The organism is Rhizobium sp. CB2179, assembly GCF_057653455.1.
Genome location: NZ_JBYGKR010000002.1, coordinates 856,146 through 902,313, shown reverse-complemented (window position 1 = coordinate 902,313; position 46,168 = coordinate 856,146). Strand labels below are relative to the sequence as shown.

At 60.5% G+C, this 46,168-nt stretch carries 39 protein-coding genes (1 of these 39 running past the window's edge); 18 read left to right on the top strand and 21 right to left on the bottom strand.

Annotated features, from left to right (window positions below; translation table 11 throughout):
- Positions 1–272 precede the first annotated feature (272 nt).
- Positions 273–1,586 carry a hypothetical protein gene (locus tag AC244Q_RS28325; RefSeq protein ID WP_017996284.1) on the bottom strand — a complete coding sequence of 438 codons (1,314 nt, stop codon included), beginning with the start codon at positions 1,584–1,586 and terminating at the stop codon, positions 273–275.
- 738 nt (positions 1,587–2,324) lie between these two features.
- Positions 2,325–3,077 carry an SDR family oxidoreductase gene (locus AC244Q_RS28320; RefSeq protein WP_128406921.1) on the bottom strand — a complete coding sequence of 251 codons (753 nt, stop codon included), beginning with the start codon at positions 3,075–3,077 and terminating at the stop codon, positions 2,325–2,327.
- 351 nt (positions 3,078–3,428) lie between these two features.
- On the opposite strand from AC244Q_RS28320, the gene AC244Q_RS28315 reads away from it, so the two are divergent.
- The 7 genes from AC244Q_RS28315 to AC244Q_RS28285 all read left to right on the top strand — a co-directional run bounded on the left by AC244Q_RS28315 (position 3,429) and on the right by AC244Q_RS28285 (position 11,042).
- Entirely contained in the window at positions 3,429–7,064 is a 3,636-nt protein-coding gene (locus AC244Q_RS28315) for a PAS domain-containing protein (RefSeq protein WP_128406937.1), read from the top strand.
- The gene (locus tag AC244Q_RS28310) at positions 7,061–7,702 is read left to right on the top strand and encodes a response regulator transcription factor (RefSeq protein WP_113547494.1); all 642 of its coding nucleotides are present in this window, start codon (positions 7,061–7,063) and stop codon (positions 7,700–7,702) included. The genes AC244Q_RS28315 and AC244Q_RS28310 overlap by 4 nt, the downstream gene beginning before the upstream one ends.
- 2 nt (positions 7,703–7,704) lie before the next feature.
- The gene (locus AC244Q_RS28305; RefSeq protein ID WP_003550117.1) at positions 7,705–8,082 is read left to right on the top strand and encodes a response regulator; all 378 of its coding nucleotides are present in this window, start codon (positions 7,705–7,707) and stop codon (positions 8,080–8,082) included.
- A gap of 1 nt (position 8,083) precedes the next feature.
- Entirely contained in the window at positions 8,084–8,776 is a 693-nt protein-coding gene (locus AC244Q_RS28300) for a response regulator transcription factor (protein ID WP_017996289.1), read from the top strand.
- A gap of 199 nt (positions 8,777–8,975) precedes the next feature.
- Positions 8,976–9,329: an ArsR/SmtB family transcription factor gene (locus tag AC244Q_RS28295; protein WP_017996291.1), complete on the top strand. Its 354-nt coding sequence runs from the start codon at positions 8,976–8,978 to the stop codon at positions 9,327–9,329.
- Positions 9,330–9,719: 390 nt separating this feature from the next.
- Positions 9,720–10,385 (top strand): nitroreductase, encoded by a 666-nt coding sequence (locus AC244Q_RS28290; protein WP_026157589.1) that lies wholly within the window; start codon positions 9,720–9,722, stop codon positions 10,383–10,385.
- Positions 10,386–10,469: 84 nt separating this feature from the next.
- Positions 10,470–11,042, top strand: coding sequence for an NADPH-dependent FMN reductase (locus AC244Q_RS28285; RefSeq protein ID WP_003562623.1), 573 nt, complete (start codon positions 10,470–10,472; stop codon positions 11,040–11,042).
- 177 nt (positions 11,043–11,219) lie between these two features.
- On the opposite strand, the gene AC244Q_RS28280 is transcribed toward AC244Q_RS28285, so the two are convergent.
- From AC244Q_RS28280 to AC244Q_RS28255, 6 genes are all read right to left on the bottom strand, one after another.
- The gene (locus AC244Q_RS28280) at positions 11,220–12,407 is read right to left on the bottom strand and encodes a galactarate dehydratase (protein WP_003562625.1); all 1,188 of its coding nucleotides are present in this window, start codon (positions 12,405–12,407) and stop codon (positions 11,220–11,222) included.
- Positions 12,408–12,419: 12 nt separating this feature from the next.
- A complete protein-coding gene (locus AC244Q_RS28275; protein WP_003562627.1) occupies positions 12,420–13,631 on the bottom strand; it encodes a mandelate racemase/muconate lactonizing enzyme family protein in 1,212 nt (403 codons plus the stop codon).
- Positions 13,628–15,349, bottom strand: a complete 1,722-nt coding sequence (locus AC244Q_RS28270) for an ABC transporter ATP-binding protein (RefSeq protein WP_128406920.1) — start codon at positions 15,347–15,349, stop codon at positions 13,628–13,630. Before AC244Q_RS28270 ends, AC244Q_RS28275 begins: the two co-directional genes overlap by 4 nt.
- 7 nt (positions 15,350–15,356) lie before the next feature.
- The gene (locus tag AC244Q_RS28265) at positions 15,357–16,478 is read right to left on the bottom strand and encodes an ABC transporter permease (RefSeq protein ID WP_113547489.1); all 1,122 of its coding nucleotides are present in this window, start codon (positions 16,476–16,478) and stop codon (positions 15,357–15,359) included.
- A 9-nt stretch (positions 16,479–16,487) separates the two neighbouring features.
- Positions 16,488–17,474 (bottom strand): ABC transporter permease, encoded by a 987-nt coding sequence (locus AC244Q_RS28260; RefSeq protein ID WP_003562632.1) that lies wholly within the window; start codon positions 17,472–17,474, stop codon positions 16,488–16,490.
- A gap of 123 nt (positions 17,475–17,597) precedes the next feature.
- The gene (locus tag AC244Q_RS28255; protein ID WP_012755519.1) at positions 17,598–19,535 is read right to left on the bottom strand and encodes an ABC transporter substrate-binding protein; all 1,938 of its coding nucleotides are present in this window, start codon (positions 19,533–19,535) and stop codon (positions 17,598–17,600) included.
- A 301-nt stretch (positions 19,536–19,836) separates the two neighbouring features.
- Here AC244Q_RS28255 and AC244Q_RS28250 point away from each other — a divergent pair, with 301 nt between their 5' ends.
- From AC244Q_RS28250 to AC244Q_RS28210, 9 genes are all read left to right on the top strand, one after another.
- Entirely contained in the window at positions 19,837–20,550 is a 714-nt protein-coding gene (locus AC244Q_RS28250; RefSeq protein WP_041935769.1) for a FadR/GntR family transcriptional regulator, read from the top strand.
- 21 nt (positions 20,551–20,571) lie between these two features.
- On the top strand, positions 20,572–21,402 hold the full coding sequence (locus AC244Q_RS28245; RefSeq protein ID WP_128406919.1) for an NAD-dependent epimerase/dehydratase family protein: 831 nt from the start codon (positions 20,572–20,574) through the stop codon (positions 21,400–21,402).
- Complete coding sequence (locus tag AC244Q_RS28240) at positions 21,399–22,340, top strand: SMP-30/gluconolactonase/LRE family protein (RefSeq protein ID WP_128406918.1); 942 nt, start codon at positions 21,399–21,401, stop codon at positions 22,338–22,340. Before AC244Q_RS28245 ends, AC244Q_RS28240 begins: the two co-directional genes overlap by 4 nt.
- 12 nt (positions 22,341–22,352) lie before the next feature.
- Positions 22,353–23,306 (top strand): dihydrodipicolinate synthase family protein, encoded by a 954-nt coding sequence (locus tag AC244Q_RS28235; RefSeq protein ID WP_003562642.1) that lies wholly within the window; start codon positions 22,353–22,355, stop codon positions 23,304–23,306.
- 146 nt (positions 23,307–23,452) lie between these two features.
- Entirely contained in the window at positions 23,453–25,039 is a 1,587-nt protein-coding gene (locus AC244Q_RS28230) for an ABC transporter substrate-binding protein (protein ID WP_003562644.1), read from the top strand.
- Between the two features lie 6 nt (positions 25,040–25,045).
- Positions 25,046–26,143: an ABC transporter permease gene (locus AC244Q_RS28225; RefSeq protein WP_012755516.1), complete on the top strand. Its 1,098-nt coding sequence runs from the start codon at positions 25,046–25,048 to the stop codon at positions 26,141–26,143.
- Positions 26,144–26,147: 4 nt separating this feature from the next.
- Positions 26,148–27,083: an ABC transporter permease gene (locus AC244Q_RS28220; RefSeq protein ID WP_128406917.1), complete on the top strand. Its 936-nt coding sequence runs from the start codon at positions 26,148–26,150 to the stop codon at positions 27,081–27,083.
- The gene (locus tag AC244Q_RS28215) at positions 27,080–27,937 is read left to right on the top strand and encodes an ABC transporter ATP-binding protein (RefSeq protein ID WP_128406916.1); all 858 of its coding nucleotides are present in this window, start codon (positions 27,080–27,082) and stop codon (positions 27,935–27,937) included. Before AC244Q_RS28220 ends, AC244Q_RS28215 begins: the two co-directional genes overlap by 4 nt.
- The gene (locus AC244Q_RS28210; protein ID WP_113547482.1) at positions 27,934–28,677 is read left to right on the top strand and encodes an ABC transporter ATP-binding protein; all 744 of its coding nucleotides are present in this window, start codon (positions 27,934–27,936) and stop codon (positions 28,675–28,677) included. The genes AC244Q_RS28215 and AC244Q_RS28210 overlap by 4 nt, the downstream gene beginning before the upstream one ends.
- Before the next feature lie 42 nt (positions 28,678–28,719).
- On the opposite strand, the gene AC244Q_RS28205 is transcribed toward AC244Q_RS28210, so the two are convergent.
- From AC244Q_RS28205 to AC244Q_RS28190, 4 genes are all read right to left on the bottom strand, one after another.
- A complete protein-coding gene (locus AC244Q_RS28205) occupies positions 28,720–29,565 on the bottom strand; it encodes an alpha/beta fold hydrolase (RefSeq protein WP_128406915.1) in 846 nt (281 codons plus the stop codon).
- A gap of 443 nt (positions 29,566–30,008) precedes the next feature.
- The gene (locus AC244Q_RS28200) at positions 30,009–30,398 is read right to left on the bottom strand and encodes a GFA family protein (RefSeq protein ID WP_012755513.1); all 390 of its coding nucleotides are present in this window, start codon (positions 30,396–30,398) and stop codon (positions 30,009–30,011) included.
- A gap of 184 nt (positions 30,399–30,582) precedes the next feature.
- The gene (locus AC244Q_RS28195) at positions 30,583–32,592 is read right to left on the bottom strand and encodes a methyl-accepting chemotaxis protein (RefSeq protein ID WP_128406914.1); all 2,010 of its coding nucleotides are present in this window, start codon (positions 32,590–32,592) and stop codon (positions 30,583–30,585) included.
- 410 nt (positions 32,593–33,002) lie between these two features.
- The gene (locus tag AC244Q_RS28190) at positions 33,003–34,115 is read right to left on the bottom strand and encodes a hypothetical protein (RefSeq protein ID WP_197725697.1); all 1,113 of its coding nucleotides are present in this window, start codon (positions 34,113–34,115) and stop codon (positions 33,003–33,005) included.
- A gap of 264 nt (positions 34,116–34,379) precedes the next feature.
- Here AC244Q_RS28190 and AC244Q_RS28185 point away from each other — a divergent pair, with 264 nt between their 5' ends.
- Both AC244Q_RS28185 and AC244Q_RS28180 read left to right on the top strand, forming a co-directional pair.
- The gene (locus AC244Q_RS28185) at positions 34,380–35,000 is read left to right on the top strand and encodes a hypothetical protein (protein WP_012755510.1); all 621 of its coding nucleotides are present in this window, start codon (positions 34,380–34,382) and stop codon (positions 34,998–35,000) included.
- A gap of 112 nt (positions 35,001–35,112) precedes the next feature.
- Positions 35,113–35,316, top strand: coding sequence for a cold-shock protein (locus AC244Q_RS28180; protein WP_003550088.1), 204 nt, complete (start codon positions 35,113–35,115; stop codon positions 35,314–35,316).
- 358 nt (positions 35,317–35,674) lie between these two features.
- Here AC244Q_RS28180 and AC244Q_RS28175 read toward each other — a convergent pair whose 3' ends face one another.
- From AC244Q_RS28175 to AC244Q_RS28135, 9 genes are all read right to left on the bottom strand, one after another.
- Positions 35,675–37,300: a GMC family oxidoreductase gene (locus AC244Q_RS28175; protein ID WP_128406912.1), complete on the bottom strand. Its 1,626-nt coding sequence runs from the start codon at positions 37,298–37,300 to the stop codon at positions 35,675–35,677.
- Positions 37,297–38,826 (bottom strand): FGGY-family carbohydrate kinase, encoded by a 1,530-nt coding sequence (locus tag AC244Q_RS28170; protein ID WP_128406911.1) that lies wholly within the window; start codon positions 38,824–38,826, stop codon positions 37,297–37,299. Before AC244Q_RS28170 ends, AC244Q_RS28175 begins: the two co-directional genes overlap by 4 nt.
- Before the next feature lie 31 nt (positions 38,827–38,857).
- Entirely contained in the window at positions 38,858–39,700 is an 843-nt protein-coding gene (locus AC244Q_RS28165; RefSeq protein ID WP_128406910.1) for a class I fructose-bisphosphate aldolase, read from the bottom strand.
- Positions 39,673–41,421, bottom strand: coding sequence for a glycerol-3-phosphate dehydrogenase/oxidase (locus AC244Q_RS28160; RefSeq protein ID WP_128406909.1), 1,749 nt, complete (start codon positions 41,419–41,421; stop codon positions 39,673–39,675). The genes AC244Q_RS28165 and AC244Q_RS28160 overlap by 28 nt, the downstream gene beginning before the upstream one ends.
- Positions 41,422–41,433: 12 nt before the next feature.
- Positions 41,434–42,429, bottom strand: a complete 996-nt coding sequence (locus AC244Q_RS28155; protein ID WP_128406908.1) for an aldo/keto reductase — start codon at positions 42,427–42,429, stop codon at positions 41,434–41,436.
- A complete protein-coding gene (locus tag AC244Q_RS28150; protein WP_003562674.1) occupies positions 42,426–43,430 on the bottom strand; it encodes a sugar-binding transcriptional regulator in 1,005 nt (334 codons plus the stop codon). The genes AC244Q_RS28155 and AC244Q_RS28150 overlap by 4 nt, the downstream gene beginning before the upstream one ends.
- Before the next feature lies 1 nt (position 43,431).
- Positions 43,432–44,424, bottom strand: coding sequence for an ABC transporter permease (locus tag AC244Q_RS28145; RefSeq protein WP_003562677.1), 993 nt, complete (start codon positions 44,422–44,424; stop codon positions 43,432–43,434).
- Positions 44,425–44,452: 28 nt separating this feature from the next.
- Positions 44,453–45,991 carry a sugar ABC transporter ATP-binding protein gene (locus tag AC244Q_RS28140; protein ID WP_128406936.1) on the bottom strand — a complete coding sequence of 513 codons (1,539 nt, stop codon included), beginning with the start codon at positions 45,989–45,991 and terminating at the stop codon, positions 44,453–44,455.
- Positions 45,992–46,060: 69 nt separating this feature from the next.
- A protein-coding gene (locus AC244Q_RS28135; RefSeq protein ID WP_128406907.1) for a substrate-binding domain-containing protein crosses the window boundary here: on the bottom strand, positions 46,061–46,168 show its final stretch. Its footprint extends 921 nt past the window's final position; 108 of the gene's 1,029 nt are visible here — the last part of the coding sequence; its start codon lies beyond the right edge, outside the window — the gene reads right to left on this strand; the stop codon is at positions 46,061–46,063.

The following is a 46,168-nucleotide window of genomic DNA, read 5'->3' as shown; positions in this document are numbered from 1 at the left end:
GATCTTTTTCCCAAGTAACTGCGCAATTTTGAACGAAAGCGCTTCAGTTGCGCAGTTACTATATGCCTCGATTCGTTACCAATTTACAAATGCTTAACCAAACCGCCCGTTTCCGCCCGCCGAGACGACCGGCGACGTCGGGCAGATTTGAGGCGGTGCGAGCCATGCCAATGGTTCGCAATGGTTGACAACACGGGTGACTTTCAAGCCAGCCGGAAATTCAAGAAATCCCCGGATAAATCCAATTTATCAATAGCCTGGACGCTGCCTCTCTATTTTCCGTCGTCCTTCAGGTAGTTGTTGCCGTTGATCACCAGAAGCCCGTCGGAACCTTTGTCCGGTTCGAATATGCTCATGGTCTCGGTCTTGCCGCTGGCGTCGGTCAGATCGAGGCGATAGCCGGAAAGTTTGTAGCGTCCGCTGGCGCCCGGCCGGTTGCTTGACGTGGTGACGCCCGATTTCGATCCGCCGACTTCGTTCGTCGTCGAGGCGCCCGACCAGCCTGTGCGTTCGAAAGTACCGTTTCGATGAAGCCTCAGCGTATGGCTGGACGCCACCGATCCCGATGAGGTCGCGGTCATGCCGCTCGAGGCGAAGGTGGATACCCATTCGCCGTCAAGTGTCGTGCTCTCATCAAATGGCGGCACGGCGCGATAGTCTGCCTCGGCAATCACCAGGTCTTCGCCCTTTTTCGAGAATGTCTTCGTCTCTGTCTCGATCGTGCCGTAGGCAGAGGTGACGCTGCGCGTTTCGATCGACCCGGCGGAGGAGAAGAAACCGCCGCCGACAAGCTTGTAGAGGCCGCAATCGGTCGGGGTCTCCTTACAATGTTCGGTGATGCTCCGGCCGCCCTTCGGGAGCTCTGTGCTGAACAGACCCTTCGGGTCGAAGATGGTGATCGTGCTGTCCGAATAAAAATCCATGCCGCCGAAGACATTCGGCCGGATTCCGGTATCGAGATGGGTGAAGACGCCGTCCAGCCCGCCATCGCCGCTCGTCGGCACGAGGTCGAAATCCTTGTCGGAAGGATCAAGCTTCACCGAGCGGACCAGGGCAGCGAAATCGGCCTCGGCGCCACTGCTTCTGTCACCGCTGACATTCAGCAGCACGAGCTGCAGAAAGGCCTGCCGCTTGTCTCCGGCGATGCCGACGACGATCTGGCTGATGCTGACGTTCTTCTGTTGGACGCAGCAGCGTTCTTCCGCGCGGATGTCATAGCCGTTTACCGAGACCCCGTAATGCTTGATCAGGATATCTTCCTTTGCCATGTCGGGCAGCGTCGCAACGAAGGTCTTCATGCCGGCCTGCAGGGAATTGCGCGCTGCCGCGAGCGGCTTGGTGATCTGAATCAGAGCATTGCCGCGCTTGTCGTCCTCCGTTTCCAGAAATTCCTTCTGGAGCATGAAGAGATTGCCCTTTCCGGCTTTCCTCCAGCCGGAAGCAGCATCGGGCAGGGTCACCGTCAGGCCGCCGATATCGGCGGGTGCGGCGAAGGATTGAGGGCTGGACAGTAGGGAAACGAGGACGAGAATGAAACCCAAGCCTGGTCTCACTCGACCGACCCGATCGATCTGTGCGTTGCCCATGTGCGCCTGCCCTCCTTTTCGACTGCTGCCGACGGGATTTGGAGCGGGGTGCGACGAGTTCAACCCTGAGCTTCATACAGGTTTCTTGAATGCTTCGAGGTGATGAACCCCGGCGACTTGGGTGAAAACACCCGAACCTCCAGAGTCGCGCCCCTCGACCTTCCGACGGACGCCGTCCTCAGCATCGGGCGGCAGGGTGCGCCTCAGATCACGGGTCTAAACCGGCCAACGTTGACGTAGCCGGCAAATGAATGTTTGCCATCCCTCGTTTTGCAGTGCACAATATTTGCTGTTAACAGGGATGTGAGCCGTTGAGAATTTGCATCTACAAATCAGATGAAGCTCCTGAAGTGACGCTGTTCTTACGAGAAGGCGTACCGGTGCCCGCACATCCGAAGAGCCAAAAGTGGCGGCACATAAAAGCGGTTGTTGGCGAAGAGGTAAGGGCCGACCTTCTGACCCAAATAGAGATCGGCAATGGATGTCTTTTTGTCAACCTTGGGGCATCCCCGAAGCACTGATCTAGGCGGCTGGGTTAAACGCTGCTCAACCGACACGGAATATGCTCGCTCATTATTGTACCCGCCGCCAATCTTTCAGGAGGCAAGCCTTGAAACCCTCGTTCATCTCGATTTAAAGATTGCGGTGAGCCTTTGAGGGTTCTAATCGCAGCCAGATGAACGTTCTGTGGCGGGTCGATTTTAAGTCTCCTACCGGCCGGAAGAAAAGCCGCGCGGCCTACTCCCCCATCGATTGGTAGAGCCAGTCGGAAAGCGTCTGGCGCGCCATGCGCGCACCGGCGCTAGGAATCAGGGCGTCGTCGGTCAGTTCGACACCGAAATACGACGTGGATCGATCGGTTATCACCTGCCGTTCGTCTTCATTCGCGGCGAGATAGATCCGGGCGATTTCATCGATGCCGAACTGCTCCGGGCCGCCGATTTCGACGACATCGCCCAAGGGAGCACCAGCTGCCACTTCCGCCAGGAATGCAGCGACATCCCCGGCTGCGACCGGCCTCATCAAGGCCGACGGCAATCGAAAGATATTGCCTTCCGCACCGATGTCGATCAATCCGTTTATGAACTCGTAAAATTGCGTCGAGCGGAGGATCGTATAGGGTCGACCTGCAGCCCGGATGAGATTTTCCTGCACCATTTTCGCGCGAAAATAATCGCTCTCCACGAGGCGCGGCGTGCCAACGACGGAGAGTGCGAGATAGTGCCGGATGCCGGCTTGCGCCGCAGCTGCGAGCAAGTTCTTCGTCGACGCCTTGAAGAAATCGAGCGCCGAACTGTCACCGAACGATGCGGCATTGGTCACGTCCACAACGACCTCGGTTCCCGCCATAACCACGTCCAGACCCTTGCCGGTAACCGTGTCGACGCCAAGCGACAAAGATGCGGCCGCGACGTCGTGGCCCGACCAGCGCAGCTTCTCGCTGAGCCGCGTTCCGATCAGACCGCTTGCTCCCACCACGGTGAATTTCATATCGGAATCCTCTGTTGCATCTCGTCTGCAATGCCTCACGCGGATCAACAATGACCGGAAAGCCGGACGCCTTCCATCGTGCCTGAGGTCTGGCGCCCTAGCCGTAGGGCATAGCGGAACCAGCCCGAAGCCTAGGATGCGCCATCGGGAAAACAGAGCATTCTTCCGATCCGTCGTTTGCCCGAAAATTCCGGCTACATTCCCGCGCAATGCATGGGTTTCCATGAGTTGCGGTTGTGGTGCAGCGGGATTACGGTTCGTAACATGAGCTCGCCAGCCCCGAAATCGAGAATGACTGCTGCAGGAAATGCTGACGATCCCCCGGTTCTCTCTGTCCGGCAGGAGCAGTTGATGCTGAGCGTCTGGTCGCACCGTCCCCGGCTCCTGCACCTGGGGCTTTTCTTCCTCGCCTATGTACTCGCCTGCGGCTTCGCACAGTCGCTGGCAATCGTGCCGGGAACGGGTATTTCCATCTGGCCTCCGGGCGGGCTCTTCGTCGCGACCCTCATCCTCGCTTCCAGGCGCAGCTGGTCATGGTGGATCCTGGCGGGCTGCCTGGCAGAGATGTTCAGCAATTTCCTGTGGTTCTACAGCCCGGTGCCTGCGGCCTTCCTGATCTATGTCGGCAACGCTCTTGGAGCAATGGTCGCGGCATGGCTGGTGAATCGAACCTTGAAGCATCCCGTTCAGCTGGAAACTCTGCGGGAAGTTCTCACATTCGTCATCCTGGCTGCCGGAATTGCACCGATCGTGAGCGCGACCGTGGGAAGTGCCACGCTTGCCGGGTTCGCGATCCAATCGCAATCCTTCGCGACGGCCTGGCCGCTATGGTGGATCGGAGACGCAACCGGTATTCTCATCGTCGCACCGCTGGCGTTGGTCCTCTTTCACAGCTGGCGCAGCAAGACGCAGTTCTCTGCCGCGCAATGGGTGGAAGCCTGCGTCCTGGCGCTGATCTTTCTTGGTGTGGCGGCTCTTTCACTGAGCGGCTACCTTCCCTTCGCCTATATCATCATGCCGCCTCTTCTTTGGGCCGCGGTCCGCTTCGAGTTCAAGGGCGCCGCCGTATCGCTCGCTCTGCTTGCTCTGATCACGGCGGTGTTCACGATAACAGGCGCCAGCCAATTTGCCGGCGATCCCGAATCCCAGAAACACAATCAGATCATGCTGCAGCTGTTTCTGGCCATCTCGGCATTTTCGGCGCTGATTGTCGCCGCCATATCCCGACAGCATCAGCAGGCGGTGCTCACTTTGCGCCAAAGCGTGGAGACATTACGCGAACGGGAACGGGAACTCTCACACCTCGTGGATATGGTTCCGAGCCACGTCTGGCGCCTGACGCCTGAAGGCGAGCCGAGCTTTTTCAACAAACGGATGGTCGATTTCCTTGGTCTCGATGTGGTGGATTTCGACAAGCCCGGCATGAGCCGGCTGGAGGCGGTTCTAGAGGCCACCATCCACCCCGAGGATGCGGCGGGGTTCGGAGACACCCTTCGTCATTGTCTCGTCAGCGGCGGCAGCTTTGCCATGCGCTATCGCCTGCGCCGTGCCGACGGCCTCTATCGCTGGATGTCGAGCCGTGCCGAACCAATGCGGGATCAGTCGGGGCGCATCGTCCAGTGGTACGGCCTTTGTCACGACATCGACGATCAGGTCCATGCCGAGGACGTTGTGCGGCGGAGCCAACAACAGCTCCAGCAGATCATAGACGCCGTGCCGGTCCGCATCTGGAGTGTGGAGCCCACCGGCGGCTCGTTCTATTTCAATAAGCGATATCAGGATCATTTCCGCTCCGTAATCGCCAATTTTGACGCTCTCGGTGAACCGCGTATCGACGATCTTCTGCAGCAGCTGGTTCATCCCGAAGACGCTCCCGATGTCCAGCGTACGCTCAGGAACTGCTTCGAGACCGGCGACGGCTCTGCGATGCGATTTCGCTGGCGCGAAAAGGATGACGTCTACCGTTGGGCGGAATGCCGGGTGGAGCCCCGGCGCGCCGATGACGGAACGGTCGCGGAATGGTATGGCGTTTCTCTCGACATCGATGAAGAGGTACGCGCGCTGGAGGCGTTGCGCAATCGGGAGCGCGAACTCTCGCAGCTCGTCGACATGGTCCCGGTTCAGATCAGGCGTCTGACGCCGGAGGGCGAGCCGGTCTTTTTCAACAAGCGACTGATCGACTTCTTCGGTCTCGACGTAGGGGATATGGACAGGCCGGGCATGAGCCGGTTGGCGGCGGTCATTGGTACCCTCATCCATCCCGACGACGCCCCAATGGTGCTGGAGACGATCCACCATTCCCTCGCCAGCGGCGAACCTTTCTCGATAAAATATCGCATGCGTCGCGTCGACGGTGCCTATCGCTGGGTCGACGGTCGCGCGGAACCGCTGCGGGATCAAAGCGGCGCAATCATGCAATGGTATGTGATCTCAGTCGACATTGACGATGAGATGCGCGCGCAGGAAGCGCTACGCGACCGGGAGCGGGAGCTTTCGCAACTCGTCGATATGGTTCCCAGCCTGCTCTGGCGGCTCAATCCGGAAGGCGCTCCGACCTTCTTCAACAAGCGCCTGATCGATTTTCTCGGTCTTGAGATGGCGGATATGGACAGGCCGGGCATGAGCCGGCTGGCGGCACTCATCGAGGCCGCAGTCCATCCCGACGATGCGGCGATCCTTGAAGAAGCGCTTAACCATTCCTTCGCCACCGGCGAGCGCTTCTCCAGCCAATATCGCCTGCGGCGTGCCGATGGCGTCTATCGCTGGGTGAAAGGCAGTGCCGAGCCGCTGCGGGACGAGAGCGACCGGATCGTCCAATGGTATGGTCTGTCGCATGACATCGACGATCAACTGCGCGTCGAAGAGGCACTGCGGGAGAGAGAACGATCGCTCTGGCAGCTCGTTGAAACGCTGCCGGCAATGATCGATTGCGCAGCACCTGATGGAGAACCGATCTATCGCAGCCAGCAACTGCGCGACTTCCTCGGTTATAATCTCGATGAGTTGGATGGAACGGGCAAAACCCGGCTGGACGGCACACTCGATGCCGGTGTTCATCCCGACGATGTGGCAGGGGTCAAAGAAAACTATGCCCATTCATTGTCCACTGGCGAGCCCTATGCGCGTAGGCACCGTCTGCGGCGCCATGATGGTGAATATCGCTGGGTCGAGACGCGTGCGGCACCGATGCGCAATGCCGAAGGCGTCATCGTCCAGTGGAATGTCATCTGCCTTGATATCGACGGTGAGGTTCACGCGGAGGAAGATCTGCGTCGAGTGCGAGAGGGTCTTGCACGGGCGAGCCAAGTGGCGAGCCTCGCCGAGCTTTCAGCCTCCATCGCCCACGAGGTGAACCAGCCGCTTGCGGCCGTCGTGGCGAACTCACATGCCTGCCAGCGCTGGCTCATGGCCGAGCCGCCGAATATGGAGCGGGCACAGAGGACGGTCGAGCGCATCATCCGGGATGCCAACTCGGCGGCGGATGTCGTCAGCCGGATCCGCGCCCTGTTCAAACAATCCGTAGACAGGAGGATCTCATCGACGCTCTCCGGTATCGTCAACGAAGCGCGCAACCTCATGGCCGACGAGGCCTGGCGTCGTCACGTTCGGATGGAGGTGGAGGTCGACCCCACCCTTCCGCCGATCGCAATCGACCGCGTCCAGATCCAGCAGGTTCTGATCAATCTCATCCGCAACGGCATCGAGGCAATGGACGCCACGACAGGCGACAGGGTCGTCGAAATCCGCGTGCGCCAGATTGGGAATATCCTCCAGACTGAGATCAGCGATCGCGGACAGGGCATCGACTTTCCCGAAAAGATGTTTGAGCCGTTCTTTACGACGAAGGAAAACGGCATGGGCATGGGGCTGGCGATCTGCCGCTCGATCGTCGAGCTGCATGGCGGACGATTGTGGGCCGAGAAGAACAATCCGCATGGAGCGACGTTGCTATTCACCTTGCCCATAGAAACGAAGGCGGCGTCATGACGGGTGATGACCATATCGTCTTCGTCGTCGATGACGATGAACGTGTTCGGGAAGCGCTCAGCGAGCTGCTGGACTCGCACGGCATGCGCGCCATCACCTTCGAATCGGCCGGCGACTACGTGAAAGCGGACAAGCCGGATGTGCCCTCCTGCCTCATCCTCGATATCGAGCTGCCTGACATCAACGGCCTCGATCTGCAGAGACAGATCGCCGACAGGGATCATCCGCCGATCGTCTTCATCACAGGTCACGGCGACATTCCCTCCTCGGTGCGTGCGATCAAGCACGGCGCGGTGGATTTCCTGACCAAACCCTTCAGCGATGCGGACCTGATGGCAGCAATCCACGCGGCGCTCGCTGAGGATCGGGAAAAGAGATCGCAACGCGCCGAACTCGATACGCTCAAACGACACTATCTCGACCTGACGCCACGAGAGCGCGAGGTGCTGCCGCTTGTCGTCAGCGGTCTTCTCAACAAGCAGGCAGCAGCCGAATTGGGGATCAGCGAAGTGACGCTGCAAATCCACAGAAGAAATGTGATGCAGAAAATGGCCGCGGCATCACTCGCCGATCTGGTGCGGATCGCGGAGAGATTGGAAATACCGATAACCCACTCGCGCCGAGTGGGAGGGAATTGAACATGAACAAGACAAGACACGTCGTGGCAATTGTCGATGACGACCCAAGGTTGCTTGAATCGATGGGCGACCTTCTTGAATCCGCGGGCTATGTGGCCCGCAGCTTCTCGTCGGCGGGCTCACTGCTCGTCAACGGGCTGTCGGACCTCGACCTGCTTATCACCGATATAGGAATGCCTGGCATCGACGGCTTCGAACTTCGTGACCTCGTGAGGAAGTCACGTCCGGAGCTGCCGGTATTCATGATCACGGGCCGCCACGAGATAGCGGATCAGGGACGCGCGCAAGGCGCGAGCGGATTTTTCCGCAAGCCCTTCGATGCCCAGGCCTTGCTGGCGGCCATTGCCAACGCTTTGCATAAATCGACAGATGGAGGGTGACATGAGAGTTGACCAGCCGTTGCTGCGGAGATCGGCGCCGTTATCATTGCAGTGCAGTTATGATGAGAGCCAGCCGCTTGTCATTATCGTCGATGACGACGCATCGGTTCGCGAGGCGCTGTCGGAATTGATCCTGTCGGCGGGTTTCCAGTCGACCAGTTTTGCTTCGACCCGTGAATTGCTTGACGCCGATATTTTGGATAGCCCCGGCTGCCTGATCCTCGATGTGCGTATGCCGGGCGCAAGCGGCCTCCATCTGCAGCGTCATCTGGCCGAAAACGGCATTTCCAAGCCGATCATCTTCCTGACCGGACATGGCGATATCCCGATGACAGTCCAGGCGATGAAGGCCGGCGCCGTGGATTTTCTCACCAAGCCGGTGCGGGACCAGACGCTGCTCGACGCCGTGACTGCCGGCATTGCGATGGATGCCGAGCGACGGGCGGAAGCCGCGATCGCCGAGCGCAACATCAAGCGCCTGGAGACGCTGACGCAGCGCGAGCGCGAAGTTCTGCATGAAGTGGCTCGCGGCCGCCTCAACAAGCAGATCGCCTTTGATCTCGGCATCAGTGAAGTGACGGTGAAGCTGCATCGCAGCAATGTCATGCACAAGATGGAGGCCGCCTCCATCGGCGAATTGATCCGGGCCTGGGAAACGCTGCCCGCGCAAATGCGCCAAGTCGGTGCGCGCTAGCTTATAGGTGAAGGATGCCGGGCTCGAAGACGAGCCTGCCGCCGCTGTCCATTTGATGCGCGCCGTATCCGATTCGCGCCAAAAAAGACGATAGAGCGCCGATAATGGGTTTCGGCTCCGCACCCATGCGTTATCTCTAAATTAAAGCTCGGGGATATGACCTGTTGCCCGGCTTTGGTTCCCTAAAGGAGATCTCGCCTTGAACAATCAATCGTCAGTTGCGCCTTCCCCTGAAACCAACGCCTTCGACAACGAAGCAAACTTCCTCTCAGCCATGGGGAATGCCAAACGGCTTCACATTCTGCATCTGTTGGCCGAAGGAGAAATGTCCGTGAGCGTCCTGGCCGACGAGGTGGGATTGAGCCAATCTTCGACTTCCCAGCATTTGGCAATTCTTCGAGAACAGGAACTCGTGCAGACCCGAAGGGCTGCCCAGACGATCTACTATTCACTTCAATCCGCCGCAGCCACGGCGATGCTCGATACGCTCGCCGACATCTTCGGATGGCATCCTCGCTCTCCAGTGGAACGCGTCCAAGCCGTAGGCACCTGACGAAATGACGAAGCGTTGCTCTTGCGGCTCATGATTGGAGCATGATCTTGTAGGCAACTCGGGATCGGCGCAGCGGCAACGAAGAGCAGCGCAATGGCGAAGTCGGCGAAAAAGACAACTGCGGCTTGAGCGCAAGCGCCAAGCTGAGGCCCTTCAGGGGCGTCCTTCCAGGCCGGGATGCGGTGGCGCGGGAGTCCAGCGATGCTTCGCCCACATGCCCCCCCGCAACGCATCGATCCCTGATGTACGTTTGATGTACGCCTCCTAGACCACGGTGTGATTACGCCTCCATTGCGAATGGAGATAATGAATCACATCAGGAACGGAACAGTCAGGAGGAAGCGGCCATGACTATGGACGTAACGAACGGCCAGCGCCATGGAGGCGATCATGGACGTATATGAGGCAGTCAAAAGTCGACGGTCGGTGCGAGGGTTCAAAGACGAGCCTGTGGACAGGGAGGTGCTTGAGCGTGTGCTGTCCGCCGCAGCTTGGTCGCCGTCAGGATCGAACATCCAGCCGTGGAATACCTATGTGATGACCGGCGCATCGCTGGCAGAGCTCAAGACGTCCGCCGTCGAGCGCGTGGCCCATGGTGACCCCTGGGACAAGCGGCAGTACGAGATGTACCCGCACGAGCTGAAGCCCCCCTATGGGGAGCGCCGGTCCGCCTTCGGCAAGGAGCGCTACAGCGCGCTCGGCATTGCGCGCGAGGACTGGGAGGCGCGCCAGCGGGCAGCAATCGCCAACTGGAACTGTTTCGGCGCGCCCGCCGCCCTATTCTGCTACATCGACCGTGACCTCGGCCTACCCCAATGGGCCGACGTCGGCATGTATCTGCAGACCATCATGCTGCTGCTCCGCGCCGAAGGTCTGCACAGTTGCCCGCAGATGGCGTGGTCGCAGGTTCGCGAGACGGTCGCGGAGGTCCTGTCGCCCCCGGACGGGCTCATCCTCTTCTGCGGCATGTCGATCGGGTACGAGGACCCCACGGTTAGTTACGCCCGTACAGGCCGCGCCCCGCTCGACGAGACGGTCACGTTCCTCGGCGATTAGTGACTTGCGATCAAAGGACAGGAACCCCTTCTGTGATCCTAGCGTATGATACGTCCCTTATCATGCGAGATATTGGAGAACGCCATGACCACGCATAAAGTAGGCTATCTCATCGGCAGCCTTGCCAAGGGCTCGATCAACCGCAAACTCGCCAAGGCGTTGGTGCGGTTCGCCCCGCCGGAACTTGAAATGTCGGAGATATCCTTCAAGGACCTGCCGCTCTACAGCTACGACTATGACGCCGACTACCCTCCGGCTGGCAAGGCATTCAAGGCGGCAATCGCAGCCGTCGACGCCGTGCTGTTCGTCACGCCCGAATACAATCGATCCATACCTGGCGGGCTGAAAAACGCCATCGACTGGGCTAGCCGCCCCTACGGCACCAACTCGTTCACACGCAAGCCGTCAGCGGTGATCGGCACGTCGCCGGGCGCGATAGGCACAGCGGTCGCCCAGCAGAATTTGCGCAGTGTGCTCAGTTTCTGCAACTCTCCCCAGATGAATGCCCCGGAAGCCTACATCCAGTTCACACCGGGGCTGATCACCGATGACGGCGAGGTCACGAACGACAAAACCGCGGATTTCCTTCGCACGTTCATGCAGGACTTCCATGTCTTCATCGCAAGGGTTCGCTCAGTGCTGCCGAAAGATGCCTAGAACTGGATGATTTTAGGCCCGTCGGCCTTAAATCTGAATCCTGCTCTAAATTAAAGAGTTAGAGCATGATGTCACCCGAAAACCGCTCACACTTTTCGGCATCTAGAAGCGTCGCCCTGCGGGAGCTGGCCGGGCCATCCGGGCGGCCAGCTCCCGTTTTTAAAGCGGGCAATGCCCTCAGGCGAAGGCGTAGGAGCCGTCGGGCCGCTTCGGTACGCGCCGCTGCCAATGAATGTAGCCTTCCTCTTCCATCGCCTTCTCGTCCATTTCGACGCCCCAGCCAGGCCGGTCGGGACGCAGTTCCAGATAGCCGTCCTTCGGCAGATAGGGATCGACGACGTAACGGGTTTCCCCCTCCCGCTTCTCGATATCGAGGCCGCCATAGACGTAGGCCTGTCCCTTCGGCAGCCGGTATTCGAGGATGCGGAAATTCTGTGCCGCCGCCGAAAAATGAACGTTGACCGCCGTCGCAAGCGGACCCATCGGGTTGTGCGGGGCCACACCGACGAAGAAGGCTTCGGCAAGCGTGGCGATGCGGCGCATTTCGCTGATGCCGCCAACGACGCAGATGTCAGGCTGGATGAGGTCGGCGCCCTTGACCTGCAGCAGCCGCAGGAACTCGTTTCTGTTGTAGAGCGACTCGCCGGTCGCAAGTGTGCAGTTGAGCCCCTGTTTCAGATCGCCCCAGGCCTCGATATTTTCAGGACGCAGCGGCTCCTCGAAAAAAAGCGGATCATAAGGCGCCAGCGCATTGCCGAGCTGGCGAGCGGCGATTGGCTCGAAAATCTTCGCATGGGCATCGAAGGCGATTTCGTATTCGTCATTGACCGTTTCGCGAAGCGAGCGGAAATAATCCGCCGAGGCTTTGACGACATTGCCCCAGCGATTGGAGTGCATGTCGATCCGCCAGGGGCTGAGCTTGAAGGCGGTGAAACCCCACCCCTCCTTCAGACGATCGAACTCGTCGCGGGCCGCCGGCGCATCCGGTGCGGTGTAGACACCGGCATAGACCTTGATGCGGTCGCGCACTTCGCCGCCGAGCAGCTTGTAGACCGGGACATTCACCGCCTTGGCCGCAAGGTCCCACAGGCAGTGATCGAGCGCGGAGATCGCGGCAAGACCGAGCGCCCCCGGCGGAAACCGGCTCTGCTGGATCAGCAGATTGACGAGATACTCCACGCGTGTCGGATCCTGGCCGGACAGAAATTCGTAGAGATAATCCAAGAGCGGCGGAAGCGCCTTGTCGGGGCCGTGATTGTAGCATTCGCCCCAGCCCGTCAGCCCGTCATCGGTGTCGAGCGCGACGATCACGCGGGGACGGTCCTTGTCGCGGGTCATGAAAACCCGCATGCGGTCGATCTTCATCCTTCTGTCCTTCTAGCGATTGAAATAGGTACGGCGCGACTGGCGCGTCTGCACGTAGAGATGCTCGTTGTCGGTTCCGGTATTGTAGGCACCGGCACTTTGCGGCACCGAGACATTGCCGTTGCTGGGGAAGCGCGCCACGAAGGCCTCGTCGATATCGCAGCCAAGTCCCGGGCCATCAGGAACGGCGATCAAGCCGTCGACCTGTTGCGGATGCGGCACGATCGTCTGGCGGCGGCCGTCCCAGTCGTCGTCGAGGCGCTCGAGGATGAGCGCGTTGGGGATCGCGGCGAGCAGATGCAGAGCCGCATATTCCGCCACCGGTCCGAGTGAACCCGAATGCGGCGCCATCTGGATATGATGGGCTTCGGCCATGGCCGCGATCTTCTTCATCTGGGTGATACCGCCGGCCCGGCCGGTGTCCGGCTGGATGACGTCGACCAGTTCCTTCTCGATAAGCTCACGCTCGCCGAAGATGGTCGCCGAGCGCTCGCCGGCGGCAAGCGGCACATGTGCTGCGTCGCGGATGCGCCGGTAGCCGTCGATATTCTCCGGCGCGATCGGATCTTCCACCCACATCAATTCATAGGGTTCGAGCGCCCGCACCAGCCGGCAGGCATCCGCAGGCGTCAGCCACGGCGGCCCATGCAGATCGATGGCGATGTCCATGTCGTCACCGACGGCGTCACGGAGCGCGGCGACCTTGCGGACCGGATCGGCGACGCCGCCGCATTTGATCGCCTTTATGCCGCGTTCCTTGATGGCAAGCGCGCGCTCGGGAGTATTCGCATGCGAGTAGATCGGAATCCGGTCGCGCATCTTGCCGCCGAGCAGCATCCAGACCGGCACACCGAGCGCCTTGCCTTTGATGTCCCATAGCGCCATGTCGATGCCGGTCATCGCACCGCCTCCGACCGTCCCGAGCATGCCATGTCCCATCATGGCGATATGCATCTTCTGCCATAGCCGTTCGGTATGGGCCGGATCTTCGCCGATAAGGAGTGGGGCGAGATCATGGATCGCTGTCTCGACGACGCGCGGCCACCCTGAGCATTCACCGATGCCGGTGATGCCCTCGTCGGTATCGATCTTCAGAAAGAGCCAGTTTCTGGTGCCGCCGAACTGTTTCGAGGCGCCACTGCTGGACCGTTGGTCGGAAGCCCAGTTCGCGGGATCAGGCTGACCGACATGCATGAGAAAAGTGCGGATTCCGGTGATTTTCATCGCTGCAAACTTCCATTCTTCAAAATCTCCGGCGCGACGTAGCGGAAACGCCTGGAATGGTCGCGATCACGCGGATCAGGGCGCGGGATCGCTGATATGAGCGCCTGCGTATAGGCGTGCTCGGGCGTGCGGCAGACCTTCTCCGCGTCGCCGATTTCGACGAGCTGGCCTTTGTACATGACGCCGACACGGTCGCACATGTAGCGGATAACGCCGATGTCATGACTGATGAAGATATAGGCGAGCCCGAGTTCGTCCTGCAGGCGCATCAATAGATCGAGCACCTGCGAGCGCACCGAGACGTCGAGCGCCGAGGTAGCCTCATCGGCAACGATGACGCGCGGATTGAGCGTGATGGCGCGGGCAATGCCGATGCGCTGGCGCTGGCCGCCGGAGAAGGCGTGCGGGTAGCGTTCGCGCGCCCTCGGGTCGAGGCCAACCTGCTCCATCAGATGGCAAACGCGCTCCTCCAGCGCCCGCCCCTTTGCGACGCCATTGACGAGCAGCGGCTCGCCGATGATTTGCGAGACGGTCATGCGCGGGTTGAGAGAGCCGAAAGGATCTTGAAACACCATTCGCAATTCCCGCCGTGCCGCAGCAAGCGTCTGACCTTTTGCCGTTGCCAGATCGATGATGTCGCCGTCGGCGCGGCGATAGAGGATTTCGCCTGAAGTCGGATCGATCAGCCGCATGATCGAGCGACCCATCGTCGTCTTGCCGGATCCGCTCTCGCCGACGATGCCGAGCGTTTCGCCCGGCAGAAGCGAAATGGACACATCGTCCAGCGCTTTCACCTCGCCAAAATCCATCGATACATTGCGGAGTTCTAGGATTGGTGGCGCCGTCGTGTCGAGCGGCGGGCGCGCCAGCCGGATTTCGGCCTTCGCTTCCAGCTTCAGCACCGAGCCGATCAGCATGCGGGTATAGTCGTCTTTCGGCGCATGAAATATCTGCTCGACCGGCGCATATTCCTTGGCGACACCATTGTGCATGACGAGCACATCGTCGGCGATCTGCGCCACGACGCCCATGTCATGCGTAATGAAAAGAACGGCCATGCCCTTAGCCTTCTGCAGCCGGGCGATCAGGTCGAGAATCTCGGCCTGGGTCGTCACGTCGAGGGCCGTGGTCGGCTCGTCGGCGATCAGCAGCTGCGGTTTGCAGGCGAGCGCCATGGCAATCATCGCGCGCTGGCGCATGCCGCCGGAATATTGAAAGGCATATCGGTCCAGCGCTTTTTCCGGCGAGGGAATTTCGACCTGGCTGAGCAGCGATATGGCTTCAGCGCGCGCCTCTGTCTTGCTCATCCGGGTGTGAAGGCGAAGCGCCTCGACGATCTGGTTGCCGACCGTGTGGATCGGCGACAGCGACGACATCGGCTCCTGGAAGATCATGGCGATGTCGCGACCGCGGATCGCGCGGATCTGACGCCCGCGCGGATTGAGGTTGGTCAGATCGATCGACCCGCCGTTCTGATCGTTCAATATGATCGATCCGCCGGATATGCGGCCGGGCGCATCGACGATCTGCAGGATCGAACGCGCCGTCACCGATTTGCCGGATCCGCTTTCGCCGACGACACAAAGCGTCTTGCCCGGTTCGATCGAGAAAGACAGATCGCTGACGGCGCGAAAGACGCCGGTGCGCAGAGGGAACTCGACCGTCAGATTTTTCACCTGGAGCAGCGGCCTGCCGGCAATAGGAAGTGTATCGGTCATGCCGGCCTCATTTGTTATAGGGGTCGGCCGCATCGCGCAGGCCGTCGCCGAGAAGGTTGAGCGCCATCACGGCGACCACGACGGCACAGCCCGGCATGAAGAGCCATGGCGCGGTGGCGATCGAGCGAATGTTCTGGGCCTCGCGCAGAAGCACGCCCCAGGAGATGGTCGGCGGCTGCAGACCGAGCCCCAGGAAGGAAAGAGAGGTTTCGGCAAGGATCATTGCCGGCACCGCAAGCGTGATCGACGCGATGATATGGCTGGCAAAGCTTGGCAGCATGTGACGAAAGATGATGCGCCTTTCGCGAACGCCGTCGAGCCTGGCGGCGGCGACGAATTCCTCGGTGCGCAAGGACAGGAAGCGGCCGCGAACGACGCGGGCGAGCTGTGCCCAGCCGGTCAGCGACAGGATGATCGTGATCATCATATATTGCAACGTCGCAGGCCAGTCCTGCGGCAGGGCTGCGGCCATCGCCAGCCAGATCGGGATCGTCGGCAGCGACAGCACGAAATCGATCACCCGCTGCAGGAAGAAATCGATACGGCCGCCGTAATATCCCGAGATGCCGCCGAGCACGATGCCGAGCATCAACGAGAAGAAGACGCCGACGAGGCCGATCGACAACGAGATCTGCGAACCCTGCACCGTTCGGCTGAAGACATCGCGCCCAAGCCTGTCGGCGCCGAACAGAAGCAGCGGCGTCGTCTTGTCGGGCGAGGCGATCAAATGGATGTTGGTCCTGAACAGGCCGAACACCGAATATTCATAGCCGCGCCCGAAGAACTGGACGTCGACACGTTTTGTCGTGTCTTCCTTGTAGATGGCGGCCAGCGTTTCCGGATCGCGGGCCAGCTTCATCGGATAATAATGCGGGCCGAAGGAGAACCCGTTCTCAGTATCGATCAGATGCAATTTCTGCGGCGGGTGAAAGGTCGCCCGCGCATTTTGCAGGTACGGATCGTTGATGGCAAAGAAGCCGGGAAGCAGGGCAACGATATACATCAGCACAGTGACGACAAGCGCCACCATGGCCAGCCGGTGCCGGCGGAAAGCCCACCAGATGAGCTGCCACTGCGATGCAACGGCGGCGCGATCCGGGGGAATGTTTGTAACGGTAATGTCGGCCACGTGGGGTTCCTATTCCAACCGGATGCGGGGATCGACCAGCGCAAGCAGGATGTCGCTGATCAGAGAGCCTATCAGCGTCAGCGCGCAGATCAGCAGGACGAAGGCGCCGGCGAGATACATGTCCTGGGCCATCAGTGCCTGCAGCAGCAAAGGTGCGGCCGTCGGCAGATTGAGGACGATGGCGACAACGACCGAGCCGGAAATGAGGTTGGGCAGCAGCCAGGCAATCGTCGAGATGAACGGATTGAGGGCGATCATCAGCGGATATTTCATCAGCAGCCGGAACTCTGAGAGACCTTTTGCCCGTGCCGTGGTGACGTATGGCTTCGGCAATTCATCGAGCATGTTGGCGCGCATGACGCGGATGAGGCTCGCCGTCGAGGAGACGGCAAGGATGATGACGGGAAGCCAGAGATGCGAGAAGAGGTCGACCATTTTGGCGAAGCTCCAGGACGCGTTCTCGTATTCCGGCGAAAAGAGCCCGCCGACATCCTGTCCGAATTCGACCGCCGCGACATACATCAGCACCAGCGCCAGCAGGAAGGACGGAACGGCCAGGCCGAAGAAGGTGAAGGCGGTGAAGAAATAGTCGCCGATCGAATATTTGCGCACGGCGGAATAGACGCCGATCGGCAGCGCGATCGCCCAAGTGGCGATCAATGTCGACAGAGCCAGAACGAGCGTCAGCGCCATGCGCTCCCAGATCAGGTCAGAGACCGGCTGCTGCCATTCGAAGGAAATGCCGAAATCGCCGCGTGTGAGAATGCCCCATATCCATTTGAAATATTGGACGAGCATCGGGTCGCCGAGGCCGAAGCGCTCGCGCAATTGCGCCGCCGTGTTCTGATCGACGATCTCGTTGGAGGCTGCCAGCGTCGCAATATAGGTCGTGACATAATCGCCCGGCGGCAGCTGGATCAGCACGAAAGCCAGGAAGCTGACGGCAAACAGCGATGGAATCATCCATAGGAAGCGTTTGGCGATGAAGACCAGCATGGGGCGCCTCTTGCATTGAACGCCGCCTTCCGGGCCTTGTCGGCCGTCAGGGCCGGCAAGGCATCTCGGAGGGCGAACTGAAAGAAAGCGCCGTACCTGATGGTACGGCGCTTATGACGAAAATCAGCTCGTGAAGGTGAATTGCTGCGGCATTGCCGGACCGGGATTGGGCCAGGACCAGCTATCCGGCTCCTTCTCGGGAACATTGCGCAGATTGTTGCGGATGATGCCGAAACCGCCGACGGCAAGGCAAAGGCCGACGGTCTCGAACTCCTCGGCCGCGATGTCGAAGATCTGCTTCATGATTGCGCCGCGCTTGTCGAGATCGGCCGTCGAACGCGCTTCGTCGAAGAGCTTCATGCGCTTCTTCTGGCTTTCTGGCGGTTCTTCGCCGCGTGCGCCGTTGGAGGTGTACCAAAGCGTCCACGGAATGGCGTAACGCGAACCCTGCGGATGGAAGGCGAAGAAATCGCGCGGATCGAGCATTGGATCGAGACCGCCAGGACCCGGCCACACCGCCGCGTCATGGGCGTTGTCGTCGCCGCGGGTGTAGTAGAGCGCCCGCTCGATCGTGTTGACCTTCATGTCGACACCGATCTGAGCCCAATGCGCCTTGACCAGTTCCAGGGCATCGACGAGGTCGGGATAAAGCGTCGGAATGACGTCGATCGAGAAGAACACCTTCTGGCCGTCGGGCCGGAGGCGGAAACCGTCGCCGCCTTTCTTATAGCCGGCCTCATCGAGCATCGCGCCTGCCTTGTCGGCGTCGAATTCGGTGAATTGGCGCGCGTATTTTTCGTTATACCACGGATGGGTCGGACGCGGCCCTGCCTGGTAGGGCTCGCTCTGTCCGAAATAGACGATGTCGATGAGCTCCTGGCGATTGATGCCGATCGAAAGCGCTTGCCGGAACGCCTTGTCGGCAAACATCTTGCGCATGGCAGGATCTTTGTGGGTGATGTTGAAATAGATCTGGCACTGTTGCGAGGCCGAAGGCACGAGCGTCAGCAGCCGATAATCGCCCTTTTCCATGTTCTTGGACAGCGTCGGCTTGTTGGCGAGCACGCTGATGTGGCGTTCCTGGATGTCGATCTTTCCAGAGATGACGTTCAGCATCAGCGATTCGACGTCCTGTGAGATGCCGAAGTTGATTTCATCGATGTAGGGAAGCTGGTTGCCCTCGGTATCGACCTGCCAGAAATAGGGATTGCGGGTCATGACGACACGCGTCGCACCGCCGGCATAGGGCTCCTTGACCACCCATGGATCGAGCGTCGGCTTGTCGACATTGCCCCATCGCGACGGGATCTCGATGTCGCCGCAACGGCTGCGGAACAGCTCCGTCCAGCTGGTGACGCCGGCCTTCTTCGCATCGGCCTCGATATTGGGATTATATTTCGGCAGGAACTGGCTGCAGTAATGCTTCGGGAACAGCGTCGGATGCTGACCAAGCGGCGTGGCGAGGTTCTCCAGATAAAGCGCATTGGCCGCGGCAAAGGTGAACTTCACCGTGTAATCGTCGATCTTCTCGACGGTCACCGGCTTGCCGGCGACGGCAAGCTGCGCCGGTGTCGAGCTGTAGAGCTCGGTGTTCTTGACGCAGTCTTCGATCGCGAAAACGACGTCATCGGCCGTAAAGGGATGACCGTCCGACCAGCGCACGCCTTCGATCAGATGGAACGTGAATTGTGTTGCGTCGTCGCTGACTTCCCAGCGTTCGGCAAGGTTCGGCTGCACGGCGGTAAAGTCGAGGTTCCATCGCACAAGGCTCTGGTTGCCGACCATACGCAGGATGCCGTTATGGTCGGATGAACCGCGAAGGCCGCGGCGCAGCGAACCGCCATAGGTGCCGACTTTCTCGAACGGCGTCACGACCATCGGCTTTTTCGGCAGGCGCTCGGCGAGCGGCGGCAGCTTTCCGTCCTTGGCGAGTTGCGCAAGTGCCGGCGCTTCACCACCTGCGGCAGACACGCGACCGGCGATAGACAGCGCCGCGACACCAGCCATGCCACCAAGCACGGCGCGGCGGGTGACGCCACGCGACAGTATTTCTTTGGCCATCGAATTCCTCCCTTTTGCGCCGGCGCAGCCTTTGCACCGGCTGATGCGTCGGGCTCCCGACCCGACGCTGACGCCCTCCTCGGCGCTACGAGCGAAACCATAGACACGTTCTCAAATGATTACAAGAGTTGACAGATAATTACAAATTTTGTAGCCATGCAGCATTGAAACGCCATGTTGCGCCGCCGAAATGCGACCAACAAGACCAAAAACGTTGAATCTGTCAGATGCTGTGCACCGCCTTGAACATCATGGCCGGCGACAGCCACGGCGCACGCGGCGTTGAGAGAAAAGGACCATGGTGACATTCGCGGTCGATGCCGGTTCGAACAGGGGCGCAACGCGCTTCAGCGACATCATCTACGAGAAGATCGTGGGGATGATCGCCGACGGCAACTTTCCGGTGAACGAACGACTGCCGCCGGAGACGAAGCTGGCCGCTGATTTCGGCGCATCGAGACCCGTCGTGCGCGAAGCGCTCGAACGCTTGAGAGCCGATGGGTTGGTCGTTTCGCGCAAAGGTTCCGGTTCCTATGTCAGGCAAAGGCCGGATTCGTCGATGCTGAAAATGGTACCGGTCGGCTCCTTGGCCGATGTCCAGCGGTTCTTCGAATTTCGCGCCGGTCTCGAAGCCGAAGCGGCTGAGCTTGCGGCACGAAACTGGCAACCGGACGACAGGGAGCGGATAATGGCAGCGCTTCTTTCGATCGAGCAATGCTTGCGCGATGGGGAGCTTGGTGCCGAGGAGGACCAGGCTCTGCATGATGCAATTGCCATGGCGACCGGTAACCAGTTCCACATCACCATGCGCGAGTGGTTCAAGCCGCATTTCGCCATCGGGCATTCCGTTACGCGAAGCTTGAGCCTGAAGCGGACGCCGGAACAGATCCGCAGCGTCCAGGATGAGCATGCGGTGATCGTCGAGGCGATCTTCGCGCACCGGGAAACCGAAGCGCACGATGCGATGAAGAAACACATACTGAATGCTCGCGCCCGCATGTTCCAGGGCGTTTGAGCGATAATGGGAGGAGAGACGATGAAACGGGTCGCTGTGACGGGTGCTGCCGGACGTGTGGGGACGCTGCTGCGCCCGATTCTTCGGTCGCATTTCGAGCACCTCAGCCTGATCGATCTGCAGGAGCCTGACGGGCTTGGCGAAAACGAGACTTTCGTCAGGGCCGACTTTACAAAGCTCGACGAGGCGACGGCTGCGCTGAAGGATATCGACGGCGTCGTCCATTTGGCAGGTATCGCAAGCGGCATCGACATGAACGCCATTCTGCATGCGAACGTGCTTGGGACATACAATCTCTACGAAGCGGCGCGGATCAACAAGGTCCAGCGGGTCGTCTATGCATCGAGCAATCATGCCACGGGCTTTTATCCGCGCGGCCAGCTGGTGTCGCCGCTCGACCCGATGCGCCCCGATAGCCCCTATGGACTTTCCAAATGCTGGGGCGAACTTGTGGCGGGGCTGTATTACGACACGTCAGGCATTCGCTCTCTTTCCATCCGCATCGGCAATGCGGGCACCTATCCCAACAGCGAGCGATCGGTTGCGATCTGGATCAGCGCGCGGGACCTGGCGCAATTGGTCAGGATCGGCCTGTCGCACCCGTTGATCGCAGCAACGGTGGTCTACGGCGTTTCTGATGCCGAGGAGATCTGGTGGGACAACGGTCTGGCGGCACGATTGGGCTACCAACCACAGGACCGGCCGCGTGATCACGCCCGCATCGAAGAGGGATCCGAAGGGCCGGTCGCGCTGGCGTTCCAGGGAGGCGGGTTCTGTGAGATCAATCACGACGGCACCATCCGCATGCGCGACGCCGAGGGTTTGGCCAAGAGCCTGGAGACGGTTGAATGACGGCGCCTCGGATCATCCGCCCGGACGTCCGCTCCGTGAGCGAGCAGCCGCTGACGGTTGGTGAATCGCCGGTATGGGACGACGAGACCGGCACTTTGTGGTTCGTCGATATTCTGGCGCCAGCACTCGTTCGGCTCTCGGCTTCAGGAAAGATCGACCGCTTCGACATGCCGGCCGCCATCGGCGCGCTCGGGCTTTGCCGCGATCAAAGGATCGTCGTGGCGCTCCAGACAGGCGTCCATCTCTTCGATCCCGTCTCCGGAGATTTCGAGTTTGTTTCAGATCCGGTCGGACGCGACATCAATTGCCGCCTCAACGATGGAAAGGTCGGTCCCGACGGGCACTTCTGGATCGGCTCGATCAGTGAATCCAAGCCGCAGATCGATGAGGCCGCACTTTACCGCGTGGGCGCCGACGGCAGCACCCGGACCGTGGCCACGAAACTGACGAGCTCCAATGGCCTTGCCTGGTCGCCGGACGGCCGGCGGATGTATCATTCCGACAGCCGGCAATGCTTCCTGCAGGCATTCGATTTCGATCCTGATACGGGCGACCTCGGCGATGGGCGCCGGCTCCGCAGCTTCACGGAAGACGAGGGTCGGCCGGATGGAGCGACAACCGATCGTGACGGGTTCTACTGGAGCGCCGGGGTTTCCGCCGGTCGCCTCAACCGAATTTCGCCTGAAGGCGACATCGTCGAAATCTACATTCTGCCGGTCGCTGCACCGACGATGCCGTGTTTCGGGGGGCCGAATCTGCGCACCCTCTACGTCACGAGCCTGTCGACAGACCGCACCGGACGTTTCGAGGCGGGGAAGGTCATCGCCTTCGACGTGGATGCAGAGGGCCTGCCGCCGTTTCGCTTCGGGGCCAATCATCCCTCCGGGATGGCAGCGGCCGATCACCCTTCGGGTGACGGCGGATTGATGGAAAGATAACGGGGAAGAAAGATGAGCATCGCAACCATGCGCAAGGCGCTTACAGGCGTATCGGGTGTTCCCGTCACCGCCTATGACGGCAAAGGTGAAGTCGAACCACGGATCACGGCGAAAGTCTATGAGCGGGTGGCGGCAGCCGGCATTCACAACATCGTCGCTGCCGGCAATACCGGGGAATTCTATGCTCTGACGCCGCAGGAAATCAGGATCGTCCATGAGGCGGCGGTTTCAGGCGTCAACGGCAAGGCGCCGGTGACGGCGGCAATCGGCCGGTCGCTGCGCGAGGCGATCGGCATGGCGAAAGATGCGGCGACGATCGGCGCATCCGCCGTCATGTCTCATCAGCCCGTCGATCCTTTCGCAGCACCTTCGGCCCAGATCGACTATTTCTGCAATCTTGCGGATGCTTCCACCCTGCCGCTCGTCGCCTATGTCAGGGCAGAAGGTTTCGGCGTCGACGATATCATTCGTCTCGCAAACCACGGCAATATTGCCGGCATCAAATTCGCCACGACCGATCTGATGCTGCTTTCCAGAGCGATCGCTGCGGCCGATCCGGCCGGCGCACTGTTCGTCTGCGGCCTGGCGGAGAGTTGGGCGCCGACATTTACGGCTGCGGGTGCGCGCGGCTTCACATCCGGCCTCGTCAATGTCGCACCGCATCTGTCGCTTGCCGTTCACAATGCGCTCGAAAGAGGAGACTTCGGCGCGGCCAGGGCTATCGTCAACCAGCTTGAACCATTCGAGCGGATGCGGACGAAATTCCGCAATGGCGCGAACGTGACTGTCGTCAAGGAGGCCGTCACCTATTCCGGCCTCGATGTCGGCCCCGTGCGCGTGCCGGGATTGCCGCTGCTCGATCGGCACGATCGCGAGGAACTCCATCGGCTGCTTCAACGCTGGGATGCCGCCGGTAACAACCAGATCGATCCACACCAGCAGGATTCCGCAAAGGCGGCCGGCTGAGTTCAACACGAGCGCGGCTCAACTTTTCATGGAAGCGCAGAGCCGCTCTAACCCTTTGTTTTTACGCAATTTCGCACGGAACATCGCTTCGCACTTTTCCTGGAATTGCTCTATTTCCGCCAACAACAGGATTGGGAGGTCTTGAGATGCTGAGACAAGTACTGACAACGATCGCAATTACCGGCGCCATGATGACGGCGCAGCCCAGCTTCGCGGCGTCGCCGCCCAATATGCTGGTGATCGGCACCAATCTCACCGGCATAAGGACGCTCGATCCGGCGCAGAACAATGCCCGCACGGTTTCCGAACTGATCTCGAATATTTACGACAATCTCGTGCAGTTGTCGCCGGACGACCTTAAAACGCTGAAGCCGATGCTCGCGAAGCAATGGAGTGTCTCGGCGGATGGCAAGATCATCACGCTGACATTACGCGACGACGCGGTCTTCCAGAGCGGCAACAAGGTCACCGCCGAGGATGCGGCCTGGTCGATCCAGCGCGTCATCAAGATGGGCCAGGTCGGCTCCACCGACATCGCGCTCTGGGGCTTCACGCCTGAAAACGTCGAAAAGCTCGTTCGCGCAAAAGACGAACACACGCTCGAGATCGAGCTGCCGCAGGCGGTCAATACCGATCTGGTGCTCTATTCGCTGGCGGGCTCGTCGATCGGCATCGTCGACAAGAAGACGGTACTGTCGCACGAGGCAAACAGCGATTTTGGCGGCGCCTGGCTTTCCGCCAATTCCGCCGGCAGCGGCCCATTCAGCCTGGCGCAGTGGCGGCCGAACGATGTCGCGATCTTCAATGCCCAGCCGAAATATTGGGGCGGCAAGCCGGCCATGGCCCGTGTCGTTGCCCGTCACATCCCGGAATCCGGCAATCTCCGGCTTCAGCTCGAAGCCGGCGACGTCGATGTCGGCCAATATGTTTCAAGCGGCGACCTCGATGCGCTCGCCACCAAGAAGGACATGGTCATCGAGAATGTCCCGGGTCTCGGCTTCTACTATATCGCCCTCAATCAGAAAGACCCGGATCTGCAGAAGCCAAAGGTTCGCGAGGCCTTCCAGCATGCCTTCGACTGGAAAGCGATCTCCGGCAACATCATGCGCTATACGGGCTTTCCCTGGCAGTCGATGATCCCGCGCGGCATGATCGGCGCTCCCGGTGAGGCGGCGGTCCGCTACGATTACGATCCCGCCAAGGCCAAGCAGTTGCTGGCGGAAGCCGGATATCCCAATGGCCTGAAGAAGGTGCTCAATCCGTCGGGAGCCGCGACCCTGCCCTTCGCCGAAGCGCTGCAGGCGAGTGCGCGCGCCGCCGGCCTTGATCTCGATCTCGTGCCCGGCGAGTTCACGCCCGCCTTCCGCGAGCGCAAATTCGAAGTGCTGCTCGGCAATTCCGGCGCCCGCCTGCCCGATCCCTTCGCGGTCGCCACGCAATATGCCTTCAACCCCGACAATAGCGACGAGGCACGCCTCGGCAGCTATTACCTCTGGCGCACGGGCATGAAGGTGGACGAGCTCAACACGCTCATCGACCAATCGATGAAGGAGCGCGACACGGAAAAGCGCACAGACATCTTCAAGAAGATGGATGGCATCTATGCCGGCATGGCTTCGCCGCTGGTCATCTTCTTCCAGCGAACTGACCCCTATGTCATGCGCGCCAACGTCAAGGGCTATCACGGGCATACGACATGGTCGACGCGCTGGCATGACGTGACCAAGGAGTAGAACGCCGTGGCGAGCGCCGATCTGACATCGAAGTCTGAGAGCAGCCGTGGTTCCACGGAGGGCGGGTTCGCCGAGGCGGCCCCGCACCCGGCGCTGAGCCTGCTGCGGCGCCTGGCGGGACGCGTCGTGGCAGTCGTGACGACGCTGCTTGGCCTGCTCTTCCTAACCTTCTCGATGGGCCGCCTGCTGCCCGCCGACCCGGTGCTCGCCATCACCGGGGCGGAGGTCAGCAAGGATGTTTACGATCGCGTCTATAACGAGCTGGGTCTCGGGCAGCCGATCTGGATGCAGTTCCTCTCCTACGTCGGCAAGATCGCCACAGGCGATCTCGGCATGTCGGCGACGACGGGCCAGCCGATCCTCACCGATCTCCTGACAATCTTTCCCGCAACGATCGAACTTGCGATCATCGCCATGATCATCGGGGCGATCGTCGGCATTCCCTTAGGGATCACCGCCGCGGTCAGGCGGGGAACCGTTATCGACCACATTGCGCGGATCGTCGCCCTTGCCGGCCACTCCATCCCGATCTTCTGGACCGGGCTGATGGCACTCTTCGTCTTTTATGCGAAGCTGAAGCTCGTCGGCGCCTCGGGCCGGATCGATGTCTTCTATGAAGGCCTCGTCACGCCGATGACGGGCTTTCTCCTGATCGACGCAGCGATTCAGGGCCAATGGGACGTGTTTTACAACGCCCTTGGCCACATCATCCTGCCGGCCGCCATCCTCGGCTACTATTCCGTCGCCTATATCAGCCGCATGTCGCGAAGCTTCATGCTGGAGCAACTGAGCCAGGAATACATCATCACCGCCCGGGCCAAGGGGCTTGGCACCCGCAAGGTGGTCTGGCGCCATGCATTCAAGAACATCCGCGTACAGCTCCTGACGATCATGGCGCTGACCTTCGGCGGGCTGCTCGAAGGCGCGGTGCTGATCGAGACCGTCTTCGGGTGGCCGGGGCTCGGCCAGTACCTGACGCGGGGGCTGCAGATGAACGACATGAACGTGGTCATGGGTTCGGTGCTGACGATCGGCGCCGTCTTCCTGACGATCAACATCCTGTCGGACTTCCTTTATCGCATTCTTGATCCGAGGACACGGTGACGCCATGACGATCTCCTCTGAGCACGCAGACAGCGTCAACACCGGCGGCCTCCGCAACTGGCTGCTCGCACCGGAGCCTCGAGGCTGGTTCCAGTCATCGGCGCAGCAGATTCATCAAGGCTGGCGGAAATTCAGCCTGCACCCGCTTGGTCTGGCGGGACTGGCCATTATCCTGCTGCTGATCGCCGTGGCGCTGGTCGCACCCCTGCTGACGAGCTACGATCCGATCGTTCAGGACATGGCCGGGCGGCTTGCCGCGCCATCGGCGAGCCATTGGCTCGGCACCGACAATTTCGGCCGCGACGTCTTTTCCCGGGTGATCTATGGCGCCCGCACGACGCTCTACATCATCATGCTCGTCACGGTCATCGTCGCCCCGCTCGGCCTGCTGATCGGCACCGTCTCAGGTTATTTCGGCGGCCTCGTCGACGAAATCCTGATGCGCGTCACCGATATTTTTCTCTCCTTCCCCGGTCTCGTGCTGGCGCTGGGTTTTGCCGCAGCGCTCGGTCCGGGCATCACCAATGCAATCATCGCGATTTCACTGACGGCCTGGCCACCGATCGCGCGTCTTGCGCGCGCCGAGACGCTCAGCCTGCGCAAGGCGGATTACATCGCCGCCGTGCGCCTGCAAGGCGCGACATCACTCGCGATCATCACTCGTCACATCCTGCCGATGTGCATTCCCTCAGTGATCGTCCGCGTCACCCTCAATATGGCCGGCATCATCATCACTGCCGCCGGTCTCGGCTTCCTCGGCCTCGGCGCGCAGCCGCCATGGCCGGAATGGGGGTCGATGGCCGCCAGCGGACGTGAATTCATGCTCGACAGCCCCTGGGTCATCGCAGCACCCGGCATTGCCATTGCGCTCGTCAGCCTCGCCTTCAACCTCGTCGGCGATGCGCTTCGCGATGTTCTCGATCCCCGAGGTTCAGAATGACAGAGCCCTTGATCGATATTCAAAATCTCGAAATCGCATTTGGCGGCGGACAGGTGCGGGCCGTGCGCGGCGTGAGCTTTTCGCTTGGACAGGAAAAGCTCGGGATCGTCGGTGAATCTGGATCGGGAAAGTCGACCGTCGGCCGCGCCATCATGAAGCTGCTGCCACCGACCGCCATCGTCAATGCCGAGCGGATGCGGTTTCGCGACGTCGATCTGCTCAAGGCGAACGAAAAAACGATGATGACGATCAGGGGCCGGCGGATCGGCCTGATCCTGCAGGACCCGAAATATTCGCTCAATCCCGTCATGCGGATCGGCGAACAGATCGCCGAGACCTACCGCTTCCATCATCCGAGGGTGAGCAAGAGCAAGACCTACAGGCAAGCGCTCGATATGCTCGAAGCCGTCCAGATCCGTGATCCCGAGCGTGTTGCCCGCCTTTACCCGCACGAAATCTCGGGTGGCATGGGTCAGCGGGCGATGATCGCCATGATGCTGATTGCCGAACCCGAAGTGCTGATCGCAGACGAGCCGACGTCAGCGCTCGACGTGACGGTGAGGCTCGAGATCCTGGCACTGCTCGACGAGCTCGTCTTGCGGCGCAATCTCGGGCTGATCTTCATCAGCCACGACCTCAATCTCATCCGGAATTTCTGCGATCGCGTCCTCATCATGTATGCGGGGCGGGTCGTGGAAGTGCTCGAAGCGCGCGATCTCGACAACGCCCGACATCCTTATACGCAAGGATTGCTGGCATCCCTGCCGACGATCGAAGATCCCCCTGCCCGGCTGCCGATCCTGAAACGAGATCCGGCCTGGCTTGAAGAATTCGCATTGGAGCCGCCGCGGTGATTAAAATCGACAATCTTACGGTCCGTTTCGGACCCGGGCAGCGGCCTGTCGTTCGAGACGTAAGCTTCGCCATCGAAAAGGGAACTGCTTTCGGTCTGGTCGGCGAGTCCGGCTGCGGGAAGTCCACTGTCTTGAGGGCGCTTTCCGGCCTCAACGCCAATTATGACGGCCGGATCGAGCTCCACGGCGAGCCGTTAAGTCAACAGCGCAGCCGGCCATTCTTCCGCCGGGTGCAGATGGTGTTCCAGGACCCCTACGGATCCCTCCATCCCCGCAAGACCATCCGCTCGCAGCTGAAAGAACCGCTGCGCAACCAGGGCCTCGATACGAATTCCGTCGACGTCAACGCCGTCCTGAGATCGGTCGGCCTCGATCCGGCGCTGAGCTACCGATTTCCGCACCAGCTCTCCGGCGGCCAGCGCCAGCGCGTAGCCATCGCCCGCGCGCTGATGCTGGATCCGGATGTACTGCTTCTCGACGAACCGACATCGGCGCTCGACGTGTCGGTTCAGGCCGAAATCCTCAATCTCCTCCAGGATCTGCGCGTCAATCGCGGTCTGACCTATCTGCTCGTCAGCCACGACCTCGCCGTCGTCTCGCATATGTGCAGCCGCGTCGCCATCATGGAAGCGGGCGAAATCGTCGAACAGGTCGATGTCGGCGCCCTCCGAAGAGGTGCGGTCGAACACCCCTATTCGCAACGCCTGCTGCGCGCGAGCCGGATGTACGGAAGGGCGTAGCTGTTGGTCGGTGGGCCCCTGCCTGCTTCTTGATGCCACAAGCTACCGACCGCAATGGGCTTCGATAGCAGAAGTGATCTCCTGCCAATCCTGGAGATGAATTTCGTGGCCACCGCCTTCGAGCCGAATGAGCTTTGCTCCCTTGACGGTTCGTGCCAGCAATTCGCCGTGCTCAACGGGATAAATCGGATCAGCCGTTCCGTGTATGACAAGGAGCGGCGCGGCAAGTTCAGCCAGTTTGCTCCTTAAGGTCTGGCCGCCCTTCACCATGAAATGATTGGTAGCGCTGACGAAGTTTTGGGCCCGTTTGACGTCACGTTCAACAAAGGCGCGCGCCTGCCGTTCATCGTAAGGGTGCGCCGAACCGGCGATCATCTGGGTATCCTTGACGAGGAATTCGATCACCTGGGCATTGTCTGTCCAATCGACGTTCTCACCCGTCGCTGCGTGCTCCATGTAGGCGTCGGTAGTGTGGGGTAGAGCACTGGTATCAACGCCCACCGGCGTGGTGGAGATCAGTGTTAGTGTCTTGACGCGCTTCGGATTTGACAGTGCCGCGATCTGGGCGATCGTGCCGCCCAACGACATTCCGATCAGATTGGCGCGGTCGATGCCGTAGCCATCGAGTACCCTGATGGCGTCTTCGGCCATGTCGTCCATTGCATAGGGCGGTTCCCCCGGCGTGTAGATCGTCGAACGGCCGGTATCTCGATTGTCGTAGCGGATGACATAGAACTCGTGATCAGCAAGCTTTTGGCAGAATCCGTCCGGCCACCACAACATGGAAGCCATGGCGCCCATGATGAGCAGGAGCGGCTCATGCGCCGGATTGCCGAAAGCCTGAGTGGCAATCTCGACGTCGTCAAACTTGATCATACGTTCAGTCACTTGGCGGCATCCTTTATTGGCTTGGATGAGGCAGCGAAAATCGCAGGCCTTTGTATCTGCAGGCTTCCACGCGAACGCCACTCGACGTCTGCATGTTCCCTATCCTGTGGCTAAGGTGAGTGGTGCCGCATCGGGCATATTGAGTATGACGGTCCCCAAAAACCATTTTCGCGGCATAACGTGGTCCAAGCGGATTCAGGTCAGGGTTCCGGGGACGGAATATCGCCGGCACGTGGGATCTCCACATCGCTACTCTGCTAGGTCGGGATGACTATGTCTTCATCTCTGCTAATCTCGAACTTCAGGTTTCAGGGTCAGCCGCGACGGCGATGGATGGCACACGTTTTATGCTCGCAGACCAGAGTGATGCACACGTCTTGCAACGTGCCTTGATGTCGATCGATCAAATGACATGCACGCCGAGGGAGCGAAATCACCAGGCGTCAGATCTTTTGCTGAGGGATGTCTATTGATACCCATGCGTGGCGGTTCTCATCGTAAACCGCCTGCGATGGCTCCAAGTCTCGCTTCTCGTCGAAACAGCCAAGTGCGACTGCTGTTAAACCCGGCCTGAACTCCGGTTTCCAAAAAACGGTCGAACCGCATGTGGGACAAAAATGGAATTCGATCAGCTTCCCGCTATCACCCGATCTCCTGAAGGTCGAAGACAACCCAGTTTCCTCGGTTGTTTCCGATGCAAAAAAGACCCCTACCCCAAAGCTTGATCCTGTCCGGCGTTGACAAGCGGCGCAATGGCAGACGGAAATTTTTAGGGGGTTTCCACGTGCGATGATGGAAAGTGCACCACACGAGCATGAAGCTCTTCTTTCCACGTAGGACCCCACTCTGTTTGAAGCCTTGGCGCCGTTCGCAGCGACAGAGCTAATGGCGGCTATTTCGGCCACCCGCGCGGATAAACGATGTCTGCACGGACGGAAGAGGTTCGAAACATAGTGGCGTCGGAACATTCCGACGCCACATCAGCATTTCTGACGCCGTGTCAGTACCCACGTAATCTCAACTTGCTCGGGCGTGTCTTGCACGGACCGCAGTTGCCAGCGTCTGATGCGGCGAGGGTGAAAGAGCGTGATGATGGGTGACGCTGGCTGCAGCAGGATTGCGGATGTTACGCGCTCCTACGTTAAAGCGGGAGATCAGTCTGGATAGCGTGACGACTTCTTCCGCAAGTCTGCTGGTACTTGCGGTGGCCTCTTCAACCATCGCGGCATTCTGTTGCGTGACCTGGTCCATCTGATTGACGGCAGTGTTGACTTCGGCGAGACCGGTTGCCTGCTCCCTTGCCGCGGTCGCAATTGAGTGGACGTGATCGTTGATTTTGGTGACCTGTGTTTGGATCAGGCTCAAGGCGTCTCCTGTAGCGGTCACCAAGCTAACGCCGGTGCGTACCTCTCCGCTTGAACGGGTGATCAGTTCCTTGATGTCCTTTGCGGCGCGAGCAGAACGCTGAGCAAGCTCGCGAACCTCTTGCGCGACAACGGCGAAGCCCTTGCCGGCCTCACCCGCGCGGGCCGCTTCGACGCCTGCATTCAATGCAAGCAAGTTCGTTTGAAAGGCGATCTCGTCTATGACACTGATGATCTGACCAATCTCGCCGGAGGCCTGTTCAATAAGACCCATGGCGGCAACAGCATCACTGACCACCGCACTCGATTGATCTGTGCTTCGACGCGCTTCGCCAACCATGTGACTGGCTTCCGATGCTCGATCCGTAGAATTCTTAACCGCCGATGTGATCTCCTCAAGCGCTGCAGCGGTTTCCTCCAATGAAGCAGCCTGCTGTTCCGTTCGTTTGGACAAATCGCCGGCCGCATCGCTAAGTTCACCGGTCCCAGAATTGATTGTGTCGATCGCGGTACCGACTTCCGCTATAACCGTTCGAAGACCCACCATCGTCGCATTCACATTGCGCTTTAGCTCCCCGAAGGCCCCCTGAAATTCGCCTTCCATCTCCTCGGTGAGATTTCCCTCCGCCAGCGCCGCGATCACACGTTGGGTCTCACTGACGCCCCGATGAACAGACGTCACCAGCTCATTGACGCTTCCCGCGAAACGATTGAGGTCCAGACTATCATAAGTCGTCTCAATTCTTTTGGTGAAATCTCCCGCCACCGCCGCCGCAACCACCTTCGAAATATTTGATGAGAGGTCCGCGCTCTTAGCGTGCAGCGCAGTTTCCTGGGCGTTGAGATGGCGCATCCTAATGCCGTTCTGCTTGAACACTTCCACCGCACCCGCCATAGCGCCGATCTCGTCAGGTCGGCTGGCGAACGGTATGATTGTCTCAAGGTCGCCGTCGGCCAGTTGTTTCATACTGGTGGTCAACTTCCCGATTGGGCGAGCGATCGCCCTGGAACCAAAAATAGCTGACCCGATGAGGGTCATCACCACTAGACATCCCGCTCCGAGACTAACCTGCATCGCCAAGCTAGATGCTGTTGCCATCTGCTGACCTGCTTCGTCCGCTTTCCCTTTGGCCGCTGTTACACACTCGTCGAGCAACGATCCGATTTCATCGGCAATAGTCAGCAGCTTGACTTGAGCGGACCTTTCCGCGCTGGCAGCCTTGGAGCCGTCGGCTGAGTTGTCCAACTTCGCGTCGATAGCGGTTGAAAGCCCCCCGAACTCGGTCATCCACTGACTTGTCAATTCGGAGATCTTTGACACTCGATCCTTATTGGTCTGGAGCGTTATACTGGCGCTCGCGCTTGTCAGGTATTTGATGACCGACTCATGGCGCTTGGCGACATACTCGCGCGCCTTCGTCGCTTCGGCCGAGCTTTCCGCGAGGCGCAATTCCATCATTCCCATCATCATGCCGCGTAGCGACGCTTTCGCATCAACCAGGTCACGGGAAATGACCAATTGCATCCGGCCGAAATCGGAGCTCTTGCCGACCGAGGTGCCCCCGACCCAGACCGCCACCAGCAAGATCGCAACCATGAGAATGGCGGCTGCGGACATGGCGGTTAACTTGGCACTTATACGGGTAAAAAGTTTGGGCGGCATTTCGATGCTCCTTGGCGCACGGGACGACCGGCTCCCGGCTGCTGCGATTGGTCAACAAGCTGGACAAACGTGCTCCAGCTGCACTTTGCATTCGGGTTCCCAACACCAACTCCCACACGCAACGACGCTGTGGGTGGTTATTTAGAATTATAGTAATGAGCTTAAGTTTCTGTTGAGGCTGTGGGCGACGGTCTGTGGTGGGTTTTTCGCGGATCATCGAGGCATGCAAAAATCGGTCGATCGCCAGTTGCTACCGATTGAGCCGCGAGAGTGGGTTACGGTGCGCGCAACCGAACGGGGCACCTACAACCGTGCAGAATTGTGCCGCTTTGGCCGGCCGCTTCCACGCGCGCAGCCGATTGCCCCTACCGATGATGAGGGCGCCCGGTCAAACAGCGGGCGCCATCTTTTTATTTCCAGCTCGTATAATCGTCGGCGACGCAACCAAACGGCGCGCGACCCTGACCAAACCGCTTCTTCAGTTGCTCGCATCCCCACTCGTTCAACGGCGCTGGCATGAGATTGTTGATGTCCATGCCAGGCGATTGGAATGCTGTCGGGGAAGTCGTGATGTACCAGAGCCAGAAGCCGACCACACCGACGACCATCAGAAGCAACACACCGAAGAACAACTTCACCCGCTTCCAGATCGATACCGTCCTTTTGGTGTCTTCGATCAACACCGGAACGCTCTGATCGCGTTCTTGCTGATACGCGAAAGGTGCAAGAGCTGCGGTGCGTTCTTTATCCGTAAGCTCCACACGCTGCAGCCGATCGTCGAGAAGCACCGGCAGGGCAGTATTGCCGTGCCTCACGGCCAATCCGATCGCCTTGCCATTGGCTTCACCGACGATCAGAGGCTCCTCTCCATCCTTCATGCGCGTGTAAGCCGATCGCCCTGTTTTGTCGTCGGCAATCTTGTCGTTGTAGGTGATGGAAAGGACGCCGCGTTTGCGGTCGAATGCGGTGATCTCGACCGGGACAGGGGTCAGCATGGCAGGCCGAAGCAACTGGCCCTTGACCCGCCAAATGCGGATGGCGAGAAAAATCATCCCCAGGCCCATGCCGCCAAGCAGGACGGCAAACACAGTAAGCGTGATGATCCGGTTCCAGAGCATGTCCAGACCCAGGCTCATCGTCGCAAGTTCCGGGTGATCGGCTGATATCACCAGACCCGTTTCATAGTCGCCGGTATGGAAATCGACGAACATGACCTCGACTTCGGTATCGTAGTCTCGTCCACCGTAGCTGTAGACCAGGCGTGCCTCGCAATCGGTAAAGACTGCCTTGCGTGTCGTGCATCGCCCATTTTGCACGTCGCCATTTTCGAGCGTCAAAGGGTTCTGGCTGATCTGGAAATCGCGGATCACACCTGGTGCTTCCGAGACGAATAGAAAGCCAGCCAGTGCCAGGATAATGGGCGTTGACCAAAAGTAAGCATTCGGCGTGGAGATGACGTTGCGCGCCAACGAGAGCGGGCGACCAGGAAGAACAAGCGAAATCAAAGGCGTCGGCCCCCTCATATGTGACAGCCCCGTGGGCTGGCAAAGTTTCTGTCGGCGGCCCCCTATGCAGCAGTTCAAAACGCAACAACCTGCTTTGCGCATCTCAAGACGCGCGGCGCTGTAGCGGAACTGAAGCCATCCCAGCCGGCTCGCACAATCTCATTGTGCAAGACCGATCTAAAGCTTCAGGCGGTAGATCGGCAATCCCTTTCAGCGTGCGTGGGCATCATTGGCCCGTTGATCTTGTTGAAAACGTGCGCGCCGTGTTGGGAACGCGATCGAATGCCGCCCATACGGAACCAAATCATCGTCGAGCGGTTATATGACACCCTCCTCCTCGAAGAGCCGAGCGTCATGATGCGGATGTTATGCGGCCCGAAAGTTAGCCAGATGTTTAAGATCCTTGCCTGCGCAATCGCCGCTGCGACGGCGTCAATGCTCACGGCCGGCGCCGCCCACGCCGACGAATCCGCCTTCCTCAAAACACTGGCGGGAAATTGGAGCGGTAACGGTACGGTGAAAGTGCGAACAAACGCACCCACCATTAAAGTCACTTGCCGCTTCAAGTCGGACGCGAATGCAAGTTCCCTCGCACTCAATGGACGCTGCACCAGTCTCGTCGTTTTTTCCCGTGTCATCAGCGCTAACCTCAAGGCTAGCGGTGACAGCTACACCGGCTCCTACGTGGGCGCGGGCACCGGCACCGCGGGTCTAGGCGGAAAGCGCGCTGGTAATGCCATAAGCCTCGCGATCAAATGGGCAAAAGAGGTCAATGGCGACCGCCGTGCGCAGATGACGATCGAAAAAACCGGGGCATCGGGCATGCGCCTCACAACCGTCGATACCGACCCCGCTACAGGTCGATCGGTTGTTACGAGCCGCATTGACCTTCGTCGGAGCTGATATCTTTTTACATTCAAAGAGCCGTCGGCGTGCTAAAGGGTTGATAGAGAAGCCCCGAAGCTATAGTTTCGCCTTCGCAAATCGCTGAACGACACAAGGAAATAGTTATCTCATGCCGACAGGTACCGTTAAATTCTTCAATGACGACAAGGGCTTCGGCTTCATCACCCCTGAGGGTGGCGGGCAGGACGTTTTTGTTCACGTGTCTGCGCTGCAGAGCGGCGGGTCGCTCCGCGAAGGCGACAAGGTCAGCTTCGAAGTTGGACAAGATCGCAAGACCGGAAAATCGAAGGCTGAGAACGTCTCGACTCTCTGATCAAAAATGGCCCAACCTGCATTGAGCGGGTTGGGCTCATCATTACGAGCCGCAGGCGCGAATGCCTTCGTACTCTACAGCGCGGCGCGATTTTTCATATTCGCTCTTCGCGCTTTAGGTTTTTGTGCGCATGTCGTTGTCGGAAAACCGCTGCACAGTTGCGCGGTATGCTTTAAGCCGAAACGCCGCCAATCGAGGTCTGGGCGTGTCGTTTAACGTCAGCACCTTGGAAATTCCGAATAGTGACGACCCTCACGCCAGCGCAGTCGCGGCAAACTGAGCATTTTGTCTCTGAGAAAAGGATGTTCCACGCATTCGCTTTAGACAATGCGAGGAGTTCATCACGGCGAAGAGCCCATCACACCCCTGATAGAATGCTTTCCGCGGCCTTCTCGGCAATCATGATCACCGGCGAGTTGGTATTGCCCGACACGATTGTCGGCATGATCGAGGCATCGACCACCCGCAGTTTCGCCAGCCCATGCAACCGCAATTGCGAATCAACAACCGCCATCGTGTCGCTGCCCATCTTGCAGGTGCCGACCGGATGGAAGATCGTCGTGGCGATATCGCCGACACGACGGATCAGGTCCTCGTCGGTCCGGTATTCCGTGCCCGGCAACATCTCCTGCGGCCGGTACTTGGCGATGGCACCGGCCTCCATGAGCCGGCGGGCGTGCCGGATCGATTTCGTCGCAACCATCCGGTCGCCGACGGTCGAAAGATAATTCGGGCGTATTTCCGGCGCCACCGAAAGGTTCGGGCCGCTAACATGCACGCTCCCCCGGCTCTCCGGCCGCAGATTGCAGACGGAGACGGTGACGGCGGGATATTTGTGCAGCGGCTCGCCGAGCCGGTCGGTGCTCAAGGGCTGCACGTGATATTCGAGATCGGCGGTCGCAACAGCCGGATCGCTCTTGGCAAAGATACCGAGCTGGCTCGGCGCCATCGACAGAGGCCCGGACCGGCGCAGCATATATTCAAGCCCCATGCCCGCGCGGGTGAACAGGTTGTGATAGAGCTGGTTCAGCGTCTTTGCGCCCTCGATGCGGAAGACCGTGCGGATTTGCAGATGATCCTGCAGGTTTTCGCCGACACCTGGAAGTTCGTGGACGACGTCCAGCCCAGCAGCCGACAACACATCCGGTCGACCGATCCCGGAAAGCTCAAGGATTTTCGGCGAATTGATCGCACCGGCAGACAGAATGACCTCGCGACCGGCGCGAGCCAGATGACTCCGTCCGTTCAGCCGGAACCGCACGCCGGTCACCATTCTGCCCTCGAATTCCATCCGCTCGGTTTCGGCGCCGGTCAGCACACGCAGATTGGGCCGCTTCATCGCCGGGCGCAAGAAGGCCTTGGTCGTGTTCCAGCGCAGGCCGCCGCGCTGGTTGACCTCGAAATAGCCCGAGCCTTCATTGTCGCCATCGTTAAAATCGTCGGTCTTCGGGATGCCGAGTTCTTCGGCGGCATCGCGAAAGGCATCGAGGATCGGCCAGGACAGCCGCTGCTTTTCCACCCGCCATTCGCCGCCTGCCCCGTGCATTGGCGACTGGCCACGATAGTTGTCCTCGGATTTCAGGAAATAGGGCAGCACGTCGTCCCAGCCCCAGCCGGAATTACCCGCCTGCCGCCAGCCGTCGTAATCGGCCGCCTGGCCGCGCATGTAGATCATGCCGTTGATCGACGAACAGCCGCCCAGCACTTTTCCACGCGGATAGGGCAGTGACCGACCGTTCAGTCCGGCCTCCGCCGCCGTCCTCATCATCCAATCGGTGCGCGGATTGCCCATGCAGTAGAGATAGCCGATCGGTACATGCACCCAATGGTACCGGTCGCTGCCGCCGGCTTCGAGCAGCAGGACGCGGGTTTTCGGATCGGCCGATAGCCGGTTGGCCAGAACGCATCCCGCCGATCCCGCGCCGACGATGATGATGTCGTAGCTTCCCGCATCAATGGCTGCATCATTCACACGAATATTCACGCCGCTGCCCCCGCTGCCGCCGGGGGGACCGCCGTCAGACGCCGCCAGAGCGGTGCCATCGCTTCGGCGATATCCTGATAGAGAGCGTAGCGCCGCGCGTAATGCGCCTCAAGCGAGACATCCGGACGATAAAGCCTCTCGGTCCGGACCATGGCCGCAGCACCAGCGCCGAAGTCCGCGAAAATGCCGACGCCGGTTCCAGCCGCAATCGCCGCTCCCAGCGCACCGGTTTCACGCGAGCGGGCAACGCTGACCGGAACGCCGAGCACATCGGCAAAGATCTGCGGCCAGATCAGGCTGCGCGAGCCGCCGCCGGAGAGCACCGCTTCGTTGAACACCGCGCCGGCCTTTCGGATCGTCTCGATGTGCTGGCGATGACCGAAGGCGACCCCTTCGAGAAGCGCGCGAACGAGATGCCCCTTGGTGTGCCAACCGGCAATGCCATAGAAGCCGGCGCGTGCGCGGCCGTCCTGCTGGGCGCCATAGAGATAGGGATGGTAGAGCGGGTCGTCTGCCGTGGGCTCGATCGCCCCGGCCAGCGCGCAGCAGGCATCGAAGGGCGACACGCCTTCCGCATGCTCGCCTTCGAAGAACTCCCGCACCAGCCATTCGAGATTGGCCGCCGAGGTGGCGCTGTTTTCCATCGCCATGTAGCGGCTGCGATCGAAGGTCGAGGACATGAAGACCGGCCCGTCGAGGTCGGGACTATCGATAACGACCTGGTTGATGCTCCAGGTGCCGGCAATGATCGAGGCGCTGCCGGTGCGCGAAACGCCCGAGCCGAGCGCCGAGGCGACAACGTCGAAGAGCCCGCCGACCACAGGCGTCCCGGCGGCGAGCCCGGTTTGCGCCGCCACCTCTTCCGTTACCGTGCCGGCAATGTCGGCGCTTTCGATGAGCGGCGGCAACAGGTCCATGCAATCGCCCAGCCCATAGGCCTCCATCAGTGCCTTGTCGTAGCGGCGCGCGGCAAGATCGAGCAGACCGGCCCCCGACATGTCGGATACCTCGCTGACGCGGCGGCCAGTCAGGCGGTTGACGACGAAATCCTTGGAGAAGAACACCGTACCGATGCGGTTGAACAGGTCCGACCGGTGACGCTTCAGCCAGGCAAGCAATGTCGGCGTCTGGGATGGCCACGGGCGCTGGCGGGCAATCGGATAGGTCCGGTCTCCAACGCCGGCTTCTCGCCATTCATCGACCAGCCCGGCCGCCCGTGTGTCGAGCGACTGGATGCCGATGAGCGGAGCGCCGTCGCGATCAAGCGCATAGAGACCGTTGCCATGCCCGGCGCAACCGATCGCGGCAATTTCCTCCGGCTGGATCTCTGCCTTTTCGATGCAAGCGCGGATAACCTGCCGTGCATTCGTCCAGAGTTCGTCCAGACCCCGCTCGACATGCCCCGGGCTCGGCATGCGGCTGTGTCCTTCTTCGGACGCAGCTGCGATCTCCTTGCCCGCCCGGTCGAAAATCACCGCCTTGATGACGGTGTTTCCGGCGTCGAGCCCCAAAAGATAGTTTCCCATGCAGAACCCTCCCAAGGTTCGAGATCGCTGCTCAACCCTGCTGATAGAGCGCAATGGCCTGTTCGCCGCTCGCATCCTCGTGCACGATCGCCATCAGCCCACGCACCACCGCACTCGGATTGGCGTGCTGATAGATGTTGCGCCCATAAACCATGCCCATTGCGCCCTGTCGCATCAAGGCGGCGGATTTGTCGAAGACGGCACGAAGATCTTCCTTGCCGCCACCGCGCACCAGAACCGGGCAACGGGCTGCTTCCACCACTCTATGGAAATCCTCGGCATTGGTGGTCGGATCCGCCTTGACGATGTCCGCCCCCATCTCGCGGGCAAGCCGCGTCAACGTAACGATCTTGTCTGCATCGCCGTCTACCATGTAGCCACCCTTTTCGGTGACCGGCTGCATCACCAGCGGCTCGATCATCAGCGGCATGCCATACTTGTCGCAATCGGCCCGCACCCGGGAAATGTTCTGCACGCATTGGCGGAACAGGTCCGGCTCGTCCGGCAGCATGAACAGGTTGACGACGACGCAGGCCGCATCCATTTCGATCGCGCCGATCAGCGGCTCGGCCTCGTTCTGCAGCACCGCCCACATGTCGCGATGGCGGATCCGGTTATAGGGATTGCCCATGTCGATGCGCATGACCAGAGCCGGCTTGTCCTTGCCGGACACGTCCTGCAGCAGTTCCGCCTGGCCGTAATTCATCTGGATGGCATCCGGCCCGGCAGAAACCAGCGCCTTGACGACGGCCTGAATATCCTCCAGCCCGTTGAGGAAGGACGGTTCGTTGCACACGCCGTGATCGATCGCCACGTCGAGGCAACGGCCGCCGCCGAACAGCCGGTTCATCCGGACTTTGCTGTTGTGTCGCATTCTATGCTCCTTGGTTCGTTCCTTGCGGAAAGCATGTCTTCGTCGACGCCGTGACGTTCGGTGAGAAGGGTGAGAAAACGCTCGCGCTCACGGGTGCGATGCGCGAGCGTCCAGTGCTTTTCCTGCGTCAGCAGGTCGAGCACAGCATCCATCATGTCGAGCGAAAGCTCGCCAGAAACAGCCAGCGTCGTGCGCCGCAAAAGCAGGTCGTCGAGATGTTCCACCGCTTCACAGCGGATCAGGAACTGCAATTCGCGCATCGAGTAGCCGGCGTGCGGCAGCGCGGCATCGGGGCCTGCCGCGATGAAACCGGCAATCGTCTCCGCATCCGTACCGTATCGGGCAAACAGCTCGCCCATGCGTGGGCCGGAGAGGCCCTTGCTGGCTGCCACCTGCGTTAGCCAAGCGGGCGCGTTGGCGGGGAATGACCGCCCGCCGCCGATCGGCCGATCGGTTGTCTGAACGCGGCGGCGCCTGCCTAGCCTTTCCAAAGACATGTCGGCCGCCAGTTCCCCGAAGGACCGGAATGTCGTCCACTTGCCGCCGATCATGCACAGAACCGGTGGACCACCCTCGGAAGGCTCCAGCACGGTGCAGAAATGATCGCGGGGAATGCGCCCTGTAAAACTGTCGGTGCTGGCCGGCAGCGGCCGCACGCCGGAAAACTGGAAAACGATCTGTTCCGGCCGGATGACGATATCAGGCAGCACGAAGGCGAGCGATTGCAGGATATAATTCCGCTCGTCTGCCTCGCAGCGCACCGTTTCCGGATCATCGACACGGATATCGGTGGAACCAACGAGAACCTTGCCGAGATAGGGAAACAGGATACAGATGCGCCCGTCCTCGTTCTCATAGTAGATCATGTGATCGGCGAGCGCGTCGCGCAGCTCTGCATTGTCGACGATCAGATGCGAGCCCTTGGTGCCGCCCATCAGTGGAGCCGGCCGCGCTTCCGGCGAAAACAGGGTCTGATTGGCGATGTCGATCCAGCCGCCGGTGGCGTTGATGATCAGCGCCGGTTCAACGGCAACGGACGCACCGCCGATCTGGTCTTCGACACGGTACTGACCATCCTCTGTCAGCCGCAGTTCCGCATAGTTCAGCGCCATTGCCCCGAACTTTGCTGACAGACCGTCCTGTAGAAGCTCGATGCCCAGCCGCTCCGGATGGCTGACCCAGGCGTCGAAATAGGTGGCGGAACTCTTGATGTCGGGATTGAGCGCCGGCCACTTGGCAAGCGTCGTGCGGCGGCCGCGAAACTGGTGGTGCGGCATCAATGCCCGCTTGCGGGTCAGGAAATCATAGATGCTCAGGCCTGCCTTGATGGCGATAGCGCCACGCCGGCTCGGGCGGCGGCTGAGACCCAGGAAGCGGACGATGCCATTGCCGAGGCCGGAAAAGATATCGAACACCGGCACCGTCGTCGGCAGCGGCGCGACGTAGTGTGGCGCATTGCGCAGCAGCCGATCCCGCTCGACCAGCGATTCCTGCACCAGCTTGAATTCGCCGTTTTCAAGATAGCGAAGCCCGCCATGCACCATGCGCGACAGCGCCGAACTGGCCCCGGAGCAATAGTCGTGTTTCTCGACGAGCAGCACGTTCAGCCCCTGGAGCGACAGCTCCCGAAAGACGCTGATGCCGTTGATGCCGCCGCCGATGACACACACGTCCACCTTCGGGCTCCGGCGGAGCCCGTCCAATATCTCTTGCCGTTTCATGATGGCGATCCGCTACCTGTCCATGTCAGTCAGTTTCGCCGCTATGGCCGTATCGATGGCCGCAAGCTCGGCCGCATTCAGCCGGATGGTCCCGGCCCGCGCATTATCGAGCGCTTGTGCCGGATTGCGCGCCCCGCAAAGTGCAAAAGTGATGCCAGGCTGTGCCAGCGTCCAGGCAATCACGATCTGGGCGATGCTGGCGCCGTGTTTTTCGGCGACCGGCCGGATGGCGTCGGCCAGCGCCGTTGCCTTCCGGCGGTTGTCGACTGAAAAGCGCGGATTGCCCTTGCGCTGGTCGTCGCCGGAAAACACGCGGTCAGGACCGATGGTCCCGGACAGCAACCCCAGCGCCAGCGACGAATAGCTCAGCGTCGCAATGCCGTTGGCCTTTGTCAGCGGCAGAAGTTCCGCCTCGATTTCCCGGTCGATCATGCTGAACCGCTCCTGGATCGCATCGAGACCACCGGCAGCGATATAGCCATTGAGGTCGTCGGGGCTGACATTGCTTGCGCCGATTGCCCGGATCTTGCCCGATGAGCGCAGGTCTTGCAGCGCCCGCATCGTTTCCTCGATCGGGGTCGTCGGGTCCTGCCAATGAGTGATGTAGAGGTCGATATAGTCGGTTCCGAGCCGCCTAAGACTTTCCTCGACCTCGTGCAGGATCGCGTCGCGGCCGAGATAACGGTGGACCGGCTTGCCGTCCTGGTCGAAGAAATGACGGCCCTTCTGCGTATGCCAGACAAGGCCGCATTTGGTGGCGATAACAGCCTTGTCTCGGCGCCCGGTCAGTGCCTTGCCGACGATCTCCTCGGAACGTCCGAGCCCATAGGCCGGCGCCGTGTCGATTAGCGTCACGCCGGCATCGAGCGATGCCTGGATTGCGGCGATGGATTCGGCCTCATCGGTCCCACCCCACATCCAGCCGCCGATCGCCCAGGTGCCGAGCCCCACCGCCGAGGCGGAAACGCCCGATCTGCCGATCTCACGTGTCAGTTGCTGTTCGCTCATGCCCATTTTCCTTCACCATTCGCCAGTGCCAGCACGCGGGCACCCGTCGCCTCATCGGTCACCAACGTATCGAGATGATTGCCGCGCAGAACACTGAGGATGGGACCTGCCTTGTTCGGCCCGCTCGCCACACCGATCTTGGTGGGGATCGAGGCGAATTCCGCCAGCGTCAGCGACACCAGCGAACGGTTGAGGCTGTAGTCGCAGACCTGGCCATGATCATCGAGCAGATGCGCCAGCAATTCGCAGGAGGCGCCGGACCGCTCGATCGCGGCGCGGTCGGTGCTCGAGGATGGATGGAGGTCGTAATAGCTCGAATCGTCCGAGAGGATCGAGCCGATGCCGACCACCGCCACCTTCGCCTCGCGCGCCCGTTTGAAAACGTCTGCAACGGAACGCATGTTGATCAGCATCGCCCGCTGCTCGGCATCATCGGCAAAGAGGGGCGCATGGATCTGGTAGGAACGCCCCCCAAGCCGGTCGGCCATCAAGGTCGAGACATGATTGACGTCGGTATAGTGTTTACCCTGCACGCAGCCAGTTGCTGGAATGACCTCGACATCAAAACGACGCGGCGGCTGCAGACCGGCAACGACGGCGCTCACCCCTTTGCCGCCGGTGATGCAGATCGTATCGCCGTCGGTGATCTCTTCCAGCAGCAACCTTGCTGCCGCTTCGCCGACGGCTTGAAGTGCCGTCTGCGGATTGTCGGACACTGTCGGCACCACCACGGCGCGGCCGATACCGCCAAGCGCTTGTAGCCGTTCTTCCATATCGACCAGCGGCTCGACCGGCGACTTGATCTTGATCTCGACCAGACCGAGCTGGCGGCCGCGCTTGATCAGCCGGTTGACGGTGGCGTGCGAGATGCCAAGCTGATCGGCAATCTGCGCCTGCGTCAGCCCTTCGAGGAAATGCAGCACCAGAGCCTGGTGCATCTGCCGGGCGATGACGATTTCCTCGCGCGGCGCATTTGCGGGTTTGAGCTTGGCTATCGGCATATCAGGCAGCCTTCCGCTTGTGCAGGAAATGATCGATCGAGACGGCGGCAAGCAGAATGCAGCCTTTGATCATGTCTTGCCAATAGACAGACACGTCGAGCAAGATCAATGAGCTTGTTACGACCGACAGCAGGGCAATGCCGAGAATAGCCCCAAGGATCGTGCCGGAACCGCCATTCAGCGACGCACCGCCAATCACAGCGGCTGCGATTATGTTGAGTTCCATGCCGACACCAAAGGTCGGGGTCGCGGCACCGAAGCGAGACATGTAGATGACCCCGGCAACACCGGACAGTGTGGCGCAGAGCACCGTCACCCAGAACTTCACCTGGTTGGTCTTGATACCGGAATAGAGCGCCGCCTTCTCGTTGCTGCCGGTGTAGAACACCTTGCGGAAGGCGGTTGCCCGGCGCAGCAGGAAATCGAACAGCACGACAACCGCAACAAAAATCAGGATCACATAGGGGACGCCATAGAATGTGCCCTGCCCGACCGCCTTGAACGAGGGCGGCAAGGTGAACAGCGACAGCGGCGTTCCCTTGGTGATGATCAGGCAGATACCACGCACGATGACCATCGCCGCAAGCGAGGTGATGAAGTGGTTGAGCCCGACGACCGTGACGAAGAAGCCCATGGCACAGCCGATCAGGCCGCTGGCAAGAATGCCGATCAGAGATGCGCTCCACGGATCGAGCCCCATCAGGAACAGTGAACCCGACAGCACCATCGAGAAGCAGACGACCGAGCCGACCGACAGGTCGATGCCGCCGACGATCAACAGGATGGTCATGCCGACGACGACGATCCCTTCCACCGAGAACGACATCAGCATCGCCCGGAAGTTGCCGAGCGTCAGAAAATGCGGCGAGGCAAAACTCATGACGATGCAGAGCGCCAGGATGATCGCGATCAGTCCCGCCTCGCGCATCGTCCCCAGCCGTTTCCAGCCGGGCGCGCGTGCCTGATGTGCCGTTGCCAATGTAGCGTCCGCCATGACCCTGTCTCCTGCCCCTGCTTTTTCCCTATGCGGCATGCTCTGATGCCTTTGAATTGTTGTGACCGCCGATACCCGAGGCGAGCCGCATGATCGCTTCCTCCGTCATCGCCTCGCCCTCGACCTCGCCTGCAACCGTACCTTCGTGGATGACCAGCACCCGATCGCACAGACCGAGAAGCTCCGGCAGTTCCGACGAGATGACGACGATGCCGATGCCGGAGCGCGCGAGATCGCGCAGCAGCCGGTGGATTTCCGATTTGGCGCCGACATCGATGCCGCGGGTCGGCTCATCCATCAGGATGACCTTGGGATCGACCGCCAGTTGCTTGGCAATCGCCACCTTCTGCTGGTTTCCGCCCGACAGCGACGAGACCGGCATGTCGATGCCACCCATCCGCACGCCGAGCCGCCGGACCAGGTTGTGGGCACGATCCGCCTCGGCCTTGGAATTCAACAGTCCCAGTGGCCCGGTCAGCGATTTCAAATCGAGAACGGCAATGTTCTGGGCAATGGAAAGATCGAGGAATATGCCGGAGCCTTTCCGGTCTTCCGACAGATAGACGACGCCCGCCTGCGCTGCCTGCGCATAGGAGCGCGCCCGCAGCCGCTGTCCGTGCAGCTGCACCTCGCCGTCGATTACCGGACGCAATCCGCAAATTCCTTCGGCTATCTCGGTGCGGCCCGAGCCGATCAGCCCGCCGACGCCGAGAATTTCCCCTTTGCGCAGGTCGAAGTTCACATCCGTGAAGCGGCTGCCGTCACCGAGATCGCGAACGCTCAGAATGACCTCATCGGTCCGCTCCGCCGGCGCCTGCTTTTCCGGATAGAGCTGGGTGATCTCGCGCCCGACCATGCGGCGCACAACATCATCCGGCGTCACGTCCGCCACCTTCTCCGTCGAGACATAACGGCCATCGCGAAACACGGTGACCCGGTCGCACAGGCTGAAGATTTCGGCCATGCGGTGGCTGATATAGATGATCGAAATACCCTGCGCCTTGAGGTCGCGGATGATTGCGAACAGGACCTGCGTCTCCGATTCCGTCAAAGCCGCCGTCGGTTCGTCGAAGATCAGCACCCGACAATCGAGCGTCAGCGCCTTGGCGATCTCGACAAGCTGCTGGCTGGAAATCGACAAGTCGCCGACTTTGCGGCGCACGTCGATCGGCGCCAGACGGTTCATCACGACCTGCGCATCCCGCTCCAGCCGGCCATAATTCATGAAAGGCGAGCGGCGGCGGTTGGTCGCGGCCATGAACATGTTCTCGGCCACCGTCGCATCGGGGCAGAGCGCGATTTCCTGATGCACGAGGCCAAGCCCGAGCGATTGCGCCACGGCCGGCGACGTCACTTTTACCGGCGCGCCATCGACGAGAACATCCCCCTCGGTCGGCTGCAGCACGCCGGCAATGATGTTCATCAGCGTCGACTTGCCCGCGCCGTTTTCGCCGCAAAGCGCATGAACCTCGCCCTTCTCCAGGCTGAAGCTCACCTCCGTCAACGCCTTCACCGCACCGAAGTGCTTGCTGACATTGCGGATTTCCAAAACCGGCACCGACGCCATCATCGTCTCCACCTCCCGCTCGCGGTGGCTGTCCGGAGTTTCCTGCCCCCGGACAGCCGGCACAAAAGCTTACTCCTCGATGCCTTTGGTGCCCCGCCGCTTCAGATACTTGTCCCAGTAGAAATCGTCGGCATTGGCAGCCGTGACGATCGACAAGCCGTTGTCGACGAACGGAAT

Coding starts and splice junctions, on each gene's coding strand:
- AC244Q_RS28180 (WP_003550088.1), top strand. CDS start 35,113: ATGCCGACAGGTACCGTTAAATTCTTCAATGACGACAAGGGCTTCGGC.
- AC244Q_RS28165 (WP_128406910.1), bottom strand. CDS start 39,700: ATGCGACACAACAGCAAAGTCCGGATGAACCGGCTGTTCGGCGGCGGC.
- AC244Q_RS28195 (WP_128406914.1), bottom strand. CDS start 32,592: ATGCCGCCCAAACTTTTTACCCGTATAAGTGCCAAGTTAACCGCCATG.
- AC244Q_RS28235 (WP_003562642.1), top strand. CDS start 22,353: ATGAGCATCGCAACCATGCGCAAGGCGCTTACAGGCGTATCGGGTGTT.
- AC244Q_RS28290 (WP_026157589.1), top strand. CDS start 9,720: ATGGACGTATATGAGGCAGTCAAAAGTCGACGGTCGGTGCGAGGGTTC.
- AC244Q_RS28300 (WP_017996289.1), top strand. CDS start 8,084: ATGAGAGTTGACCAGCCGTTGCTGCGGAGATCGGCGCCGTTATCATTG.
- AC244Q_RS28270 (WP_128406920.1), bottom strand. CDS start 15,349: ATGACCGATACACTTCCTATTGCCGGCAGGCCGCTGCTCCAGGTGAAA.
- AC244Q_RS28285 (WP_003562623.1), top strand. CDS start 10,470: ATGACCACGCATAAAGTAGGCTATCTCATCGGCAGCCTTGCCAAGGGC.
- AC244Q_RS28190 (WP_197725697.1), bottom strand. CDS start 34,115: ATGAGGGGGCCGACGCCTTTGATTTCGCTTGTTCTTCCTGGTCGCCCG.
- AC244Q_RS28275 (WP_003562627.1), bottom strand. CDS start 13,631: ATGAAAATCACCGGAATCCGCACTTTTCTCATGCATGTCGGTCAGCCT.
- AC244Q_RS28245 (WP_128406919.1), top strand. CDS start 20,572: ATGAAACGGGTCGCTGTGACGGGTGCTGCCGGACGTGTGGGGACGCTG.
- AC244Q_RS28310 (WP_113547494.1), top strand. CDS start 7,061: ATGACGGGTGATGACCATATCGTCTTCGTCGTCGATGACGATGAACGT.
- AC244Q_RS28260 (WP_003562632.1), bottom strand. CDS start 17,474: ATGCTGGTCTTCATCGCCAAACGCTTCCTATGGATGATTCCATCGCTG.
- AC244Q_RS28215 (WP_128406916.1), top strand. CDS start 27,080: ATGACAGAGCCCTTGATCGATATTCAAAATCTCGAAATCGCATTTGGC.
- AC244Q_RS28280 (WP_003562625.1), bottom strand. CDS start 12,407: ATGAAGATCGACCGCATGCGGGTTTTCATGACCCGCGACAAGGACCGT.
- AC244Q_RS28145 (WP_003562677.1), bottom strand. CDS start 44,424: ATGGCGGACGCTACATTGGCAACGGCACATCAGGCACGCGCGCCCGGC.
- AC244Q_RS28185 (WP_012755510.1), top strand. CDS start 34,380: ATGCCGCCCATACGGAACCAAATCATCGTCGAGCGGTTATATGACACC.
- AC244Q_RS28320 (WP_128406921.1), bottom strand. CDS start 3,077: ATGAAATTCACCGTGGTGGGAGCAAGCGGTCTGATCGGAACGCGGCTC.
- AC244Q_RS28315 (WP_128406937.1), top strand. CDS start 3,429: ATGCTGAGCGTCTGGTCGCACCGTCCCCGGCTCCTGCACCTGGGGCTT.
- AC244Q_RS28230 (WP_003562644.1), top strand. CDS start 23,453: ATGCTGAGACAAGTACTGACAACGATCGCAATTACCGGCGCCATGATG.
- AC244Q_RS28140 (WP_128406936.1), bottom strand. CDS start 45,991: ATGGCGTCGGTGCCGGTTTTGGAAATCCGCAATGTCAGCAAGCACTTC.
- AC244Q_RS28160 (WP_128406909.1), bottom strand. CDS start 41,421: ATGAAACGGCAAGAGATATTGGACGGGCTCCGCCGGAGCCCGAAGGTG.
- AC244Q_RS28150 (WP_003562674.1), bottom strand. CDS start 43,430: ATGCCGATAGCCAAGCTCAAACCCGCAAATGCGCCGCGCGAGGAAATC.
- AC244Q_RS28240 (WP_128406918.1), top strand. CDS start 21,399: ATGACGGCGCCTCGGATCATCCGCCCGGACGTCCGCTCCGTGAGCGAG.
- AC244Q_RS28155 (WP_128406908.1), bottom strand. CDS start 42,429: ATGAGCGAACAGCAACTGACACGTGAGATCGGCAGATCGGGCGTTTCC.
- AC244Q_RS28325 (WP_017996284.1), bottom strand. CDS start 1,586: ATGGGCAACGCACAGATCGATCGGGTCGGTCGAGTGAGACCAGGCTTG.
- AC244Q_RS28220 (WP_128406917.1), top strand. CDS start 26,148: ATGACGATCTCCTCTGAGCACGCAGACAGCGTCAACACCGGCGGCCTC.
- AC244Q_RS28255 (WP_012755519.1), bottom strand. CDS start 19,535: ATGGCCAAAGAAATACTGTCGCGTGGCGTCACCCGCCGCGCCGTGCTT.
- AC244Q_RS28170 (WP_128406911.1), bottom strand. CDS start 38,826: ATGGGAAACTATCTTTTGGGGCTCGACGCCGGAAACACCGTCATCAAG.
- AC244Q_RS28305 (WP_003550117.1), top strand. CDS start 7,705: ATGAACAAGACAAGACACGTCGTGGCAATTGTCGATGACGACCCAAGG.